50 protein-coding genes (2 of these 50 cut by a window edge) are annotated in these 57,671 nt (G+C 46.6%); 13 read left to right on the forward strand and 37 right to left on the reverse strand.

Features of this window, described 5'->3' with window-relative positions:
* The 5 genes from NE619_RS09285 to ahpC all read right to left on the reverse strand — a co-directional run.
* Positions 1-2,657, reverse strand: the 5' portion of a protein-coding gene (locus NE619_RS09285) for a hybrid sensor histidine kinase/response regulator (RefSeq protein ID WP_256132135.1). It extends 175 nt beyond the left edge of the window; 2,657 of the gene's 2,832 nt are visible here — the first part of the coding sequence; its start codon is at positions 2,655-2,657; the stop codon falls past the left edge of the window.
* A gap of 23 nt (positions 2,658-2,680) precedes the next feature.
* On the reverse strand, positions 2,681-5,470 hold the full coding sequence (locus tag NE619_RS09290; RefSeq protein WP_256132136.1) for an ATP-binding protein: 2,790 nt from the start codon (positions 5,468-5,470) through the stop codon (positions 2,681-2,683).
* A 162-nt stretch (positions 5,471-5,632) separates the two neighbouring features.
* Positions 5,633-6,892: an MFS transporter gene (locus NE619_RS09295; RefSeq protein WP_256132137.1), complete on the reverse strand. Its 1,260-nt coding sequence runs from the start codon at positions 6,890-6,892 to the stop codon at positions 5,633-5,635.
* Positions 6,879-8,582, reverse strand: coding sequence for a thioredoxin-disulfide reductase (gene trxB / locus NE619_RS09300; RefSeq protein WP_256132138.1), 1,704 nt, complete (start codon positions 8,580-8,582; stop codon positions 6,879-6,881). Before trxB ends, NE619_RS09295 begins: the two co-directional genes overlap by 14 nt.
* A 130-nt stretch (positions 8,583-8,712) precedes the next feature.
* A complete protein-coding gene (gene ahpC, locus NE619_RS09305) occupies positions 8,713-9,276 on the reverse strand; it encodes an alkyl hydroperoxide reductase subunit C (RefSeq protein ID WP_256132139.1) in 564 nt (187 codons plus the stop codon).
* A 130-nt stretch (positions 9,277-9,406) separates the two neighbouring features.
* Between ahpC and NE619_RS09310 the strand changes: the two genes are divergently transcribed.
* A complete protein-coding gene (locus NE619_RS09310) occupies positions 9,407-10,186 on the forward strand; it encodes an SDR family NAD(P)-dependent oxidoreductase (protein WP_256132140.1) in 780 nt (259 codons plus the stop codon).
* A 40-nt stretch (positions 10,187-10,226) separates the two neighbouring features.
* Here the strand turns inward: NE619_RS09310 and NE619_RS09315 are convergent, their stop codons facing one another.
* The 7 genes from NE619_RS09315 to NE619_RS09345 all read right to left on the reverse strand — a co-directional run bounded on the left by NE619_RS09315 (position 10,227) and on the right by NE619_RS09345 (position 16,742).
* Positions 10,227-10,808, reverse strand: coding sequence for a helix-turn-helix domain-containing protein (locus tag NE619_RS09315; RefSeq protein WP_256132141.1), 582 nt, complete (start codon positions 10,806-10,808; stop codon positions 10,227-10,229).
* Positions 10,809-10,892: 84 nt separating this feature from the next.
* Positions 10,893-12,203 carry a GHKL domain-containing protein gene (locus NE619_RS09320; protein WP_256132142.1) on the reverse strand — a complete coding sequence of 437 codons (1,311 nt, stop codon included), beginning with the start codon at positions 12,201-12,203 and terminating at the stop codon, positions 10,893-10,895.
* 120 nt (positions 12,204-12,323) lie between these two features.
* Positions 12,324-12,644: a putative heavy metal-binding protein gene (locus tag NE619_RS09325; protein ID WP_256132144.1), complete on the reverse strand. Its 321-nt coding sequence runs from the start codon at positions 12,642-12,644 to the stop codon at positions 12,324-12,326.
* A 119-nt stretch (positions 12,645-12,763) separates the two neighbouring features.
* Complete coding sequence (locus NE619_RS09330; RefSeq protein WP_256132145.1) at positions 12,764-13,492, reverse strand: class I SAM-dependent methyltransferase; 729 nt, start codon at positions 13,490-13,492, stop codon at positions 12,764-12,766.
* Positions 13,493-13,554: 62 nt separating this feature from the next.
* Entirely contained in the window at positions 13,555-15,606 is a 2,052-nt protein-coding gene (locus tag NE619_RS09335) for a methyl-accepting chemotaxis protein (protein WP_256132146.1), read from the reverse strand.
* A gap of 43 nt (positions 15,607-15,649) precedes the next feature.
* Complete coding sequence (locus NE619_RS09340) at positions 15,650-15,913, reverse strand: TfoX/Sxy family protein (protein ID WP_256132147.1); 264 nt, start codon at positions 15,911-15,913, stop codon at positions 15,650-15,652.
* 13 nt (positions 15,914-15,926) lie between these two features.
* Positions 15,927-16,742, reverse strand: a complete 816-nt coding sequence (locus tag NE619_RS09345; RefSeq protein WP_256132148.1) for an amidohydrolase family protein — start codon at positions 16,740-16,742, stop codon at positions 15,927-15,929.
* A 257-nt stretch (positions 16,743-16,999) separates the two neighbouring features.
* Between NE619_RS09345 and NE619_RS09350 the strand changes: the two genes are divergently transcribed.
* From NE619_RS09350 to NE619_RS09360, 3 genes are all read left to right on the forward strand, one after another.
* On the forward strand, positions 17,000-17,455 hold the full coding sequence (locus tag NE619_RS09350; RefSeq protein WP_256132149.1) for a hypothetical protein: 456 nt from the start codon (positions 17,000-17,002) through the stop codon (positions 17,453-17,455).
* 224 nt (positions 17,456-17,679) lie between these two features.
* Positions 17,680-18,945 carry an SLC13 family permease gene (locus NE619_RS09355; protein ID WP_256132150.1) on the forward strand — a complete coding sequence of 422 codons (1,266 nt, stop codon included), beginning with the start codon at positions 17,680-17,682 and terminating at the stop codon, positions 18,943-18,945.
* Between the two features lie 70 nt (positions 18,946-19,015).
* A complete protein-coding gene (locus tag NE619_RS09360) occupies positions 19,016-20,017 on the forward strand; it encodes a ferrous iron transporter B (RefSeq protein WP_256132151.1) in 1,002 nt (333 codons plus the stop codon).
* A gap of 43 nt (positions 20,018-20,060) precedes the next feature.
* Here NE619_RS09360 and NE619_RS09365 read toward each other — a convergent pair whose 3' ends face one another.
* The 11 genes from NE619_RS09365 to NE619_RS09415 form a co-directional block, all read right to left on the reverse strand.
* Positions 20,061-21,695: a recombinase family protein gene (locus NE619_RS09365; RefSeq protein ID WP_256132152.1), complete on the reverse strand. Its 1,635-nt coding sequence runs from the start codon at positions 21,693-21,695 to the stop codon at positions 20,061-20,063.
* Between the two features lie 268 nt (positions 21,696-21,963).
* Positions 21,964-23,358, reverse strand: a complete 1,395-nt coding sequence (locus tag NE619_RS09370) for an aspartate aminotransferase family protein (protein ID WP_256132153.1) — start codon at positions 23,356-23,358, stop codon at positions 21,964-21,966.
* A 59-nt stretch (positions 23,359-23,417) separates the two neighbouring features.
* On the reverse strand, positions 23,418-24,206 hold the full coding sequence (locus tag NE619_RS09375; RefSeq protein ID WP_256132154.1) for a 5-deoxy-glucuronate isomerase: 789 nt from the start codon (positions 24,204-24,206) through the stop codon (positions 23,418-23,420).
* 96 nt (positions 24,207-24,302) lie between these two features.
* Positions 24,303-25,034 (reverse strand): SDR family NAD(P)-dependent oxidoreductase, encoded by a 732-nt coding sequence (locus NE619_RS09380; protein ID WP_330640695.1) that lies wholly within the window; start codon positions 25,032-25,034, stop codon positions 24,303-24,305.
* Entirely contained in the window at positions 25,031-26,296 is a 1,266-nt protein-coding gene (locus tag NE619_RS09385) for a TRAP transporter large permease (protein WP_256132155.1), read from the reverse strand. The genes NE619_RS09380 and NE619_RS09385 overlap by 4 nt, the downstream gene beginning before the upstream one ends.
* A gap of 1 nt (position 26,297) precedes the next feature.
* Positions 26,298-26,804 (reverse strand): TRAP transporter small permease, encoded by a 507-nt coding sequence (locus NE619_RS09390; protein WP_256132156.1) that lies wholly within the window; start codon positions 26,802-26,804, stop codon positions 26,298-26,300.
* Positions 26,805-26,831: 27 nt separating this feature from the next.
* The gene (locus NE619_RS09395) at positions 26,832-27,857 is read right to left on the reverse strand and encodes a TRAP transporter substrate-binding protein (protein WP_256132157.1); all 1,026 of its coding nucleotides are present in this window, start codon (positions 27,855-27,857) and stop codon (positions 26,832-26,834) included.
* 185 nt (positions 27,858-28,042) lie between these two features.
* Positions 28,043-29,131 (reverse strand): helix-turn-helix transcriptional regulator, encoded by a 1,089-nt coding sequence (locus NE619_RS09400; protein WP_256132158.1) that lies wholly within the window; start codon positions 29,129-29,131, stop codon positions 28,043-28,045.
* A 128-nt stretch (positions 29,132-29,259) separates the two neighbouring features.
* Entirely contained in the window at positions 29,260-30,948 is a 1,689-nt protein-coding gene (locus NE619_RS09405) for a thiamine pyrophosphate-binding protein (RefSeq protein ID WP_256132160.1), read from the reverse strand.
* A 47-nt stretch (positions 30,949-30,995) separates the two neighbouring features.
* Entirely contained in the window at positions 30,996-32,042 is a 1,047-nt protein-coding gene (locus NE619_RS09410; protein WP_256132161.1) for a zinc-dependent alcohol dehydrogenase, read from the reverse strand.
* Positions 32,043-32,314: 272 nt separating this feature from the next.
* Positions 32,315-33,079: a Fic family protein gene (locus tag NE619_RS09415; RefSeq protein WP_256132162.1), complete on the reverse strand. Its 765-nt coding sequence runs from the start codon at positions 33,077-33,079 to the stop codon at positions 32,315-32,317.
* Between the two features lie 170 nt (positions 33,080-33,249).
* Between NE619_RS09415 and NE619_RS09420 the strand changes: the two genes are divergently transcribed.
* A complete protein-coding gene (locus NE619_RS09420; protein ID WP_330640699.1) occupies positions 33,250-34,092 on the forward strand; it encodes a nucleoside recognition domain-containing protein in 843 nt (280 codons plus the stop codon).
* 91 nt (positions 34,093-34,183) lie between these two features.
* Here the strand turns inward: NE619_RS09420 and NE619_RS09425 are convergent, their stop codons facing one another.
* The 11 genes from NE619_RS09425 to NE619_RS09475 form a co-directional block, all read right to left on the reverse strand.
* A complete protein-coding gene (locus NE619_RS09425) occupies positions 34,184-34,897 on the reverse strand; it encodes a hypothetical protein (RefSeq protein WP_256132163.1) in 714 nt (237 codons plus the stop codon).
* 23 nt (positions 34,898-34,920) lie between these two features.
* Positions 34,921-35,442 carry a methyltransferase family protein gene (locus tag NE619_RS09430; RefSeq protein WP_256132164.1) on the reverse strand — a complete coding sequence of 174 codons (522 nt, stop codon included), beginning with the start codon at positions 35,440-35,442 and terminating at the stop codon, positions 34,921-34,923.
* Between the two features lie 307 nt (positions 35,443-35,749).
* Entirely contained in the window at positions 35,750-38,404 is a 2,655-nt protein-coding gene (locus NE619_RS09435; protein ID WP_256132165.1) for a heavy metal translocating P-type ATPase, read from the reverse strand.
* Positions 38,405-38,423: 19 nt separating this feature from the next.
* Entirely contained in the window at positions 38,424-38,714 is a 291-nt protein-coding gene (locus tag NE619_RS09440) for a metal-sensing transcriptional repressor (RefSeq protein ID WP_256132166.1), read from the reverse strand.
* Between the two features lie 136 nt (positions 38,715-38,850).
* Positions 38,851-39,438 (reverse strand): hypothetical protein, encoded by a 588-nt coding sequence (locus NE619_RS09445; protein WP_256132167.1) that lies wholly within the window; start codon positions 39,436-39,438, stop codon positions 38,851-38,853.
* A 99-nt stretch (positions 39,439-39,537) separates the two neighbouring features.
* The gene (locus tag NE619_RS09450) at positions 39,538-40,656 is read right to left on the reverse strand and encodes a hypothetical protein (protein ID WP_256132168.1); all 1,119 of its coding nucleotides are present in this window, start codon (positions 40,654-40,656) and stop codon (positions 39,538-39,540) included.
* Between the two features lie 1,081 nt (positions 40,657-41,737).
* The gene (locus tag NE619_RS09455; RefSeq protein ID WP_256132169.1) at positions 41,738-43,309 is read right to left on the reverse strand and encodes an acyl CoA:acetate/3-ketoacid CoA transferase; all 1,572 of its coding nucleotides are present in this window, start codon (positions 43,307-43,309) and stop codon (positions 41,738-41,740) included.
* A 15-nt stretch (positions 43,310-43,324) separates the two neighbouring features.
* Positions 43,325-44,101, reverse strand: coding sequence for an enoyl-CoA hydratase/isomerase family protein (locus tag NE619_RS09460; RefSeq protein ID WP_330640701.1), 777 nt, complete (start codon positions 44,099-44,101; stop codon positions 43,325-43,327).
* A 21-nt stretch (positions 44,102-44,122) separates the two neighbouring features.
* Entirely contained in the window at positions 44,123-45,430 is a 1,308-nt protein-coding gene (locus NE619_RS09465; RefSeq protein ID WP_256132171.1) for a GntP family permease, read from the reverse strand.
* 212 nt (positions 45,431-45,642) lie between these two features.
* Positions 45,643-45,999 carry a molecular chaperone Hsp90 gene (locus NE619_RS09470; RefSeq protein ID WP_256132172.1) on the reverse strand — a complete coding sequence of 119 codons (357 nt, stop codon included), beginning with the start codon at positions 45,997-45,999 and terminating at the stop codon, positions 45,643-45,645.
* 97 nt (positions 46,000-46,096) lie between these two features.
* Positions 46,097-48,649 (reverse strand): YhgE/Pip domain-containing protein, encoded by a 2,553-nt coding sequence (locus NE619_RS09475; protein ID WP_256132173.1) that lies wholly within the window; start codon positions 48,647-48,649, stop codon positions 46,097-46,099.
* Positions 48,650-48,855: 206 nt separating this feature from the next.
* Between NE619_RS09475 and NE619_RS09480 the strand changes: the two genes are divergently transcribed.
* The 8 genes from NE619_RS09480 to NE619_RS09515 all read left to right on the forward strand — a co-directional run bounded on the left by NE619_RS09480 (position 48,856) and on the right by NE619_RS09515 (position 54,963).
* Positions 48,856-49,476: a TetR-like C-terminal domain-containing protein gene (locus tag NE619_RS09480; RefSeq protein WP_256132174.1), complete on the forward strand. Its 621-nt coding sequence runs from the start codon at positions 48,856-48,858 to the stop codon at positions 49,474-49,476.
* Positions 49,477-49,645: 169 nt separating this feature from the next.
* A complete protein-coding gene (locus NE619_RS09485; protein ID WP_256132175.1) occupies positions 49,646-50,005 on the forward strand; it encodes a hypothetical protein in 360 nt (119 codons plus the stop codon).
* Between the two features lie 413 nt (positions 50,006-50,418).
* Positions 50,419-50,976 (forward strand): TetR/AcrR family transcriptional regulator, encoded by a 558-nt coding sequence (locus tag NE619_RS09490; protein ID WP_256132176.1) that lies wholly within the window; start codon positions 50,419-50,421, stop codon positions 50,974-50,976.
* A 77-nt stretch (positions 50,977-51,053) separates the two neighbouring features.
* Positions 51,054-51,494: a hypothetical protein gene (locus NE619_RS09495; protein ID WP_256132177.1), complete on the forward strand. Its 441-nt coding sequence runs from the start codon at positions 51,054-51,056 to the stop codon at positions 51,492-51,494.
* Positions 51,491-51,907, forward strand: coding sequence for a DUF2871 domain-containing protein (locus NE619_RS09500; protein ID WP_256132178.1), 417 nt, complete (start codon positions 51,491-51,493; stop codon positions 51,905-51,907). The genes NE619_RS09495 and NE619_RS09500 overlap by 4 nt, the downstream gene beginning before the upstream one ends.
* 15 nt (positions 51,908-51,922) lie before the next feature.
* Complete coding sequence (locus tag NE619_RS09505; protein ID WP_256132179.1) at positions 51,923-52,297, forward strand: HsmA family protein; 375 nt, start codon at positions 51,923-51,925, stop codon at positions 52,295-52,297.
* A 694-nt stretch (positions 52,298-52,991) separates the two neighbouring features.
* Positions 52,992-53,759 carry an IclR family transcriptional regulator gene (locus tag NE619_RS09510; RefSeq protein WP_256132180.1) on the forward strand — a complete coding sequence of 256 codons (768 nt, stop codon included), beginning with the start codon at positions 52,992-52,994 and terminating at the stop codon, positions 53,757-53,759.
* Between the two features lie 169 nt (positions 53,760-53,928).
* Positions 53,929-54,963, forward strand: coding sequence for an Rpn family recombination-promoting nuclease/putative transposase (locus NE619_RS09515; protein WP_256132181.1), 1,035 nt, complete (start codon positions 53,929-53,931; stop codon positions 54,961-54,963).
* Between the two features lie 630 nt (positions 54,964-55,593).
* Here NE619_RS09515 and NE619_RS09520 read toward each other — a convergent pair.
* The 3 genes in view from NE619_RS09520 to NE619_RS09530 are tightly spaced (at most 54 nt apart) and all read right to left on the reverse strand, a layout consistent with a single transcriptional unit that may run on beyond the window.
* Positions 55,594-56,370 (reverse strand): acyl-CoA dehydratase activase, encoded by a 777-nt coding sequence (locus tag NE619_RS09520; RefSeq protein ID WP_256132182.1) that lies wholly within the window; start codon positions 56,368-56,370, stop codon positions 55,594-55,596.
* A gap of 54 nt (positions 56,371-56,424) precedes the next feature.
* Entirely contained in the window at positions 56,425-57,549 is a 1,125-nt protein-coding gene (locus NE619_RS09525) for a 2-hydroxyacyl-CoA dehydratase subunit D (RefSeq protein WP_256132183.1), read from the reverse strand.
* A protein-coding gene (locus NE619_RS09530; RefSeq protein ID WP_256132184.1) for a 2-hydroxyacyl-CoA dehydratase subunit D crosses the window boundary here: on the reverse strand, positions 57,549-57,671 show its 3' end. The gene runs 1,101 nt beyond the window's last position; the window shows 123 of its 1,224 coding nt (coding positions 1,102-1,224); its start codon lies off the right edge, out of view — the gene reads right to left on this strand; the stop codon is at positions 57,549-57,551. The genes NE619_RS09525 and NE619_RS09530 overlap by 1 nt, the downstream gene beginning before the upstream one ends.

Consider the following 57,671-nt stretch of genomic DNA (forward strand, 5'->3'; position numbering starts at 1 on the left):
CTGCGAATCTCCTTTGTCGCTGTGTAGCCATCCATAACCGGCATCTGCAGATCCATCAGAATCACCTGATACGTGCCTGCGGCAGATGCGGAGAACATACGGAAGGCTTCCAGCCCGTTTCCCGCGCCGTCCACCGTAAATCCGGCCTCCTCAAGAATGGTGCGGGCAATTTCCATGTTAAGGGAATTGTCCTCTGCCAGCAGAATACGCACGCCTTTCCGTTGCTCACTGCTGATGCGGGGCTCCTGCTCTTCCCGTTGGGAAGAATCTGCGCCTTCGGATACAGGCTCCTTCCTGTCCTCATCGAGTTTGAGATACAGAGTCACCGTAAACCGGCTGCCTTTATCCTTTTCGCTCTCCGCCCGGATATCTCCCTGCATGGCGGAAACAATCCCCTGAGCAATGGACATTCCCAGCCCAGTTCCCGGCATATGGCGGACCTGGGCGTCATCAGCCCGGGAGAAGGGCAGGAAAACATGTTTTAAAAAATCTTCATCCATGCCAATGCCTGTATCCTCTACAGTGAAAACAAAGCATCCCCGGCCGGGCATACACACTTGTTTTTCTTTGACTGCCACAAAAATGCTGCCGCCCGCCATGGTATATTTCACTGCGTTGTCGATCAGGTTGACCATCACCTGCCGGATCCTTCCCGTATCGCCCAGAAGCCTGTCATGGACAATGTCCGCAGCCCGGAACTCGATGTTCTGTCTTTTGGCCTGTGCCTCAGGCCTGGTCATATCGGTGAGCTCTTGCATTACTTCGGCAAGGGAAAATGGCTCTTCCGAAAGCTCCAGCTGTCCCTTTTCAATCTTTGACATATCGAGTATCTCATTGATGAGGTTCAGCAGATAGTTTCCGGATACTGTGATTTTTTTCAGACACTCCCGGATTTTTTCCGGATCATCTGTGTGGGCGGACGCAATGCTGACCATACCCAGAATCGCATTCATAGGAGTACGGATATCGTGGGACATCTGCGCCAGAAAACTGCTTTTCGCTTCATTGGCGTCCTTAGCCGCTTCGTAGGCTGCGTGAAGCGCCCTTCGGTTTCGCTCTTCCTGCTCCTTTTCCTCCTCTACGCTATGGGAAGCGAGGATAATCTTTTCCGGAACGCCGTTTCGGGTCTCCGCAAGAATGATATGCACCCGCATCCATCCGAAAAATCCCCCGTAATCCCTGCGGAATTCCAGCGAGTAGAAGGTATCTCCGCCGCTGATTCTGCTCACGATCTCCTCTGCGGAAAGCTCTCTGATAAAAGCGGGACGGTCCTCTTCATAAATAAACGACTGACAGCAGGTTTCAATCAAATCCGGGTAGCTGTCATTCTCCCCCATCCGTACGGACAGATCCCGGAGCCAGTTGTACGCTTGAAACGTTTTTTCCGCTAAATCTATATAGAACACGGAATGATAAAAGGAGGATAACCCCTGTATGATATTCTGATACTCAAAATACAGTTTCTTGTTTTGTTCTTCTTCCAATTCTTTCAGCTTTTGTTCATTAATGTTCATATTGGCAAAGACGGCCTTGGTAACAATTCCGTCTTTTATTTCCGCAACACTGAACCGAGCGCGCACCCACTGAATGCTGTCCGGATAAATTCTCCGGAAATCCACGTCGTATACCGGCTGCGCTGCGGAAAGAACCCGCCTGAGAAATTCCGGAGTTCCTGCTCTGCGCATCTTCTCCTGATCTTCTTTTAAAACATACCTGTCTACGAATTTATTGTAGTATGTATGAAGATTTCCCTTGGGGAATTCCCTCTGCCGGTAGATCATTGTTTCCTGCCAGATCGGCTCTTCAATATTGTTTTCCAAATCAAAGAGGTAGATGGAATAGTAGCACTGGCAAAGGTTCGCCAAAACGTCTTCTCTCCTTTTGGCCTCCTGCTTGTCATCCACATTCCGCACCGTAATCAGGACGCGTTCCTCCATATCCTGCCGAATATGCGCCGAATAATACGTATAATAGTGCAGTTCGCCCATATCGTCACAGAGCCGGAACATACCATCCTTATATTCATTTTTCCTGTACTCCGATGTATCGAGCATGCTGTCAAAGATGGCTTTATCTTCCGTGGGCATTTTGAGGCTCATCTGTCTGTAGAAGTCCTCAAAAGGGCCGCAGCTTTCCAGATGAAGGGATTTACCCGAATAATGGATACATTTGTATTCTGTTTTCGCCATGTCAATACTGATGACCAGGGTGTAGATCTGTGATATGGCTACCTGAGCGGCCGTCATGACGGCCTCGTATTCCTGCTTCAGCATGACTGTATTGGTGATATTCTGATGATATCCCCGCAGGCAGATTCCGTTTTGAAAGCCTTCATCTCCTACGCCTCCGCAGCGAATAAAGATCCTGCCCCACTTGGGATGCGCCCAGGGGTACTGCACCTCGGCATGTTCATCCTGGGAAATCTTTTCCACAGCCGCCTGAATCATGGGGCGGTATGGAGGCTCAATACGTTCGTACCAATATTGGTAGCATTCCTCCGGCGTCAGATCCTCTTCCAGCCCCAGCAGTTCCTGCATGATGCTGTCCGCAAAGAATCTGGGAGCTTTCCCATTTTCCAGTTCGATGACCCATAAGCCGGTCTGGGCCTGCCTGAGTACCTCCTGCACTTTTCTCATGTCCTTAAAATGATCTGTCATTTGCGACGCTCCCATCCCTTTCCTCAGATAAAGACCTTTTTATATGCCAGCAGATTTACGATCAAATCCTCCGCCTCAAATGGCTTGGCGATGAATCCGTTCATCCCTGCTGCCAGAGCTTTTTCTCTGTCCTCCTTAAAGCTGTTGGCCGTCATGGCGATGATCCCAACCTCCTGGGCATCGTTTCTGTCCAGCCCCCGGATCCGGGAGGCTGCTTCAAGCCCGTTGAGGATCGGCATCTGCACATCCATAAGCACTGCCTGATAAAATCCTTCTTTTGAAGTGGAAAACATCTCTACGGTCTTTTGTCCGTCAGCAGCACGGAACACCTCCGCGCCTTCAAGCTCCAGCAGGGAAATAGCGATTTCCGCATTGAGATCGTTGTCTTCCGCCAGAAGAATGTTCATTCCTGACAGTTGCTTTTCTTTATTCACATTGTCCGGGCGTTCATAGGCTTTCGCCCCCTCCGCCGACAGCGGCAGTTCCAGGGTGAAGAAAAACTCCGAGCCTTCGCCCAGTCTACTCTTTACTTCCAGCCTGCTGCCCATGAGCTGGACCAGATTGCTGCTGATCGCCAGACCCAAACCGGTTCCCTGGACGCTGCCATCGTTTTGCGAAAGCTGCTCAAAGGAGCCGAAAATCCGTTCAATATCTTCCTCCGGTATCCCGATTCCGGTATCCTTAACCCGAAATTCTATAAGTGCCCGATCGTTATCGCGCTTTTTTTCTTCTGCAGAGCAGCCGATCCGACCGCCCTTTGGCGTGAACTTGCAGGCATTGGATAAAAGATTCACCATTACCTGCGCCAGCCTGGTCTTATCTCCGATAAAACCGTCCTCCGTCAGGCTGTATGAAAAGTCGAGCTGCAAGTCTTTTTCCTTCGCCTGCAGGGAAAAGATATCTTCTATCTGCACAAGAAGCTGCTTTAAAGAAAACGGCTCGCTTTCTATGGTCATTTTATTGCTCTGCAGTTTGGACATATCCAATATGTCGTTGACAAGAGAAAGCAGAAACTTAGCCGAGGTATCGATTTTTTCCAGATTCTCGTTTATGCTGTCGGGGGCATTGTCGATTCTCTTGCTCAAAGAGGTCAGCCCTATGATCGCATTCATCGGAGTCCGGATTTCATGGGACATGCGGGATAAAAAGTCCGATTTGGCCTGTGCCGTTTCTTCGGCTTTCTCTAGCTTCAGTTCCATTTCCCTGCTTTTCAGCCTGAGACGGCCGATCGTGAGGAATACGATAATCAACAGGATCACAAATCCGATCAGGAAGGCGACAACTGCTCCGATATGGGAGTACAGCATCGTTTTCAGGTCCGGCTGGCTGATTTGAGAGGAAATCAGGTTCTGCTGCCTGATACTTTCCACCTTCCTTTCATCCAGGCTGTTGACTGCCTTGCTTAAAATTGAATACAGTTCCACATCCGGCTTGTCGCTCATAGCGATGGAAACCGGCATTTGCTGATCACCGACCGCGCTCGGCGTCACATTTGCGTAATAGTGGCTGGTAAAAAGGGACTCCAGCAAAGCCGATGGGATCTCCATGTAATCCGCATCGCCTGCGTCCACTGCATCGAGGCATTTTTTAAAGGTTTCATAATAGGCTATCTTTTTATGATTTCCATCGTTGGGCGCCGACATCTCTTTTGGTACCGCGACAGTCAGATCACCGCCGGAAAGTTCTGCCCGCTTATTTCGTATGATTACGGTGTTCAGCTGCGCGTACTGCTTTGTCAGTACCAGCTTTTGGCCGTTTGCCTGATAGGAATCGCTCAGATAGCTTCCCACGATATCTGCCTTCCCGCTTCGCATAAGCTCCATTGCGTCCGCGTACGAGCTGGCATAGACATATTCAAACTTCAGGCCCGTAAGGCCCCGGATCAGTTCGTAGACTTCGGGGACGATTCCCTTTAGCTCTCCATGCTGAATATAGGTAAGAGGATACCCGTCTTTAAGTACGGCTACCCGTATGGGAGCGGATTTTTTGATATAATCTTTATCTTCCTTTGAAAGATCAATGGAATTGCTGTATGCGTTGGGGAAATATTTATCGTATAGTTCCTCGGCCATATTGGGGTTGGCCTCATAGATCTTTTCAATTGCCTGGTTCATCTGCTCACAGCTCTTTGTGTCACTTGCTTTGGTGACGATATAATAGGATTCCGCGGTAAACCTGGCACAGACGTTATAGGTGTCTTTCAGCGTTGCGTCGCTGGTCAGTATCAAATCCGTCTCTTTATTATCCAAACACTTTTCATATGCTTTTACATCCTCATATTCCTTGATTTTGCAGGTAAGCTGGTTGGCCTTGAGGAACACCTTCAGTCTCTCGATTTTGCCGACAGCTTTTTTATACACGCCGATTGTTTTACCGTTTAAGGTGGTTACATCAAAACTCTTGATCGACGAATCGTCTTTTCTGCTGCCCAGAAGGCAATAATTGGAGCCAACGGCATACTGGGGATAAGCAAAGTACTGCTCGTATTCTTTTTGATAGAGCATGCCTCCCATCAGATCATATTTGCCTTCGGCCATTCCGGTCAGCAGCTCCTCCACATCGCCTGTCACGAATTTATACTTCCATCCCGTATATTTGGCAATTTCCATGAGCCAGTCATAAATAAGGCCTCCGTACGTACCGTCCTTATACACTTCCTGAAGGCCTTTTGTCTCAGGAAAGGCCACAGTCAGCACCTGCTGCTGTTCGCCCTTTGCCGTATCTTCTGCTCCAAAGACGGGCGCTGCCGCCAGAGAGAATAATAATATTATTGCAATCAGTAAAACACTGCCTGTTCTCATCCGTTTCTTCATATGATAACTACCTCTATGCTGCTATTTTGTGTTCTTCCTATAACTTTATATTATAAGTTATATACGTGTAGATAGCAACCAATACCGCCGTTATACAAATTACTTTTTACGGATTGAAGATGATATCGGTCTCACCGTAACAAGGCAAAAAACGCTGTGCGATCACTTTCTCCATCCGGGGCAGCCTTCAATGGTACAGCGTTTTCTCCAGCCAAAGCCAATGCACAGTCCGGCGGCGATCAGCAGGGCCAGAATTCCAAAAAGCACATAGATATAGCTCCCGGTAAGGTCATAGATAAAGCCGTAAGCAGGTATGAGAATGATGGATGCCAGCGGCGCGCCCATTGAAACTTTCGCATAGATTTTTTCATAGTCTTTGCGCCCATAAAACTGCAGTGTCAGGATTGGAGCCAGCACCATGATTCCCGAGCTGACCAGTCCGTGCAGAAAGGTGGCTGTCCCAAAAACAAGGAAGCCGGACGGGCTGATGAAAAAGGCCAGAACTGCCAGAATACCGATGCCGATCAGCCCGTAGCAGGTCCTGAGGCTTCCGATTCTGTCGCTGACCATACCGATGGCGATGGAGCCGATGGCGCTGCCCACAGAAGCGAAAGCCAGCGCCGTACCGGTAGCTTTTACCGAATACCCCAAAACTGACCCATAGATCGGTATGTGCTGCGTAAATACACCGGCCCCTGTGATGGCAATCATAAACAGAAGCAGCAGATAGAAGGACGCTGAGTGAAGCGCCGTTTTTTCTGAAACAGCCAGCTCACTGCCAAAGCCGTTTTCTTCTCTTTTCTCCCCCTTTGTTTCTCCATAAGGTTCCAATCCCTTATCTTGGGGCCTTCCCCGCAGCAGCAAAACGGAAACAGCTAGGAGAATCAAAAAAGACACCGTCCCTGCGGCCAAATATCCATAACGCCACCCGCTTTTTTCAATTAAGCCGGAAGTCAGCGGCTGCAGCACAGCGCCGAACAGCCCTACAAAGGCCATTTGGATTCCCAGCATGGTTCCTGCGTTTTTCGCAAACCAGCGGTTGATGAGAATCGGCCCCAGCAGGTTAACGATGAGAGACGCTCCCATGGCGTAGGGGATCGCCAGCAGGTACCACCCGTATACGTTTTTCATCAGACCGAACCCCGCAAAGGAAAGGGCCTGCAGAGCTGCTCCGGCGGCAGCGACTTTTCTCACCTCATACCGGTTAATCAATTTTCCTGCGGTGGGAAGCCAGAGTACCATCACCACAGAAGTAATGCTCAGATAAACGGACAGGCTGCCGATTCCTGTGCCGATTTCTTCTGCGGCCGGGGCCAGAAACAGGCTGGAGGTCATGTTGAGACCTCCCCCTGCGAAACCTCGTATGAGGATTACTCCTGTAAGAACCCACCAGGCGTAATGTAGCCTTTTATTGTTTTTCATCTTCTCCACTCGCCTTTTCAATTAAATCCATGATCTGCTCTTTCGTCTTTGATCCAAACACCGGTTTCTGTCCATTGACGGTCATCGCCGGTACGCTCATGAGATTGAGTTCTTTTTTCAATTCCGGAAAGAGACCGATATCAATCATTTCCGCTTCGATTTTTCTGCTGGTGGCAGCCAGATGCTGGGCAGCAGCCACCACCTCCGGACAAAAATGACAGGAAAGGGAAACGTATATCCGAATACGAGTGTCCGCCTGGATATTTCGCGCCCGCTCAGCCAGTTCCGCGCTCATTTCCTGGCCCGGTCCCGCCAGATTATAGATGGCCAGAATAAAGGAATTGAATTCATGGCCTCCCGGGATTCCGCAAAACTTGATTCCCGAATAGGCGCCGCTGCTGTCGAGAAAAGCCGCTGTCGGCAGCCGGTCAAAGCGAATTTTCTTTTCCATCTCCGAATCTTCGCCAGGCCGCAGAACCTGCAGATGCAGATGAGGGCTAAGACTGCAGATTGGGTCGAGGAAATTCGCCAGCTCCGCGGACTTTTCATTTTTTTCATCTTTGATGGTAACGATCGTTATATCTTTATTCAGCTTTTCAAAGACAGCCATGACCTGGGCGCGGACCTCCGGCTCCAGACCGTCCCTCTGCCCGGTATGATCGGTATGGGCCCCGGTCTCTGCGGATTTCTTTTCTTCTATCGGTGGTTCTTCCTGAGGATAGGTTTCTTCTATGCCCTTTTCCTCTTTTATATGCAAAACGTATTTTTCCGCCTGGGTAGCAGCCACAGCTCCGTCCGCTGTAGCTGTAACCAGCTGCCGCAGCAGCTTCGGACGCACGTCTCCCGCGGCGAAAACTCCGGCTTCGCTGGTCTGCATCGTTTCATCGGTGAGGATATAGCCCTCCGGATCCAGCTCTATCTGGTCTCTAAAGAGTTCCGCATCCGGCTGATAGCCGATAAAGACGAAGACGCCAAAGGTTCCGTCTTCCTCAGAAACCTTATATTCGCTCTGCTCCCCTGTCTGGTTATTCTTGAAAACAGCCCCTTCCAGCAGTTCATTTCCGTAAACGCGCATCAGCTCCGTATGGAAACGAACTTCGATTTTGGGATGGGCCAGGACTTTATCTGCGATGGATTTTGCGCACCGAAACTTATCCTTGCGCACGAGAACCGTAACTTTTCTGCCGAAACGTGTCAGATACAGGGCTTCCTCAGCGGCACTGTAACCCCCGCCGATCACAAAGATATCCTTGCCTTCAAAAAACATACCGTCACAGGTCGCGCAGTATCCCACGCCTCTGCCCCGGAATTCCTCTTCTCCTTCAAATCCCAGTTTCCTCGGATTGGCTCCGGTGGCCAGGATTACGGCCCAGCTCCGAAAGGTCCCCGACTCGGTCTTCACTTCTTTCACTTCACTGCCCAGATCAGCCTTTATCACCTGGCTTGTCATAAATTCCGCGCCGAAGGATTTCGCCTGATCCAGCATGGACTCCATCAGCTTGGGCCCGGTGACTGTCTTGAATCCCGGGTAATTGGCGATTTCATCCGTGGTTGCCGCCTGTCCGCCCGCCTGATGATTTTCAATAATCAGTGTTCTCAGCTTGGCCCGGCCCGCATAGATACCCGCCGTCAATCCCGCGCAGCCGCCGCCGAGAATAATCAGATCATAAATTTTCTGTGATTGATTCATAGTTTTCTATCCTTTCCGCATAAAGAAGAATTTCACATCAGCTTTTAAAATTTGAAATTCTCCTATTAAAACAAATGCTGCAAAACAGCTGGAAACCAGTCATTTTGCAGCAGTCTTTCCTTCTGAGCCTTTAGAGCTTTCCTACCAGATCCAGGCTTGGAGACAGAGTTTCCTCGCCGGGCTTCCACTTGGCAGGGCAGACCTGGTCACCGTGTTCAGCCACAAACTGAGCGGCCTGCACCTTGCGCAGCAGCTCCTGGGCGTCTCTGCCAATGCTGTTGTCGTTTACCTCGTAGGCCTTGATTTCTCCCTGCGGGTTGACGATGAAGGTTCCGCGGAGAGCAAGTCCTTCTTCTTCGATCAGCACATCGAACATGCGGGCCAGTACCGCTGTCGGGTCAGCCAGCATCGGATACTGAATCTTTTTGATGGTATCGGAAGTATCCGCCCATGCTTTGTGGACAAAATGGGTGTCGGTGGAAACCGAATAAACTTCGCAGCCAATGGCCTTGAACTCCTGGTAATGATCGGCCAGATCTCCCAGCTCCGTCGGACATACAAACGTAAAGTCCGCCGGATAAAATACAAATACGGACCAGTGCCCGTCAAGACACTGTCTTGTGACTTCGGTGAATTCACCGTTGTGATATGCGTTTACTTTAAAATCTTCCAGCTGTTTATTAATCAGTGACATTCAAAAAACCTCCTTGATATTTTCTGTGATTAGTATTCGTCCTGAGGCGGAATTTATTCCTCTGCGGGCATAAATCGCCTGCGTTCGTATCATACTAAGCAACATCAACAATCAGGATGGTGAAAATAAAATGAAATATTTTGAAGATAAAATCGCATTGGTAACCTCTTCCACGAAAGGAATCGGTCTGTCCTGCGCGCTGAAGCTGGCAAGAGGCGGCGCCCATGTCTATATGGGTGTCAGAAGACCTGACGCTGCCCGTGAAATCTGCGGTCAGCATCCCGAATACCGCATGACTCCGGTATTTTTCGATGCTATGAAAAAGGAGAGCTATGAATCCATGATTCGGGAGATTATAGAAAAGTCGGCCCGCATCGATATCCTAATCAATAATTTCGGAATCGGCCGGCCGACTGAGGATCTGGATCTGGTAAAAGGCAGCGAAAGGGCTTTTTTTGAAATTCTGGAACTGAATCTGGGCAGCGTTTATCGTGTTTCAAAGCTTGCGGTTCCCCACATGATTAAGGGCGGCGGCGGAAGCATCGTCAATATTTCTTCCATCGGCGGTCTGATTCCCGATGTTACCCGTATCGGCTACGGTGTATCCAAGGCTGCTATCAACAATCTCACGCAGCAAATCGCAATCCAATACGCCCACAATAACATTCGCTGCAACGCCGTCCTTCCGGGACTGACAGCAACGGAAGCAGCGATGAAAAACATGCCTGAGGATTTTTTGAAATCCTTTTTGTCTCATGTACCGTTGGGCCGTATGGCAAATCCGGAGGATATCGCAGATGCGGCAGCCTTTTTATCCAGCGACGCGGCTTCCTATATTACCGGCCATATCCTCGACGTGGCCGGAGGTTACGGCCTGGGAACGCCTCAGTATGCTGACAGCAGTCATTAACGATTGCAGCGGTTGAGCTCCGGATTCTGAATCTCAAACGCTAGATCCTTACTTTAAACAGACCGTGTCTGTTGCAGTACGCGTACAGCACACCCCGTCCGCTGATGCGAAAGCGCCCTTCGGCTCCCTGCTCCGGATACAGCTTAATCATCTGACCGTATCCGGCGTTTACGCAGGCCAGAAAGGAAATATAATGATCCTTGGTCATGGGATGCTCCAAAGAAACATAATATTCTCCGTCCATCTTTTCAAAGCGGATCAAATGGGCGTCATTGCTTTCCTCCGCTTCCAGCGGAGGCAGTGTGATGCCGCAGCAGCTGTAGGCGCCCTCTCCCAGAGCCTGTATCACATTTCCGCACAGGGGACAGACGTAAAAGCGTCCACGCAGCAGATTTGCTATTTTATTGCTGTTGGTGACCGGCTCTCCTGAAAAAAGCTCCGCCACCGATACCTGCAGTTCCCTTGCCAGGGGTTCCACCATACTGATGTCCGGAAGCCCCTTTCCCGTTTCCCACTTGGAAACCGTCTTGTCGCTGACAGCCAGTTTTTCCGCCAACTGCTTCTGCGTATAGTTTTTTCTTTCTCTGAGCATGCGAATGGTATCTCCTGTAATATAACTCATCTCGATCTACTCCTTTTCTCTGTGATAAAACCAGCATACCCTGCCGGGCGCATATCCACAACCTACGCTGCGCAGACCTTGCTTTTAAAGGAACAGATACACCCGAAACAACCCATTGCTCCAGTCGATCTTCAGTATGCCCTGATACTTTTCCACCACTCTTTTAACCGAGGACAGGCCTATGGCTTTGCCTTCATGTTTGGTCGATTTATATTCGTCTCCCTGTATCAGCACTTCATTGATATATGTATTTTCAATTATCACAGCCAGTTGTCTGCCCTTCATCCCGGCCCGTACCTTAATACGCTTTGGCGTATCTTTCTGCTCTTCACAGGCTTCCAGCGCGTTGCGCATAAGATTTCCCAGAATGATGCACAGATCAAGATCGGAAACAGGAATCGACTGGGGAATATCTGCCCTGATCTTCACCTCCGTTCCGCAGTTCTTTGCCATGGCGGCGTAATATTGCAGAATCACATCGGCTATATGGTTCTGGCATACGGACAGAGGTTCATCCAGGGACGGGTCGGGGATCAGATCCGCAAGGTATCGCTTCATCCCTGTAAGGTCATTATCCTCCGCAAAGGCGCCGATAGAAATCAGATGGTGGCGGAGATCGTGCCTGATACGGGCAGTGGTCTCAATCTGCTCCAGCATCCTTTTGTACTGAGCCTCCTGCATGCGCAGCTGTGAAGCAATCAGCTTATTTTCCTCTTCGGTCGTTATCCCCTTGTAGGCCTGGATCAGCATCTGCAAAGCAACCGCAAAAAACGCATAGGTAGTGAAGGACCAGAGGATGCTGAAAACAATATCGCCTGTACCTGCATGATTCGAATGTATCCAGTAGTCATTAATAATCTTTACAAAAAAAATCAGATAAGTCAGAGCCGGAATGATCCAAATGAATTTCCAGAAAGGCAATGAAATATCAAACTCAATGACCTGTTTGTAGAGTTTGAACATAAGGACCCAAAGCAGCGGCACGTATGCAGCCAGAACAGCAATGGTGATCAGAGTCCAGATCACCGGGTCGGTAATGGACAAAACATTGTTGATGATCTTGACGATAGCCATAATATTCACATACAGATTCAGCACGACCAAAACAATAAAGAGAATTTCAAAGTAACTGCCTTTGACTGTCAGGCAAAAAATTAATATCGCGGAAACGAGCCACAACACAATTCCCAGACTGCTATACTTGGAAAAAAATACGTTATGGATAAAAAAGAGTACCGTGATCGCCGTTGTGATTAAAACCAGCAAAGCTACAAGCACTGCGGTGTTCAGACTGTCATATCGAAATCGGCTCTTTAAGGGAATAAAAACAAAGAACGCAAAAACAGCGCAGCAAACCACAACACGAAGAGCCGTACTTATAATTAATACATTCATACCTGGTCTCGTTCCTTTCTTGTTACCGGGAACAATTCATATAAAAATCCAAGACTTGCAAAAGGAGCCGTATTAAAACGACTCCTTTTTACGGCAATTTTTATTTTACCGGCAGCATACCTATTCAACAGTCACGGCCGTACCGGAAGCGGTCACCATCAACATTCCGTTATCCGCGCCCAGCACTTCATAATCGATATCCACACCGATTACCGCATTGGCGCCCAGCTTAGCCGCACGGCTTTTCATCTCTTCCAAAGCCTCATTGCGCGCATTACAGAGTTCTTCCTCATAACCCTGACTTCTGCCGCCAAACATATTTCTCAGTCCGGCGCCGATATCTTTGAAAAAGTTGATTCCCGTGATTACTTCTCCGAATACAATATCCTTGTACTCCACAACTCTCCTGCCTTCAACCTGATTCGTCGTTGTTACAACCATGTTTAACCTCCAATCCGATAAAGCGTTCTCTGTATTTGTCCTGCCCTATCTACACACAATCTAAAAAACCATGTATATTATATTTCATCCGCCTGTAACGCGTCAATGGAAAACATCTGTCATTTCTGTGCCGATACGATCAGCATCATTGGACGCCGCATTTCATCCGTCATGCCCGGAAGGTCCATCATGTCTTCCGGCGGCTGAGGCTCAATAATGTTTTTCAGCGAGAACCCGTTCTGCAGCAGTGTATTCAGATAGGTCGTCAGGGTTCGGTGATATTTTGTCACCTCTTCGCCCAGGAATACAGCTGTCCTTTCGCCCTCATAAAAATACCGGTCCACAGGAAAATGAAGGATATTTCCATCGGCATCGTAATACCAGTCCTGCGTTCCATAAGCCGTAAACACAGGATGTTCCGCTGAAAAGACAAAATAGCCGCCCGGCTTCATCCACCTGCTGATATTTGCTGCCAGAGGCTCAAAATCTTTCACGTAATGGAAAGCCAGGGAGCTGATGACAATGTCGAAAGTTTCGTCCGGAAAATCCAGGTCTTCCATGGCGCAGAGCCGATATTCAATTTTTTCATGGCCATTCTTTTCCTCAGCAACGGAAAGCATTTTCTCCGATATATCGGTACCCAGCACTGACTCCGCGCCGTTTTGGACCGCATACAGACAGTGCCACCCATAACCGCATCCCAGATCGAGCACCCGCTTTCCGGTGAAATCCGGCAGTACCTTCCGCAGAGCAGGCCATTCGCCTGCCCCCATAAGTCCCTTCTGCGAACGATCCATCTCTCCGTATTTTTCAAAAAAAACCTCATTATCGTATTTATTTTCTTTCATTGCTACAATTTCCTTTCATGGCAGAGATGCGGTAGCCTTTTATTCTGCCATCCGGCTCCATATTATTCTCTGAGCCGGAATTTTTCAATTAACTCTTTCAGCAGCTGCGCCTGAGCGGAAAGCTCTTCGCTGGCCGCGGCGCTCTCTTCTGCCGTAGCCGAATTGATCTGCACCACCTCGGCGATCTGATCAAGCCCCTTTGTCACCTGCTCTACGGATCGCGCTTTTTCACTGGATGAAGCAGCAATACCGTCAATAGCAGCAACTGCCGTATTAACGCCCTCCACCACATGCTGCAGTGATTTGGCGGTATCATTGGCTATTTTAGTTCCACCTTCCACCGCATTCAGGGAATTTTCTATCAGCGCCGCCGTGCTCCGGGCAGCCTCCGCGCTTTTGGACGCAAGTATTCTAACCTCTTTGGCAACGGCGGAAAAACCTCTTCCGCTCTCTCCTGCCCGCGCTGCTTCCACTGCAGCGTTCAGTGCCAATATATTGGTCTGAAATGCGATGTCTTCAATAGTTTTGACAATTTTGTCGATCTCCCTGGAGCTTTTTTGAATATTGTCGATTGCTTCCAGCATCTGGTTCATTCTGCGGTTGCTCTCATCAGCTTCCACGCCGACCGCGGATACCTTTTTATTGGTTTCTTCGGCACTGGCCGCGCTTGCTGTAATTTGGCGGGATATCTCGTTAATACTGGCTGCCAGCTCCTGAACAGTCGCCGCTTGATCCAGCGCTCCCTGCGAAAGGGACTGTGCGCCGGAGGATACCAGTTCCGAACTGCCTGCCACATGTTCGGCGGAAACGTTGATCTGCCCAAGAGTATCATTGAGCGATCGTACAATCTGTTCCAACGCCTGACTGATTCGCTGAAAATCGCCGATATAGCTTTCCTTTACCGTCACGTTAAAATTACCTGCGGATAGTTCTTCCAGAGTATTTGTGGTATTTTCAATTATTTCCTTCAAACCCCGAATCGAAGAGCGCACACTGTCGGCCAGCCGCCCAATCTCATCATCGCTGCTGACCTGAATCTCCACTTCCAGATTGCCCAGAGAGAATTCTTCCATGTTTTTGCTGATTTCAGTTAAAGGTTTCATCTTTTTGCGTATGACAATGGCTACAACAAGGCTCAGAGCAACCAGGATGATAAGGGACAGAATCAGCAGAACCCCAATCAGCTGATTGCGGGAAGCGTTGATCTCCGATAAGGGAAGCGTGCCAATGGCCAGCCAGTCTGTCGTCTCGCAGTTGCGGAACATCGCAGTATAGTCCACGCTGCCATAGCTGAAATCAACAGAGCCGTTATAATGAGTTTTCACTTTATTTTTATAATCATCCGAGATATCCAGCTCCGTTACCTTTTTGCCCATTGCCGTCGGATCTTCGCTGTATATGTATTCCCCGCTGCTGGATATCAGCTCCAGGTACCCCTGTTCGCCTACTTTTATCTCCGAGAGAAGCTTTGACAGGCTGCTCATATAGACATCCATTCCCATAAATCCAAGCACATCCCCGCCCGATTGGGAAAATACGGGCGCTACGATCGAAATCACCGCTTCTCCTGTGGCCGGATCCATATAAGGCTCCGAAACCACCGTTTTTTTCGCAGAGAGCACCGAGTCACACCATTCCGTGTTTTCCAGATTGGCATCCACCTGTTTGCCCGTGAACAGCAGGTATTGATTCGTCTTCGTATCCGCAACCCAGGTCTGTACGACTTTTTCGTCTGACATCTGCTTTAATGCTCCCGCCAGTTTTTCGATCACTTTATCCTTGTCTTTATAAGCGGTTATATCGCTCGGTTTGGATACGGCCTGAAAATAATTGCGCAGATCGCTGCTTTGCTCAAACATACTGACGGCCGTGATCTTACTGCTCAAAAAATCGTCGACAATGGAAACCGCATAATCGGTCTGCGTATCCAGAAGCTTGTCGTTGAGCGAAGATACCGTCCGTGCGGCTAAAACGCAGGAACTGATAATCAGTATGGCCAACAGCGGTATCAAAACAGCCAGCAGATTGAGACTGATCTTTGAAGAAATGGACTTTTCCCGTCCGTCTGCCGTACCCTTGCCGCATGTTTTTAATCGATAAAAAATATTTGACATTTTCTTAACGGTTCTTTCCTTTCCGCCGGCTGTTCAGCTGCGGCTAAATCTGCCCTTTCGCCTCCCGGCAGAACGTTTTCAGTTCCTGCTTTCTTTCCTCTTCAAGCTCCGTTTTTTTCACTCCTGCTATAGCTGCTTCCAGTGAATAGAGCCGATTGACACAGGCCGAAGGGTCCACCTCATAGATCCTCATCCAGGCCTCTCTGCTTCCTGTCTGCCTGAGCTTTTCCGGCGTATCGATTCCCACCTGCGTCAGCTGTTCTTCCAGTTTCTTTCCTATATTAGGAAGATCCGATAATTTTCCCATTTTCATTCCTCCTTTACTCCAGATCCAGTCTGTAGATTCGGTTGGCATTGTCAAAGAATACCTTTTCCTGATATTTTTCCGGCACCAGCCTGGATACAAATTCGATATATTCGGCAAGGTTAGCCAAGGGCCAATCTGTTCCAAACATAATATCATCATATTCTCTCAGATACCCCATCCAGGTTTTCAGCGATTCCAGATAGCCCTGCTTCTCCTCAAAGAGCATATCCAGGTTCACACGCCCCACAAGCATCCCGGAAATATCCGCCGCCACGTTGTCATTTTTGCTGACCACCGCCGCCGCGTCCATCAGCCAGGGGTTCCCATAATGGCACATTACGAACTGGATGCCGGGATGGTCCGCGGCTACCTCGTCCAAAGTCATAGGGTGACTATATTTCAGATAAGCGTTGGGCGTAGAGGTCTCTCCCGTATGAACCGCGACCGGCTTTCCGTAGGTCCTGGCCAGCTCATAGACCGGCTCATACGCCGGATCGCTGATGTACATCGGGAAGTAGCCCGGATAGAGCTTTACGCCGACACACTGCGGCCTTCTCAGGTTTTCCTCAATCTGGTCGATGGAATCAGACACCTGTTTTCCGTCCAGATAAAAGCTGTCGATCCCGATACAGTACCGCATAAAAGGCGGATATTGGTGATCCTTTGGGTCTACGGTACGATTTCCCATTACAATACCGCAGACAATGCCCAGTTCGTCATATATTTGTTGTAAATGTTTTTCCGTATTTTCATGTCCCGCCGCTTCTGCCAGCTGAGAAAACCCTGCTTCTTCCGGACAGAAATGCAGATGCGCGTCAATAATTTTCATGGTCTTTCCCCTTTCTGCTCAATCCATATTAGTATATCTCTTTTTACAGGAAAACAAAAGAGATTCTCCCCTTTTTCCGAAAAAGGTTCCACTATGGCAGACCGCAGGAAAACTAGGCACGAATCACATCAAATGGCTGCTGATTTGCTGCAAATTCGAGGAAGGTGTGTTAAAATTGGATATGCCACAATAGTTGTTGCAATTTATCTTTTCATTAAAAAGCGCATCAAGCGCACATAAAGAAAGAAGGGTTATCCATGGTAAAAAACAGTGCTTCAAGCGATTTTATCAACATGAACCTCAGACAGCTGGGAGCGGCAAGCATCCAGGCGATCGGCAGCAAAATGCATTTAGTCACTTTTGAAATAAGCGACACAGTAAAGGTATCTTACATATACAATGTTACGAGAAAGGATAAGTTCTTTCTCCAAAGGACCGAACCTTACGCCATCGCCAAAGGGAAATTCGCGGACGAGAACGAAATCGTCGAATTCATCCAGAAGGATATCGAGTCATTCCGCAACGCAGCCGGCAGCCGCAACTTTGAAAAATTTTCCGCAATCGGGAAAAAGCTGTCCAACATGATCCAAAACGTGGAGGAAATGTTTTTGACCTGCAACGTAGATGGCGAACTGTTGGAGGATGTCAGCTCCAGACTGGACTCCATTGACCTGGAACTAAAACAGATCATCCAACTCTCTCAAAAACTATAGCCGGCTGCCGTCCAGCCTTTAAATCATGAAAAATAATCTCGCAGGGACTCTGTTTAACCGCAGTGTCCTTTTTCTGCATTTGCCTCCTTTTCAATTATTCAGAAAATTAAAAATTTAACGCTTGCATTTCTCTCTGAACCCTTCTATAATTAGTTTCAATTCGTTCCGTAACTTATTTGCTCAATTTGTGTTATTTTTATGTTTTTCTGTTGGGAGGAATCCACATGTCGCAGGAAATGTTTTCTGTCGTTGTATTTGCAGCCGTTATCGTAGTCATTATATCAGAAAAACTCCACAGAGCCGTAGCTGCTGCTGCCGGTGCTGTTTTGCTGATCCTGACAAAAGTGCTGTCACTGGAAAGCAGCGTCTCCTATATTGATTTTAATACCATCGGCGTACTGGTAGGCATGATGCTCTTTATCGCTGTTGTGAAAAACTCCGGCATCTTTGAATACATCGCTGTCAAATCCGCAAAAATAGCCAAGGGCGTCCCCTGGAAGATCATGGTCTTTTATATCATCATTACTGCTGTGTTCTCTGCTTTTTTAGATAATGTCACTACAGTTCTCCTGATTGGACCCATGACCATCGCCATAACCCGCATATTGAAGATCGATCCCGTTCCTTTCCTGATTACACAGATCATCGCTTCTAATATAGGGGGAACCGCTACCCTCATCGGCGATCCGCCCAACATTATGATCGGAAGCACCGCCGGACTGTCATTTTTGGACTTTCTGTTCAACAATGGTCCGGTAGTTGTTATAATACTTGCCGCTTCCGTCCTCTATTTTTTAATACTCTACAAAAAACAGCTGGTTGTGGATCCGCAGTCTGCGGCCGCTGTCTTGGAACTGGATGAACAGAAAACCATTAAGGATCGCCCTCTTTTAATTAAGAGTATCGTTATGATCATTTTGGTCGCCGTAGGTTTTACAATCCATGACTCGCTCCATCTGGAATCCTCTGTTATCGCGCTCACTGCCGCCTCCATCATGCTGATCATCGGCGGACAGAACGCAGAGGAAATCATAGCTGATGTGGAATGGCCCACGATTGTCTTCTTCATCAGCCTCTTTATCGTTGTTGGCGGAATGGCGGAATCAGGCGCCATCGACCGTCTCGCCGGTTTTCTGATGCACTTGACACAAGGCAATACTCTTGTAACTATGCTGGTTATTTTGTGGGCTTCGGCGCTGCTTTCCGCCGTGCTGGACAATATACCTTTTGTGGCTGCCCTGCTGCCGATGATTGTCTCCATGGGCAACAGCGGCATGGATGTAGCTCCCCTTTGGTGGGCGGTTTCCCTCGGCGCTTGTCTCGGTGGAAACGGTACCCTTATCGGCGCTTCCGCCAATGTGGTGCTATCCGGTATCAGCGGCAGAAACGGCCATCCCATCACATTTTTACATTATTTAAAGGTGGGATTTCCGCTGATGATTATCTCTATTGTCATCTCAACAGCATACATGCTGGTCCGGTATTCCTGATTCTGTCAACCGCATTAGGCCTTTCACAAACAAAACACCTCTCTCATATACTTTTCAGAGAGGTGTTTTTATGGATTTTAAAACTATTGCTTTGGCTGGAAATCCCAATGTGGGTAAAAGTACAGTCTTTAACAGTCTGACCGGCCTGAATCAGCACACGGGCAACTGGCCGGGAAAAACCGTCACCAATGCTCAGGGGAATTTTACATATAAGGATACGAAATTTCTGCTGGTAGATCTGCCGGGGACCTATTCTCTGACAACTACGTCCATTGATGAAACGGTAGCCCGTGATTACATCTGCTCGGGAGAAGCGGATATCACCCTGGTAGTGGCGGACGGAACCTGCCTGGAACGCAATTTGAATCTGGTGCTGCAGGTGCTGTCCATTACAACGAATGTGATTCTCTGCGTCAATCTTCTGGATGAAGCCAGAAAGAAGAAGATATCCATTGACCTGGAAAAGCTGTCACAGCTTTTAGAAATTCCGGTAGTGGGCATGGCTGCCCGTTCACGGGAGGGGCTGGACGCTCTTCAGGAAGCCCTGTGGAAGTTCGAACCGTCGCCGCAGGATCAGGAGCCCTGCCAGCTCTGTCTCGAAACAGACGCTTACCAGGATAATATCAAGTATGCGCGTTATCTCTACGAACAATGCGTAACGGAAAAGAAGGAGGAACCCCATTCCTTTGACCGCCGCCTGGATAAGATCGTCACTTCCAGGAAATTCGGGTTTCCCATCATGCTCCTCCTCCTGGGCCTGGTATTCTGGATCACCATCGTGGGGGCCAACTATCCTTCTCAATGGCTGACGATGTTCTTTTCCTGGCTGGACGGAATTCTGCGGGGCTTCTTCGACACGGTTCATCTGCCGGATATCATCGGCGTTCCCCTGATGGACGGAATTTACAAGACCCTGACCTGGGTTATCTCCGTTATGCTGCCGCCAATGGCGATTTTTTTCCCGCTGTTCACGCTGCTGGAGGACTTCGGATATCTGCCGCGGGTAGCCTTTAATATGGACCATGCGTTTAAGAAATGCTGCGCTCATGGGAAACAGGCGCTGACGATGTGATTGGTTAATAGTCGTATGCGGAATTTTGATCTCATATTGTACATCAGACCGGATATTCTTTCATAATTGACTGGCCCTTAAAAGTAAAACGTATCTTAACGGACTGATGCTTTACTTTTCCCTGTTGGGTCTTTTCATAATACCCCTGGCTGATTTCAATACGATCAATAAAGCGGTATAGAATTTCAGGCGTCAGCTCTGTAATGTTTATGTATTCTTCCAGCGTCGCTTTCATTTCTGAAAGAAGCCTTGTTTTTGCTTCCTGCGAATTTTGAGTCTCATAGCTTTGGAGCTGCTGATCTATGTCATCGCATTGTCTTTCGTATTTATATACCAGCTTCTGCATTCGCTCCGTCCGGATCAATCCTTCGGCATGATCTTCATATAGCTGTTCAATCATCTTATCCAGCTGCCTGCGTCGTTTTTCCAATTCTTTTTTTTCTTTTTGAAAGCCTCCGGAAGTCTTATTCTTTGCTTTTTCTTTTACCTCCTGCAGAATCATTTCTTCTTCCTGTTCCGAAAGCCGGATCATTTCTTTTATGGATGTAAGCACCAGGTTATATAAAGTGTCATAATCGATGAAGTGGTTGGTGCATTCTTTGCTGCCATACAGCTTATATCCTCCACAGGCCAAATTGGCCCGGGCCCCCTTTTTGCGGGTTCCCACAGTTGACATGTTTCTTCCGCAGTCAGCGCATTTTGCGATTCCGGAAAACACATTGGAAAACTTTCCTTTTGCTTTACAGGTACGCTGCTGGCTCCGCTTTGCCGCCATGTCAAAAGTCTCTCTGCTTACCAATGATTCATGCGTATTTTCTACAATATACCATTCATCCCTGGGTTTATTAAGGGTCATATTGCTTTTAAAAGACAGCTTGCGGGTTTTGCCTTGCACCATATGCCCAAGATAAACCACGTTCCGCACCATCTTTGTAATAGTTGCCGACACCCATTCCTGCCGTTTGCTGAAATCCTCAATTTTCAGGTTTGGATTATTGCTGCATCGGTACACGGATGGAGGCATGACTCCTCTTTTATTTAGATTTTCCGCAATATGTTTCGGTAAAACTCCTTCTGCTGCCGCCTTGAAAATCTCTCTTACGACTCTCGCCGCCGGTTCATCTATGACGAGGTGGTATTTATCCTGTGGGTCCCTTTTATATCCGTAAGGCGCTTTCGGCCCTACAAAGGAACCTTCCATCATTCTCGTTTCAAAAGCGGATCTGATCTTCTTGCTGGTGTCTCTGGCATACATCTCATTGATCACATTTTTAAAAGGCACAATGTCCGTATATGGCGACTCGGAATCATATCCGTCATTGATGGCGATATACCTTACCTGCTTGGCCGGGAAATAGAGTTCCGTGTATTGGCCGGCCAGAATGTAATCCCGGCCCAATCGTGACAAATCCTTTGTAATGACCATGTTGATTTTCTGCTGTTCAATATCCTGTATCATCCGTGAAAATGCCGGTCTGTGAAAGGTTGTTCCTGAAATTCCATCGTCGATATACTCATCATAGATTTTATAATTATGTTCCCGGGCGTAGGCCCGCAGTAATTTTCTTTGGTTTGTAATGCTGGCGCTCTCTCCTGCGCTTCCTTCGTCATCTTTTGAAAGCCTCATATAGAGGGCCGCCGAATAGTGCGCCGATTGGGTCAGTCTTTTTGTATCCATCGCTCCTCCTTCCACGGAAAGACTCCCCATATGTTCTGTGATCCTGCTTCATGGGAAAAAGTTCAATGCATCAAAGATACAGAATCCTTTCTTCTAAAATTTCTCTCAACAATTCCGGCAATGTAAACTCTTCAGAAAACTCCATTTCCACTTTATAAAAGGTATTACTCTCCATATCTGTACCCCCCTTCATAAATATAAATAGCAGGAGCTTTTTAGCTCCTGCTATTTATATATGTTTTTTTCTTCTTTATATGTATTCTTTACACTACAATTTTGCTTCTACTTCCGATGTAACTTTATCAAGGATTTCAAATATCTCATCCACATTTTCTTTTGTAATATTAATCGGAGGTATGAACGAAAGCCTATTATTATAATATCCGTTCAGCTGGCACAGCAATCCCGCATCCCTTAATGCATTGACTAACTCCGCGGTAGCCTCTACTGCCGGTTCTTTGGTTTCTCTGTTTAAAACATATTCGATTCCATAATACACGCCTGTCTGTGAGTACGAGCCTACCAGTGGATGTGCGGACTTATACGTTTCCAACGCCTTTGCTAAATAGTTTCCTGTTTCAGCACACTGTTCAATCAGACCATCTTCTTCGATAATTTCTATCACCTTATTACCCACCGCACAGCCTAAAGAACTTCCGGCGTAGGTACTGCAAATAAATCCCGGGCCCGCGTCTTCAAAAATCTCTGCTCTTGCGACGACTGCGCTCATAGGCACGCCTGCGCCTAAAGCCTTTCCTACTAATGTGATATCAGGGGCCACACCTGAATGTTCACTGGCAAACATGGTTCCTGTTCTGCCGAGACCTGTTTGTATCTCGTCAAATATGAGCAGGAAACCATATTTATCTGCCAGTTTGCGCAGTTCTGCTAAGAATTCGCGAGGAGGTATTATGTATCCGGCAGAACTTTGCATTGGCTCTACAATCATAGCCGCTACGTTATTTACCCCTGAAAATGGATTTCCTAAACTCGTTTGTCCGGATGCCATCAAATCATCAATTATTTTCACACAATGCATATCGCACGAACCGTATTCCTTATCATATGGGCATCTGTAACAATAGGCGTAAGGAAAACGTTCAATACAATGGTCGGCCATTGGTACCGGATTATACCATCTATGCATCCCTCCGGCGCCGGTCAGACCCATTGTTGCCGTATTCTGCCCATGATATGCTCCATAAAACGATAGGATATGCGTTTTCTTTGTGTGATAGCGAGCAGATCGAATTGCCAGTTCCACCGCATCAGAGCCGCTCAGCGCCAGCCTTACCCTTTTTTTATAGTCTCCCGGTGTGATTTCAATGAGCTTCTTAACGAGCTTGATCCTCTGTGGGGTCGGAAAGTCAAACCAATTATCCAATTCCAGATACTGCTCTTTTAATACTTCTGCGATCCTCGGGTCAGCATGTCCGATGTTCATCGTCGACATGCCTGAGATACAGTCAATATATTCTTTACCGTCAACATCCCAGACCCTGTTGCCTTTCCCCTTTTTTATGATCTGCGGATAATCCCATTTGGTAAAGAGAACGTCTCCCGGGTGTTCCTCTTCCAGAAATGCCATTAAGGCTTCTCTATTTTTTTCGGTGACTTCTTTGTTGGACTTTACTTGTTCTTCCAATTTTTCGTAAGGTTTCATGATACACAGTTCCTTCCTTAATTATTCTTATCGTTTTCCAGCGATATCTTTTCTTGCGTTCATTTTGGGGACCAAATTTTCACATCATCCTCCAGCAGCCATTCATATCTCGGATCACTGACACGTTTATCCCACGGATTTCCGTCCAGATGCCTTATCATCCAGCAATACCACATAGGATATCCCGGTGCGGCGGCCTGTGGGTGTGTCGGGCCTCCCGGAATACAAAGGGCGCTGTTATCTACGATTTTAAAGGTTTCCTCGCCTATAAACGCTGCCCCAAAGCCTTCTTCCCTTTCAAATCTATAGTAATAAACTTCTGGCTGATCGTGCCCGTGAGGTATGTAGCTCGACCATTTTCCCGGATAATTTATGATTTCTCCCATCACCATATTGGAATAAGGCGCATTGGATAAGTCAAAAACCGTCCGAACCGTTCTTCTTGCTGTGTTATCCCACACACCATCTCCAAAAATACCGTTTACGCAATCATCCGGAGTATAAAATTTTGACGCAAATTCTTTTTCATTGTCAGTTTTCTGAATCAGCAGTTCGACATCTGAGCCAGCTGAAATCTTCACCTTGGTATTCTTTGATACATGCAGCACCGAGGGTCCCTCATCTAAAAGCGATTTTCGTTCTGCGAGAATTTTTTTGCCCTCCCACTGAAAGGTTGCCGCACCCTCCAGCAATAAAAAGGCAGTCTCTTTTTCGCTGTCTGAGAATTCAACGGTTTTACCCGCGAGTATTTTTTGAATTCCTATATCCATCAGCATATCGGCGCCTGTACCGTTCATATCTGTAACAGTCGTGTATCCTTCCTTAATTTTGGGTAATCTTAATAGCATTTCATATCTTCCTTTTTAATATATTCTTATCTGTTTATATCCACCTGCTCTTTAGCTTTGTTCCAGCGCAAGGGAATCTGTTCAAAATGAAAAGATTCACCTCATCAGCTGACCGCCGTTAACATCTATTGTTGTTCCATTAATATATTCTGCATCAGCCGATAACAGAAATGTGATGACGCTTGCCACTTCTTCGGGGACAGCCGCTCTTTTTAATGGTATCCCTTCTGTTGTTACGCCTTCTTTTCTCGTCATGGGAGTATCCACCACTCCTGGTGAAACAGCGTTTGAATGGACCCCATACTGCGCACCGCATAATGCGAAGCATTTCATAATTGCTTCCAGACCGGCTTTAGAAGCGCAGTAATGCGCGCCGGAGAAAAATCCCCCTCTTTGCCCGGCAATAGAGGTCAGCGTTACAATCCGTCCATTGTTCTGTCTTTTCATATAGCCATATGCCGCCTGCATCAGAAAAAAAGTACCTTTCAAGTTGGTGTCGAGCATTTCATTCCATTCCTTCTCATCAATTTCCTCTATTGCTTTCGTATTTGAAATGCCCGCACAATTGACCAACCCGTATATTTCCCCGGTCTCCCGGAAAATTTTATCTATCATCTTTGTGCTTGCATCTATGTCCGCAATATCGCATTTTACAGGAAAGCTTACCACTCCATCTTTCATAACCAGTGTACTGGTCTGTTCTGCGCTTTTGTCATTCCGATAGGTAAAATACACCCGGTACCCTTTCTGGGCTAACATTCTGACAGTCGCCCTCCCGATTCCTGAGCTCCCGCCCGTAACGAGGATCGTTTTATTCTTTAACATCATAGCAGAAATAGTGTAATCTGCGGTATATAAGTTACGACGATCAGTACCGTTATTAGCGTGCACAGCAGCGGAACCATATGTTTGGTGACCCTTTCTATTGGCAGTTCCGCCACCGCAGACGCTACGAAAAGATTGCAGCCATATGGAGGTGTTACCAGACCAATTGCCAGGTTAATACATACTATGATACCAAAATGCACCGAATCGATTCCAAAACCTGTCACTACCGGTAAAAGGATCGGAGCCATAATCAATATGGCAGGGACAGCGTCCAGAAACATACCAATCACCAGCAGGATAATGTTTATCATTAACATGAACAGCAGCTTATTATCTGTGATGCCCATCATTACATCCAGCAACTTTTGAGGCACCTGCTCCAGGGAAAGATATCCGGCGAAAGCTGTACATGTTCCCAGCAGAAACGATGTCATGCCATTTACTACTGCCGTATCAGCCAAAGCCGTGTACATCTCCTTAAATGAAGTCTCTCTATACACGAACAGGCTTATAACCGCACAGTATACACAGGCGACTGCTGCTGACTCTGTCGGTGTAAAAATACCGGAGTAGATACCGCCGAGAATGATTACAGGCGCAAGGAGCGCCCATTTGGCCTCCCATATCGCTCTACCCGTTTGTCTCATAGAACACTTTTCCTGTTTTGGAATATTGTTCTTCTTACATATTACTGTATTGGTAATCAGAAGACCCAGACCCATCAGAACGCCGGGAACAATCCCCGCAATAAATAAATCGCTTATTGATGTCTGGGTGCAGACACCGTATATCACAAACAGCATACTCGGGGGAATGATAGGTCCCATGGTGCCGGCGCATGCGGCCAGGGCCGCCGAATACCCCTTATCATAACCTTTCTTGGCCATTTCAGGGATCAGCATGCCTCCCATAGCTGCTACAGTAGCCATACCCGCACCTGATAATGCTGCGAAAAACATTGAAGCAACCGTCACAACGGCCCCCAGCCCTCCGGCAATATGACCTACAAGACACATGGATACATCCACGATTCTTCTGGCAATACCGCCAGTACCCATGATCGATCCGGCCAAGAGGAAGAACGGCACAGCCATTATTGGAAATGAATTTATACCTGATGTGCAGTATGCTGCCATTGTAGTCAAATCCATTGAAGTGAAAGCAACAGTTACAAGGAATGTCGCTCCTGCGATTGCAAACCCAATTGGCACGCCTATTGTTACACAAAGCACCAATACTGCAAACAACAGTAAAATGTCCATATTACACCGCCTCCTCTTCCGGTTTATGCTTCAAATTATTAAGCTGCGTTTTTATGTCACCTAACAATCGTAATCCCATCAATCCACACGAAAGAGGGCATGCCAGATATACAAGGCCTAAAGGAATATGCGCCCCTGATGACGTCTGATTCATATTAAATATCACGTTTGTTATTTCGAAACCATATTTTACAAGTATGATACATATGATAATGGTTACAACATCTCCGGCAATGTTGACGCAGGCGAGCTTCCTGCCATGAAGTTTACCGGTTAACATTTCGATCTTAATGTGCTTGCCGTATTTTTGAGTCAGGCTGACCCCCAGCCATGACTCCCATACAAACATAAATCGTGCAATTTCTTCGCTCCATGCGGGGGAATTGTTAAATACATATCGCATCACCACTTGATAGAAAATAAGCAGTGTTGTAATACATAGAAATCCAATAACCACGCCTTCCTCAAATTTATCGTAACCCAGCTTCAGCTTTTTTAATGTTTTCATAGCATTAAACCCTTCAATAAATTTTGATTACTTTCTGTAGCCTTCCACCATATCCATAGTCTCATCGCCTAATTTTTCTCTAAATGTGTCGTACACAGGCTTTACTGCGTTTTTGAATTCCTCGATATTGGTAACATCGTCAACCTGAACTCCTGCTTTCTTCATCTTTTCAATCGAATCGAGTTCAGCCGCTCTCGCTCTGTCTCTGTCGCCATTCTGCAGATATTTAACACCCGCTTCCTTAATAAGCGTCTGGAAATCCTCAGAAAGCCCTTCCAGGAATGCTGTACTTGTATATATCGCACAATTAGATCCGCTAATATTTACTGTTGACCAGTATTTGAGAGCCTCGTGCCATCCATTTGAGTAGGTTGATAATGCCGGCACGTCCATGCCGTCTACCGTTCCCTGCTGCAGACCTGTGTATATGTCGCCCCACGCCATTGGTGTAGGATTTGCTCCGAGAGCATTTTCTGTCTCTTTATAAAGTTCTGCATCTGTAATTCTTATCTTGAGCCCCTTCATATCCGCCAGCGTCTTAATCGGCCGCTTATTGTTTGAAATGGTCTTGTATCCATCCCACATCAGCCCCAGGCAATAATAACCGTCCTCCTGCAGCCATTCATTATATTGCTTGCCTAAATCCCCGCGAACAGCCTCATCCATATCCTCATAGGACGAGAATAAAAACGGGAAGTCCAGAATAGAATATCTGTCATTAAGTGTGGCAAATACGCTTGTCCCACATTCCGCAATCTGCACTTCGTTGGTAGCAACCATCTGCATGACTTCCTGGTCACCGCCTAAAACACCGTTTGCATAAATTTCAACTTTAATTGCGCCATTTGACTCTTTTTCAACGTACTCTTTAAATTCTTCAAAGGATGTCTGATGCACATTTGATTCTGAATCCGGATGACTGATCTTGATCGTCAGCGGATTTTCGGCGGTGTATTCAGTGACAGCCTCCTTGTCTCCACATCCTGACAATGCCATAGTAACTACCAGGGCTAACATCAATACTGCTGAAATGATCTTATTCCTTTTCTTCATTGTTGATTCCCTCCTTGCTTATTCATAAAAATTGCGCGTTGTGATAAAAATCTGAAAAATCTGATTTTTATACATTAATTCTACTAACTGAGTTGTTTATGGACAATGCCCTTAAGGGTACTTTTTCAGAGCCTAAAGGTCTTATCTTTTTAATCTTACCTACTTGTCGGTTAACCTCTCTGTCATTACTGTAATTTCAGTTTTTCAAATATCTGCTTTTGATTTTTAATGCCCATTTTTCCATACATAGACGCCAAATACTTCTTGACCGATGACAGGGAAATAAATTGTTCCTCGGATATTTCTTCATTGCTTTTACCGTTTAATACTGCTTTTAATACGGCAAATTCTTTTAGGCTGAGCCTGTACTTTTCTCTGGCCTGATTTAGTGTCTGTTGAATGAAGTGTGACAAATTGTATACCAGGCACACATATTTTATACTGTCATTCGTATTGACAGCATCAATCTTTGTGACCTCCATAAAATATGGTATATCCTCAAATTTAAATTCCACTGAATCCCGATTTTCCGGATTATTGCCCGGCATCAGGCTCATGCACAGGGAAACTGCCTTTCCTGATATTTTTTTCCTCACTTCCGGAGTTTCCATAATTTCGTTGTAGGTGGCATTATTTCGGACAACCTGGCAATTTTCATCCAATGTGGCAATACCCACACATTTGTAATTTTCAAGCATAAACAGAACACTCGATTTATCATCCGTTTCTCCGTAGTACTTCAATACGTTGGAAAGATGTATCTGGAATAGCTCCATGATTGCAACTTCCTCATTTGTAAAGTCGTTTTTTTCTCTTCCTCTGTACAAATTAAAGGCGCCCCTGATATTCTTTTTATTTTTCAGGCTCAAATTTCCCTCAAGAGAATAAATGCAATTATTCGGTATTAAGTACTCGGTCCAATATGCGTTATTCTTTCGCTCTTCCTGATTAAAGAAAGTGCTGGACTTAAATATAATCGGCGTCTTCTGATCAAATATTGCCAGCGTATCATCAACCTTACAGTAAATCTCATCATAGGTCTGTACAACATCATGCAGCTCATCCCAATTCAACGAAATTGATGAATGTTTGTAATACTCTCCGTCCTCATCTTGCGAATAAAACAATATCGTGGCCCTGTCAAAGTATATGATACTCATAAGGCTGTTGAGAAAGTTTACGATTCTGCTATGCAGCGACAGTTCATCATTATACAAATTGGCAATCATCTGATTAATAACCCTGATGTAAGATAAATCGAATTGTTTGATCATAATTCTATCCACTCCTTGCCTTTTTTCGGTAATTCTATTGTACTATATACAAATCGTATACAGTCAACCGGAAAATTATGGGCATGTATTTACATCGTTCCGTGAAATTATGATATCAGAAACTCGCGTTAAATCTCAGATACCGGGTCTAACGGCCTGGCCTTCCAATCAGTAACGACTTCAATTACAACCGGTCTGTCAGCTTGCATTGCCTTTTTTAACGCCGGAGCAATATCTTCATCTTTCTCAACTCTGATTGCCATCGCGCCGAATTCTTTCGCGATTTTAGTAAAGTTAACCGGGCCCAGCGTATCCATCTGTTTTTCTTTTTCGATCTTTTCCGGTTCTGTTTCAGGATCGAAGAATTCCGGAACACAGTCAACACATTGAGCGTAAAGTGAGTTGTTGTTAAGAATAGTAATTGTGTTAATCCCGTATTTGACGGCCGTATCAATTTCCTGAAGGTGGTAGAAATATGCGCCGTCACCGCAGAAACAAAATACAGGCCTTTCTGGTTCTGCGCACTTCGCGCCAATTGAAGCGGGTACTGACCATCCCAGAGAACCTGCTGCCCGTATGTATTTTTGAGTTTGTTTCATGGGAACAGAACCTGCTGTCCATACTGCCGACCAACCTGTATCGGAAACGAGTATCGCATCATCAGGCATGATCTTTGACAGCTCTCTGCACAGTCTTGCCGTATTACAGCCGTCAAGGTTTAATTTTTCTGATTCTGTCTGTTTTACAGCCACTTCATTAACCAAAACTCTTGTTTCTGCTGTCCAGGCTTCTCTTTTCTTTTCATGAATGGCTTCTAACAGTTGTTCCATTACTGACATCGCGTCACCGACTAAACCATAAGTATTTGTGTAATTTTTACCAATTTGCGATCCCTCTATATCAATCTGGATGATATCCGTTCCGTCTTTTGGAATTGTGAAGTTCATTGTAGTCTGATCGGATACTTGTGAGCCGATATAAATCACTAGGTCAGCCTTCGACACGGTCAGGTTGGCGCATACCATTCCATAGCCGCCTACAATACCTGCCCAGAGTTTGTGATTTTCATCCATCGCAGTTTTCCCATCAGGAGTCGTGACCACAGGAATATCACCTTTTTCAGCCAGCTGCGTTAAAATATTTTTATGATCGGAATAGAACACTCCCCGTCCCGCGACAATCACTGGTTTTTCTGCTCCATCAATCATTGCCGCAGCCTTTTTAACATCTTCTTCACAGGCCAATGTTCTGTGTGCGGGATAATTTGTATATTTCTCATCAACAGCAAAATCGTAATTCATTTCAGCCGCTTCCCATTTGTCACCGCCCACGCCTGAAAGTTCAATATGCGCCGGCCTTGGATTGCCCGTGGTTACTTCTCTGAAACATTGGCGAATAAGCCGGGGGAATTCGCCATCTTCAAGGAGTGGTACATTAAACTTGGTAACTCCGCTGAAATGTGCCGTATGGTTTGATTCCTGATAGGCATTTCTAACCTGCAGACTTGATTCCTTGCATCCGGTCATTGCGATAACCGGTGAGTTCCCAAGCCAGGCATCATGAATTGACGCAGCTAGATTACATGCGCCAATCGACTGAGAAAAACAAACTCCCGGTTTTCCGGAAACCCGTGCGTAACCATCAGCCATATAGCCTACTGCCAGTTCTGAATGGCCTAAAATGGGTTTGACGCCATAATCCTCTTCCAAATTGTTGATTAAACGGTTCAGTGCGTATTCCTGGTAAAACAAATGTGAAACTTGATTCTCCCTGAGAACATTCGCCAAATACTCCTGTCCTGTCATCTTCTTGCTCATTTTTCTCTCCTTTAATAATAGATTCATTTCATTCAAAATTTCTTATTCTAAGGCTCAAGAATTACTTTCAGCCCTTCCTTTTTCTCCAAAAGGTCAAAGCCCTTTCCAAAGTCAGCCAATGGCAGCCTATGTGAAATCATCCGATTTAAATCTTCTTCCACCTGCGGCAGGCTCATCAGTCTAAGAGCAATATCCCAGGCCTCATAAATTTCACCGAATGAAAATGTGATATCGCATGACTTCTTAACCAGAATATTATTCCAATCAAGACTAACAGACTTAGCAGCCGTTTCTCCTAACACTACGACTCGTCCTGTTTTTTTCAGGCAATCAAACATAGCCGCGATTCCCTTTTCCGACCCGGAACATTCAATAATTAAGTCAGCGCCTCGGAAATCGGTTTCCTCCATAATTACCTGATTTAAGTTTTCTTTTTCGATATTAACTGTTCTATCTACTGACTTGAGCTTTCTTGCTATCGGTAGTCTGGCAATTTCTCCTTCGTTTGTTTCACTTAAGATTATTTTCGAAGCTCCCATGGCCTTTGCATAGATTGCGCATAGCATTCCAATTGTCCCGCCGCCCTGAACAAATACCACATCACCGGGCTTTAATGTGTTCCTCACGTATAATGCCTGACACACAACATTACTCGGCTCTGCCATGGTTCCAACTTCATAAGAAATGTTTTCAGGAAGTTTCAGCAGATATTTTTCAGGCGTACAATAGTATTCAGCCCATCCACCGTCGATATCATAACCAACCGCCTTGCCTCGTACGCAAAAATTTGTCATTCCCTTTCTGCAAAACTCACACTTACCGCATGCCCCCTTGTCCATCTGGGCAACTACCCGATCTCCTACTTTATAATCCGTAACATTAGAGCCAATCCTCGATACGATGCCGCTGAATTCATGTCCAACAATTACAGGTGGAGTATAGAAATGATTATCATGGTATAAATGAATTTCACTGCCGCATATGCCAATAGCCTTTACCTCTATTTCCACTTCATCCATTTTGGGCTCCGGCCTTGGAACATCCTTATACTCCCATCCCGCTTTGCCATCTTTTGTTTTTAATACTGCCTTCATATAACAATTCTCCTCGTTTCTTTTATATTTACCATTGGATACAGCGTTGCTGTAAGAAAGAAAATACTGAAACACCTTCGATTGGTCACATATATATTCTACTTGGATTAAAAATTCCAGAATACATACTAATGGCCATTTATCTTTGATCGAAAGTGCAACTCAAACGTGTTTTGAATTACAAACACATAAAAAGCCTTCTACAGAAACACGTTACACATGTCTCCGTACAAGGCTTTTATACTATCTATTCCTTTTTCAACACAGTTCATTTATTTTTTTCTTTTCAACACCCTTCCCTCCCAGGTCTTAACCGTTTCTTCCTTTAAGAATTGTACAAATCCTTCAATTTCCGTCGTTTTATCGAACACGGCCAATCCCATATAGTAAGTGTTCTTGTCTTCTTCATAAAAAATGGTTGGTGGTAAATTATTTATCATTAAATAATAATTCATAAGCGTTCGGCCAACACGGCCGTTACCGTCAGCGAAAGGATGGATACTTTCAAAATTCAGATGAAAGTATGCGGCAGCTTTTAAGAGCCGTTCCGGATCATCTGTCTCTATGCTGTTTACTTCCAACAAAAGCTCCTCAATATCTCCCTCTACGTCTTCCGGAAAAGAACCTATATCATCGCCAATACTATAATCCCCCAGCTTATAGGTTCCCGGCCGTTCGCCTTTTGCATAACGGCGTTCATCATAACATCCGGCCATCAACTTCTTGTGTATCTGCAGAACAAGTTCTGACGACAGAAGATTCTTCTTTACTATATGCGATAATAAAAACTCAAAGGCATTCTTTTGGTTTTGGATTTCGTAAAGGGTTCTTAAATCGCCGGTGTAATTTATGACTTTTCCATTTTCAAAGATTTCCCGGGTATCATGATAAGTTGCTGAGCTGTTCTCAATCTTGTTAGAATTATACGCAAATAGAATTCTAAAATTATATAGCTTCTCAACGATATCTTCCTCGGCTCCTAAATCAGCTGATCGCCACCAGGCGACTATTTTTTCGAACTTTGATTGTATGTCCATAAAAATTCTCCTTAGCATCTAATTCCATTCATGAGTTACTATAGCACACTTTCATCATCGGGATTCTTTCATTTATCCCCGGTCTATGAACAACTGAATATCGCATATACGGGTTGTCCACCTTTGCAGTTTTCCTAGTTTATAGCCTTATATACAGTAGTTACCCAACCATGTGCATGGGCTTCGGGTGCAACGCCTGCGGCGTCATCGGCTGCCGAATCATCGAATCGCCCAGGGAGCGCCTGATCGCTATTCTCACTAACAGCTTTGTTCCTTGCAATGGGAGATTTCCCACTCTCATAGCGGTTATTACGATGTTCTTTGTCGCATCCCTTTCTTTTGGCAGCGGCCTGGGAGCATGCCTGATTCTGACAGTGGTCATCGTCCTTGGGGTCACCATGACATTGCTGATGTCGAAGCTGCTGTCCAAAACTGTACTTAAGGGAATGCCGTCGTCTTTCATTTTAGAGCTGCCCCCTTACCGCAGGCCAAAGATCGGCAGCGTTATCGTACGTTCCATATTGGACCGGACCATCTTTGTGCTGGGCCGCGCCATTGTCGTCGCTGCGCCGGCCGGACTGCTGATCTGGGTACTGGCCAATGTGGATGTGGGCGGGGTCAGCATTCTCACCCACTGCACCGATTTCTGCGATCCCTTCGGACGGCTGCTGGGCATTGACGGCGTAATTGTGATGGCTTTCATTTTAGGCTTCCCCGCCAACGAAATCGTCATTCCCATCATTCTCATGACCTATATGGCCCAGGGCAGTCTGATGGACTATGACAGTCTGGCCCAGCTCCATCAGATTTTGATTGAAAACGGCTGGACCTGGCAGACCGCGCTCTCCACCATGCTGCTGTGCCTGTTCCATTTTCCCTGCGGCACAACCTGCCTGACCATAAAAAAGGAAACCGGCAGCTGGAAATGGACCGGAGCGGCCTTTCTTCTGCCGACGCTTGTGGGGATCATTCTCTGCCTTCTGCTCAACGGAATATTGGGGATCATCTTCTGATCCCCAATAGCCTTAATTACCTAAGATCGAACCTTTTGGCACTATTGTGACTTATAAAGCGATGGAATGGACCTAATATATTATAGTAAAATTATGCTTTTAGATTTGCAACTTCCATCCACGCCTTACTTTCCCAATCGATTGGGTTGAGGGCTATTTTCTTTTCGGAAATAGTATGTCTGACCGCTTGCTGAAACTCAATATATTCGCAGTATTGCCAACGACTCCAAGGCTGAGATCCATTTTCGCTGTACCAACCCATCTTATATGTATCACTCTTTTCATGCTTTCGAGGCACGCATTTGAGTCCCAAGCCGCAGGACAAACCTTTCTTCTTGGCTCCCGCTGCCTCCATTATATATTTATCAACCGGTACATGCAGATATGGTATCATATCATTGACATCTACCTTGCATATATAAGTTTGAATCACGACCAGATATTTCAGCGTCATATTCAGCCACTTTTGTGCCTGCCCGAATGTCAGCCCACCGATTTTTCTATAAACGCTACTGATTTTATCACAGGTTTCTCTGTGTTCTTCATCAAATTTTTCCTGTGTACTTTCATCAGAAGCCCGTACACTATTCTTTAAAGAATAGTACGCCTTAACCAGAATCTCCTTGACTTCGTTTCTCAAATTTTCCCTACATTTATTGGATAACTTTTCCTCAGTGGACATACCAAAGTCAATCGTTCTGCACATATCAAGATACGCCCTTGCACCGGCTTTCTTTATTATCTCATCTTTTTCTTCGTCTCCATTAATACCAAAATATGCATACAGTAAAAAATTAGATTCCATAGTTTACACCTTTCTCCAAGCACTTATATATAACGTCTTACTTTTTTCATATACTGTCCATACGATGTGCCAAACCTTTCAATGCACCATCTTTCTTCTGAAAGGATGATCCAATGAGAGGATATCTGGAATACAACAACAATGCTCAGCAGTATCAGCGATTGGGTAAGCAAAGCCATTCCTACAAAGCAGACAAAATAGGATACATACATAGGATTACGTGAAAAACGGTAAATCCCGTTCGTATTCAGCCCGGCTTCAGAGGGTGAGGAAAAATTCATTATTGAAATCGAACATATGAATAAGCCGAGCAAATAACAGACCAGCCCAGTATAAAACTGCCAGCAAAGCTCTATGTTAACTTTTAGAAAAAACAAGTATATAAAGATTGCTATATTTGAAATTTGATAGATCCAGTAAGCAATTCTTTCGCTTCCCTGCACTGGCGCAAAGCGGGCCGCCCGCTGTACTGCCTCCTTGTTTACAAAGGACAGCAGGCCGAACCTGATTATTAAAAAAGGGATCAACAATACTATGCCATTCATTTTTCCGCCTCTGACTTTTTGTCATACCATTCTTTCGGTCAATTTAACTTATTGGAATAGTTTATCATAAGAATTGGGGCTGGTGCAGAAAAATTAATGTGATATGTAAAAAACGTGTGCATGACGGAATCAAAGATTCCTATGCACACATGTCGCCCGCAAGGGGCGACGCTTTGCAATGCACGTTCTTTGAAACTTCGTCAACATCGCCAAAGGCGATATTTCCTACGTTATAAAAAAAGCCAGCAGCCGGAAATGGGCCTGATACGCCTTCCTGCTGCCGACTCCTGCGGGCTGTACCCGTCCTTTATTTTCTCTCGATTCCTTTCAGCTCATATCCGGCGTCCTGAATCGCAGTTTCAAATACTGCGTCTTCAATCTCAGCCTCTGATTTTACCGTAGCTTTGCCACCGTCAAGATCCACGGACACCTCTGCGCCTTCCAAAGCCTCCAGCGCCTTAGTCACGTGAGCTTTGCAGTGTTCACACATCATACCTTCAATTTTTAATTCCGCTTCATACTTTGCCATTTTTTCCATTTCCTTTCCATTATCTTTTTCAATTGTTTTCGCCTCTGATCCGGCGTTTTCCGCCAGATTTTCCGGAGCATCCGTATCGTCATTGTCATCATGAGTCCTACCGCCCGGGTCCAAGCCTCCATGCTCCGGTTTAAAAAATTTCAGCCGCAGCGCATTGCTGACTACGCAGATGCTGGACAAACTCATGGCTGCGGCGCCGAACATCGGGCTCAGCTGCCAGCCCAGGGCATTATAGAATACGCCTGCTGCCAGCGGTATGCCGATGCAGTTGTAGAAGAAAGCCCAGAACAGATTCTGCTTGATGTTGCGGATTACAGATTTACTCAGCTTGATCGCCGTTACTGCGTCCAGCAGATCGTTTTTAATCAATACCGCATCAGCGCTTTCAATGGCAACCTCTGTACCGGCGCCGATGGCAATGCCCACATCAGCCCGGGCCAGAGCCGGAGCATCGTTGATGCCGTCGCCGATCATCGCAACCGTGTGCCCCTGGTCCTGCAGAGATTTAATGTGTTTTTCCTTATCATCGGGCAGTACCCCGGCAATGATCTGCGGAATATCCAAACGCTTCTGAATCGCCCTTGCCACCCGCTCGTTATCGCCGGTCAGCATAACCACATTGATCTTCATCTGCCTGAACAGTTCAATGGCCCTGCGGCTGGTGGCCTTTTCCATATCGGAGACAGCTATGATTCCGATTACCTTTTTTTCATCCGCAAAGATCAACGGGGTTTTCCCCTGATCGGAAAGCTGTGCGGCTGTTTCCTGAATCCGTTCGTCATAGCTGGCTATCTGACTCTTAATCAGCTTGTCATTGCCTGCGTAAAATACCGTTCCGCCGATAACAGCCTTAATCCCTTTCCCGTGGATCGCTTCAAATTCTTCGGTGGGCAGCAGTGAAACGCCATTTTCTTCCGCCTGCCGCAGGATAGCCTCTGCCAGCGGATGTTCGCTGGACTTTTCCAGAGAAGCCGCCAGTTGGAGAAGCTCGTCCTCCGATCCTGAAAAGGCCGCAATATCGGTCACTTTTGGGTTTCCCTCGGTGATGGTTCCCGTTTTGTCCATGACTACCGTATCCACCCGATGGGCAATTTCCAAAGCTTCGCCGGATTTAATGAGAATTCCGTTTTCCGCACCTTTACCGGTCCCCACCATGATCGCCACCGGTGTAGCCAGACCAAGAGCACAGGGGCAGGAAATTACCAGCACCGCGATACCTGTGGACAGCGCGAATTCGAAAGTCGCTCCTGCGATCAGCCAGACGATGGCCGCCAACACCGCGATGCCGATAACTACCGGTACGAAAACACCGGCAATTTTATCAGCCAGCTTTGCGATGGGCGCTTTGCTGGAGCTGGCCTCATCTACAAGGCGAATGATTTGGTTAATGGTGGTATCTTCGCCCACCTTGGAAGCGCGCATTTTGAAAAAACCGCTTTTATTTATGGTCGCGGAAACTGCTTTATCGCCGACACTTTTTTCCACCGGGATACTCTCACCTGTGATGACCGATTCATCCACACTGGAGCTTCCCTCCGTAATGATACCATCTACCGGTATCGCAGCGCCCGGTTTGATGATGAGGATATCGCCGCTCATTACCTGTTCTACCGGAATGACAGTCTCCTCTCCATCCCGCTCGACAATGGCCGTCTTGGGTGAAAGATCCATCAGCTTTTCTATAGCCTCGCTGGTCTTGCCCTTGGATTTTGTTTCCAGGAATTTTCCCAGGGTGATGAGGGTCAGTATTGTCCCTGCGGATTCGAAGTAGATATCCATGCTGTACTGGTGTACCAGGTGCATATCGCCGTGGCCCAGCCCAAAACCGATGCGGAACAGAGCAAAGCAGCCGTAAATCGTAGCTGCCGCCGAGCCGATGGCGATGAGGGTATCCATGTTTGGTCCGCCGTGAAACAAACTCTTAAAGCCGACGATAAAATATTTTCGATTGGCATATAAGATGGGAAGCAGCAGCAGGAACTGCCCGAATACCATGCTCACGGCATTTTCATCACCGTAAAAAACCTTTTCCATAAAGGAAGGTACCGGCATTCCAAAATCCATCTGCATCATATGCCCCATGGACAGATACATCAGAGGAACCAGAAAGACAATCGATACGATCAGTCTCTTTTTCATATTGCGGACTTCTTCTAAAGCAGCGTTTTTGTGCTGGCCTTTTGCCTCCGTCTGCTGTCTTTCATCGGAAAGCTGCGCGGCGCTGGCTCCGTAGCCCGCCTTTTCCACGGCTTCCACGATATCATCCATAGAAAGCTTTTCTTCATCGTAGCTGACCTTCATGCTGTTGGTCAAAAGGTTGACGCTGACACTGCCCATGCCGTCCAGCTTGGCCGTGGCTTTTTCCACTCTGGCCGAACAGGCTGAACAGGTCATACCTGTAATGTCAAATTTTTCTTCTCTCATAATCTCCAAACACTTTCTTTTATTTCATTAATTTCTGCAGGGTAGCGCAGAGCTCATCGACCGCGGCTTCATTGCCCTGCTTGATATCTTCTGTAACGCAGCTTTTAATGTGGTTTGTCAAAAGAACCTTGTTGAACGAATTGAGCGCCGACTGGATCGCGCTGACCTGCGTCAGAATATCCACGCAATAGCGTTCCTCCTCCACCATCTTCTTCACGCCGCGGACCTGACCTTCAATGCGGCTGAGACGATTGATCAGATCGCTGTACTCTTTTGACTCTCTGTGTTTATGTTTTACTGTTTCATCCATAATTATTACCTGCCTCTCCATATACCTTTACGGGGTATATGTATTTTATCAACCTTCTTGCATTTTGTCAACCAGAAAAGGCCACCGATCTTTTTAGAATCGATAGCCTTTTCATAACTTAAGCATCTACATGTCTTTATACAAATTTTCCCTTATACTCCTGCAGCGGCTGGTAAGCGCGAAAAAGCTGAAATGCTTCTTTGGCGTCCCTGGCCTTTTTACGAATCCAATTGACCTGTACTGCTTCGGCATAAACTTTAATGCTGGCAGCTCCTGTTTCTTCACTTTCAGCCGGGCCTACCACGGAAGTAAACAGCGATTTCGACTGTTCTCCGGGGCTTACCGGAAGGCTGTAATAGTAGTAGCCGTCTTCCTCTCTGGTCCAGACCCCGCTTTTCAGCTCTGCCTCAGACGGATTTACCGCTATCGTATCGGAAATCAGCCGATAGCTTTCTCTGCCGCCATTGAGGTTCCGGTTGGCATGCTCCGTTTCCGGAGAGTCCACTTTAGCCCGAACCCACATATCCCGGCCGCCGCCGTTAATTACCTGTGCTTCATCGTTCATGGCAATGGCAGCCAGAGCCATTTCCTCCTCTACCTGCGCAAGACTGCTGGCATACGTCGCTTCGTCCTCTTCTGAGAACCATGTACCGTAAACCACTGCTCCGCTGATACACAGCAACGCACAAATGGCGCCGATCATTACCGCACTTAACTTGTCCACGATTTCCCCCTTATGTTTAAAAGTTTTCCCTACTTAAAAATCTTAACACAGGGGGATGGGCCGCAGAAGAAGGATCGTCCCCAAAATATCTACAAAATCTTACAGAAATTTAGAGAAATCAATTTTGTCGAGGTATTCCTTAACATCTTTTTCCGTCACCGCGACTTCTTTTTCGTAAGATTCCAGTTCCTTCTTACATCCTTCGAACAATGCGATTTCTTTCTTTGAAGCTTCCGAATACTTTTTCTGCAGTGCCTGATACTGCTGCTGGTCGCCGCTGTCCAAGGCTTCCTGCATGGCCTCCGGTTCCTTTTCCCATGCGGTTTCAAGGCCGGAATAAACCTTCTCCTCCAGTTCATCCAGACTGTCGAGTCCTGCTTCTTTTTTCACTTTTTCATCGGCTTTGGCAAGGGCTTTCTCATATTCATCGGACTTTGCGTCTGACTGCTCTCTGGTTATAGCCATGGTGATGTAATAGTCTCCGGCTTTTCCAAAAGCGGTCCCGTCGGAGCCTTCTGTCCTGCAGGCAAACTCCGCGCCCTTCTGCGGCTGGAAGGTGAAATCCTTTACTGCCTCCTCAACAGACTGCGGTTCTTCATCTTTATCCGGTGCGCTGAAGGAAGGGGAAAGATACGGAAATGCTCCTTCCGGGCTTATGTTCAGGTATATGAAAACATTGTTTGCGTCACTGTTTTCTTCCTCGATCTCTAAATTGAGGTTTCCGTCATCCAGGGCATACCCGCCGTCGTATTCTTTCATTGTTTCCTGCAGCGTTTTGGACAGATCCGCTCCCAGCACTCCTGAAAGCTTTCTTGCTTCCAGTTCCTTTTCCACTTGGTCGTAGCTGCTCAGAACAGTGCTTTTAGCGGCGTATTTCAGTCCATATTTTTCGCAGATCTCCTTGACCTTTGCCGGCACGTCGTAAATGGCATCTTCGCTGGTATCGACCACTTTCTCCATTTCTTCATCCGAAAGTCCGTCCAGGTATGTATTGTATTCGGCCGCAGCTTTATACTCGCTGGATTCCAGCAGACTGCTTTTATCTACCTTTCCCGAACCGCTCTTTCCTCCCCCGGAAAAAACGCCAGTGGCAGCTGCTACGATTCCTACAATGATCAGCACTGCCGCCAGACCGATCACTGCTATCAGCAGTTTTTTGTTTCCTGTTTTCTTGGCGGCCTTTGAGCCGCCGCTCTTTTCGTCTTTCATTTTATCCATGATTTCAGTTCCTTGTATCGTTTTCCTTTGCTAATTTCAATAGAATTCTTTTGGCGCCCGTTTTTTCGGCTTTCTGTCCTCCTTTCCTTCTCTTATACACATATTTACACAAATCGGGCACTCCTTTTCAGTATGAACTATTTTTCCTTTTGATGCAAGGAAAATAGCTGGAAAACCGGGACAAATACCCAAAACGATCAGCGCAAGGAGGCCTGCCGCTGCTAAGCTAGCATTGCCTGAGGTCTCAACACTCAAATGTCAATGGGCGCACGATAGTGCCATGATTTTGATAGTTCCACGGAGATCTGACTGCATCCTTCTCTGAAAGTATCATTTAATCCGCAAACAATCGTATATTACGATATTCTTTCTTATTTCTCTCGGGTTGTTCCTGACAAACTATCATTTTCTATGTAAGCAGCATCGTTTTATGATATTCCCGGAATATCAGCAAGGCCTTCTGCTAAATGAGGGCTGCTTCTCCAGACTCGAACGGCCCGGGCCCGGATGAATCCGAAATGAATCTGAACAGCCCTGCGGGCGGCGGTAACTTTTTGAAAAAATCGTGCAAAGTTACGCAAAGTTGTGGGTTTGCGTGTACTCGAAATCGCAGAAAATGAAAATCTGTGCTACTAGCCGTTCCGAAGGCCGCAGGATCGTTGAAAAACGCGTAACTTTTCGAAAAAATTAGGATAAGTTACCGGAACTGCTTATTTCATGGAAAGAGTGCGGTTTCGTAAACTATAAGAGGTGGCAACGCCGCACTCAATTAGTGAATATTGAAAAATGATGATTATTATTGGCTTTAAGGCAGTGCTTTTATGGAAAACATTTACATATTCCGATTTATGTTCCAAACGCATGGTTTGGAGATGATTGGCCACATAAAATTGTAGTTAAGTTGGAAAAACACGAGATGTATTTGTTGCGAAATCATAATTAATTTGCGAAATACACTCAAATACTGCTATGTCCCATAAAATTCAAGGTGTTTTCACAAGATTTTATGTGGCCATTTTAGCTAGAATAGGTTATTAGGAACATAAATAGCCATTTGTAAATAATTTACATCAATTTTCCATCACAGCTCAAGGCCCATAAGCTGTGGATGAAACAGCTTATCATCCATGGTTTTCAGATCAGGCGCTATGGCAGGCCGGAACTCCATTTTCTCCAATACATCCGTTTCCAGATCAGCGCCGGGAGCGATTTCGATCAGAGTCAATCCGTCTTCCGTTAGAGTAAAGACAGCCCGTTCTGTGATGTAAAAGGCCTTTTGCGTTCCCTTTTCACGGGAATAATGTCCGGAGAAAGTGATGTGCTCCACATCCTTTTTAAACTTGATATAAGGGCCGTCCTTGACGATGTTCAGTCGTCCGTTTTCGATGCGGATATCGCTTTTTCCCGCCGTAAAGGTGCCGAGAAAGCAAACGGTTTTCGCACCCTGGGTAATATTGATAAACCCGCCGGGGCCGGTCACTTTGCCGGCGAATTTGGATACGTTGACATTTCCATGCATGTCGATCTCCGCCGCCCCCAGAGCAGCGAAATCAATACCCCCACCGTCGTAAAAATCGAAAATATCCGGCTGTTTTAAAATGGCCTGCGGGTTGTAAGCCGCTCCAGTAGCAATGCCCGGGGCCGGAACCCCGCCGGTTACGCCCGATTCGATGCTGGAGGAAATCTTTTCGATCAGCCCCTCTTCATTTAGCAGCTCGGAAACGCCCATGGGAATACCGATTCCCAGGTTGATAAAGTCGCCTTGCCGCAGCTCCAGTATGCTCCTTCTGCAGATAACCTTATGAATATCAAAAGGCAGCGGTTCCAGATGATCCAGCTGAACCTTTTCATCTCCGCACCAGGATGGAATCGGCTTTCCGTCTCCGATAAAGTGCTGGCCTGTGTTTTCCGGCTTGCCTACGATCACGTAATCTACCAGCGTAGCGGGCACGGTCACCATCTGCGGGTGTATCTCTCCGTGCTCCACCACCTTGTCTACCTGCACCATGACAATCCCGCCGCAGTTTCTGGCAGCTGCCGCCATTTCAAACTGTTCCAGGTGGAGCGCTTCTTTTTCCACGGAAATGTTACCCTTTGTATCGGCGATGCTCCCCTTAATGATCGCCACATCCAGTGGGAAAGTGGGATAAAAAAGATACTCCTTGTTCCTCAGCTGTATCAGCTCCACGACGTTCTCGCCGCTTTCTTTGGCAGCATCATTGACTCTGCCGCCGTCGATGCGCGGGTCTACAAAGGTCTTCATACCCACTTGACTGATGACCCCCGGCTTGTGGGAAGCGATGGCCCGCATCATGTGGGAAAGCACGCCCTGAGGCATCATAAAGGTGGGGAAAGCATTTTCCATGATCAGCGGATAGAGCTTCGGCGCCAAGCTGAGATTACTGCAAAGGAACCTGCGCATCAGTCCCTTATGGGCAAAATGGTTGATACCCCTGTGCTGCCCGTCGCCGCCCAGTCCCGCCACGTTGACAACCGACAGGTCCCTGGGATGCTGCTCTTTTTTAAAACGCTCTTCTATTTCACCGAGGATATCATCCGCCAGGCAGAATCCGATAAAACCGTCGATAGCAACGGTCGTATGGTCCTCAATCAGCTCAGCGGCCCTTTTTGCATCTATAAATTGTACCGACATATTCACACCTCTGCCCTATCTGTTCTTAAATTTAAAGTCCTTTTCCTTGCGCAGAAAACTGCCCATACCGATCTTCTGGTCCTCTGTTTCAAACAGCTTGCTAAAAATTTCCCGCTCAAAGAGACAGCCTTCCTCAAGGTCGGAAGTGCCGGAAAAATTGATTGCTGCCTTGGCGGTGCCAACGGCGATCTGGCCGTTTCTTTCAATAGCCGCAGCCAGCTCCAAAGCCGTATCCATCAGCTTCTCCGGCGGCACTACTCTGTTCACAAGACCGATGGAAAGCGCTTCTTCAGCGTTCACCTTTTTTCCCGTAAAAATCATTTCTTTAGCAACAGCTTCACCGACAATCCGCGGCAGCCTCTGGGTTCCTCCCGCTCCGCAAATTACCCCCAGACTGACTTCCGGCAAACCCATTTTCGCCTTTTCCGACGCAATACGGATATCACAGGCCATCGCCAGCTCCAATCCGCCGCCCAGCGCATAGCCGTTGATGGCAGCAATTACAGGGATTTTCAGATTTTCCAGCCTCAGATTCAGCCCGCTTCCCAGGGAAGACCAGACCATGATTGAATCCGCGTCCTTTTCATACATTTCCTTTATATCCGCCCCGGCAATGAAAGCCTTTCCTGCGCCGGTAAGTATCAGCGTATAGACTTCCTCATCCTGTTCCACAAGATCCACCGCTTCGCCGATCTTTTGAAGAAAATCCTCGCTCAAGGCATTGAGATCCGCCGTTTTGTTGAAGGTGATGATGGCAGTATGCCCTCTTTTTTCATACAGTACATCCGACATAAACAAGCTCCTTTCGCCCGGTCATCCCAAAATCATACTGATGGGCAGCGCCACCAGGAAGGTGGAAGCAATGGGCACGACCAGACATGTGATAAAGTTATATTTATACGACAGTTTATGCGTGGTATGGCAGATGGCAAATACGGACACGATGGAGCCGTTCCATGGCAGAGAATCCAGCCCGCCGCAGCCGTCCGCGCAGAGTCTGTGGATGAATTCCAGATTGTAGCCCTGCTGTCCGTACTGGAGGAAGGTGTCGCCCAAAGTTTCGTACATGAGGGAGATTCCGCCTGAAGCCGATCCCAAAATACCGGCAAAGATATTGGAGCCCACCGCCGCAACGATATAAGGATTGGCATCGGAGTTCATCAAAATATGGGTTGCGAAATCATAAAATGGCGTACCCTTAACCACAGAACCGAAGCCGACGATGATGGCCGTATTGATGATAACCGTCACAGAGGTTATGGCCGCGGAATTGAACATTTCCAGCATTTCCGTTTTCGGCAGGTGCTTCCAGAATAAAATCAGCGCCAGAATGATTCCCATCAGCAGGCATAAGATGATATCCAGCTTCGTCACATTGAACACGATCAATACAAAGGCGATCGGCAAAATCGAAACAAGTCCTCCCGGTGCGTCTTTTACGTCCTCGATTCGTTTTACATCCTCCGGCCACTGGAAATGCTCCCCCCGCAGCCTGGCCTTTTTGCATGCGTGGTTCATGAAAAGCACGATAGCCACAGCCATCACCGCTGCGCTGCAAAGTCCCGGAAGCAGTCCCGCATAAGAAGGAGTTCCCAGATACTGCATGGAAACGATATTGGGGATCTGCGGTGTAAACGGGCCGGTCATGGCAAAGGTCCACATACCCCCGCAGACGATTCCCGGCAGCAAGTAGGTCGGCAGATCGGCATCTTCAAACAGCTTGAGCGCGATCGGGTACACGGAAAAAATGATGACAAAACTGTTGATTCCTCCGTAGCTTAAAATCGCCGCCGGAATCATACAGGCCAGCATACAGTGTTTGCTGCCTACCTTCTTGGAAATGATGGAGCCGATTTTGGCAGCGGCGCCGGAATTTTGATAAATGTTACCGAAGATGTTTCCCAAAAGAAAAATAAAGAAATAAGATGTAAAGAATCCTGTTACTCCGGTCATGTACGTTTTGGTAACGCTTTGAAAGACCGGTTCTCCGCTAGTCAGACAGACAAGAATCGCCGCCAGCGGTCCGATGATGATCGGAGAAACACGTTTGAAAATGAGGATCGCCATTCCCGCCAGAGCGGCAAAGACCCCCAAAGCCGATAGTAGTATTGTGGTATCCATTAGACTCAACTCTCTTCCTGATATGGTTCATATTGCAATAGCCGTATTTATTATAGCACTCAATTTGCGTTATGTGTAGTGGGATTCCCGCAGTTCATTCCGATTCCAGCATGGTGATGCCAGGCCATTTATACGGCTGCGACAGCACACTGGAAAAGGCACCAATCATTTCTGACTGGTGCCCCATAAAGATTTCTCGCCATTAACGCTTGTTAAAGGATGCTGTCCTTCTTTTCAAGAATCGCCGCTACGGCCACACATGCAGGACAATCGCAGAATTCCGCTCCCGCTGCTTTTATCTCTTTTGCATGGGCCGCTACATCTTTGGCCTTATCTGCTCCAAACACCTGGGCTCCGGCATCGGATTCGGCAAATCCGATTAAAGTGTCAATCGGCATGATATCCGCTTCCAGCTCCTCAATGTATTTTTTCGTTTCCACAGCTTCCTGTTCCGTTCCCACTGCGTCCAGCCAGGCCTGAGCAGCTGCCCTTGTTTCGCTGCTGCATGTCTGCGCGTCAATTAATTCGTGTGTTTTTTCAACAACATAATCTAATGTTTTTTTATCCATAATGATCTCCCCTCATTCTTCTTGGATTTTTCTATATTCTACCACAGCTGCGCGGCTAATGTCACCCGTTTTCCTCTGCGTGTTGACAAATTACATTTTACGCAAATCCCCGAGCGTCAATAAAATCGTGGAAGGTTTGTTTCCCGGCCTTGATCTTTCTCGCACGGGCCAGGAAGAGCCAAATGCTCAGCGCAGTGAAAACTATGGCAATCAAAATCAGCATAAAGTAACATGGAAGCAGGTTTACTTCACAGCCGGAAATGGTGCTGCGGAAACCGGCTACCGTATAGCTGAACGGCAGGAACGGATTGATATCCGCCACAAAGTCGCCGGAGAGTTCGATGGGATACGTTCCTGCGGATCCCGCAAGCTGAATAATCATAAATACCAGCATAATAAAGCTTCCCACTCGTCCCAGCAGCGCATTGAAGAAATACATCAGGGACATAAAAGCCACTGCTGCCACGCAGGCCAGCAACACTGTATTTTTCCAGTCGATCGGGCTGAATCCGCAGAATTTGTGCATCAGTCCCAGCATTGCCAGGGCCATGCCGATTGCCAGAGGGTACAGGACCACTGCTTTGCTGAGCCACCAGTTAAAACCGGAGGACAGCTTGCCTCTGTACTTGGTCAGCGGATACATGAGGCAGAAGGCCAGCGCTCCTACCCAGAGGGCTACGGACATCATGTAAGCAGCCATGGCATGGCCGTTGTCCGCAACCGGGTGCTCCTCTTTTCCGTCCAGTTCGACCGGGCTTGTCATCATATCGATGGAATCATCATCAGCTTTGCTTTTCTTCACTTCTTCTGAGCCATCCGCAACGCCGTCTTTTAGTTGGGAAGTTCCGTCTTGCAGGGCCGTCAGCCCGCTTCCCAGAGTCTTTGAACCTTCGCCCAATTGATCTGCGCCGTCCTTGACCTGCTTTGCCCCGCTTTCCAAGTCTTTGCTTCCTGAATTGAGGCTGCCGGAGTTTGCCGTCAGCTTGCCCGTTCCTGCGGAAAGCTGGCCGATTCCCGCCTGCATGGTGGCTGCGCCCTGACCGATTCCTTGTGACAAGGTTCCAATCCCTGTATTAAGCGTATCTGCGCCGCTGTTGAGCGCTTTATTCTTCTCGCTGAGCGCTGTAAGGCCTGCGGAAACATTGGTTACGCCACCGGTATAGGCCTGCACACCGGGAAGCAGCTCTTGATCAACTTTCTCCTGCAGTTCTGCCGAGCCTTCCTTAAGTGCATTTGCTCCATTCAGCAGATCTGCAAGAACTTGATTAATCCCTGTACTGTCCTTAGACTGACTTTCAGTCCCTTTGGTTTCGCTGAGAGCTGATGCTTTTATATCCGCATAATCTTGATTTAGTTCTGTAGAAAGCGCCTTTATTTCTTCCAGGCTATCTCCGTTTCCGCCCGAAGCATTAGAAACCTTTCCCTTAATTTCATCCAGCTGATTTTCTACGGCGGCTACGGCATCCTTCTGTTCATCGTTCAGCTCCGTGTTTTTCAGCTTACTGAGCTCTGCTTTTGCTGAACTGATTTGTTTTTCAACATCCGGGCTGTCCGCGGCTTTATAATCTTTGATGCGTGTATTGAGTTGCCCCAGCGATTTACCAAAATCATTCAAATCCGCCTTCAGACTTTTTGTGTCCTTTTGAACGGGATTTGGGCCGCCGGACATCTGCGATTTTAATAAATTCAGACCATCGTAAAGTTTTTGACTCCCCGAAGCCATCTTGCTTATGCCTGCCGATAATGTTTTCATGCCCTGATTGAGATTTTCATTTTGGGCTGTCAGCTTCGCGGCGCCGCTCTTTGCCTCTGTAACGACAGAGGTGTAGGCGGAAACACCCTCTTTTAGTTCGGATGAACCTTTTTTCAATTGATTGGTTCCGGTTCCGATCTCCTGCTTAAAGCGGATTACCCCCGACCCAAGTTCATCCACTCCAGAATCCACAGTTTTCACACCGGCCGTATAGGCCGCGATGCCGGTTTTCAGCTGCCCTGCGCCCTTAAACAAGTCCGTGCCTCCTGCCGACAGAGTTCCCAGCCCCTCCGTCAGCTTGCCGTTTCCGTCGATCAGCTCTTTTTCACCGTCCAGCATGGCATCCGCACCGTCTTTTGCATCGTCCATCCCTGACGCAATATCGTCCAACCCGTCAAAAACCGCTGCCGTATAGGTCTTGGAAACTTCTTCGGAAACGCTGGTTCGGATCGTTTCCATGGCTGTGTTGCACAGCTTACTCGCAATATAGTTGGTGCCTGGGTTGGTTTTGTATTTCAGTTCCATCCGCTTAGGCGTTTCATCCATCACCGTTGAAGCGTTTGCCGAAAAATCCTTCGGTATGGTAATGGTCATATAATAGGTACGGTCCTGCAATCCTTCTTCTGCCTCCTTGGCATTTACGAAATGAAAATCCAGCGAATCATTTTCTTTCAGATTGTCCACCAGATCCGCTCCTACAGAAAGCATCTTTTCCTGGTACATGACCGGCTGGTCCTCATTGACTACTGCCACCGGCAGTTCCGATAACCTTCCATAGGGATCCCACATGGAAGAAAGAAACGGTATGGTATATATACTTGGGATCAATAGAATCACTGCAAGCACTAACATCATGACCGGATTACGTAAAAGACCCTTTAATTCTCGTTTTATCATACTTTAACCCCCTTATACTCGGCCTTTCCTAAAGTTGCTTTTTTCAACAAAACATATTATAATAGACATTGCGTTGTATTACAAACATCATGAACACCACATTATGTCTGTTTATCGACATAATATCCAATTTCTGTTGCTTATTATTTTGCTGAATTAAAGTCTTTTTTTTCAGTTAATTCTGCTTATGGGAAGGAGGCATACCTATGGCGCAAAAAATCGATCGAAGAATAAAAAGAACCAAGGCGCTTTTGCAAAAGAGCCTTCTGGAATTGATGAAGAGTAAACCGGTTAAGAATATCACCATTAAAGAGCTGGTGGACTTCGCGGATATCAACCGTTCCACCTTTTATCTGCATTACACCAGCGTTTACGATATTCTGGACGAGCTGGAGCAGAACCTTTTGGATCAGCTTTACCAGGTCTTTGACGACTATCCCCAAAACTATGATGAGGAGGATTCCTTTTCCTTTATCAGCGCCATGCTTCAGATCGTTTTCGATAATCAGGAAACCTGCAACATCCTCCTCAATCCCAAATACAACACCGGATTTATTGATAAGGTGCAGATCCTGCTGGATCAAAAGGTGGCAGAGCGTCTGCAGCATATCCTGGGCAGCGATTTCAAAATTTCCGGCTACCTCTCATCCTTTTATATCGCCGGATGCATGGGCATGCTGCGGGTGTGGCAGTTTGACGAAAATCGGCCCAGCCCGGACCAGATGGCACGGATGTGCTACGGGCTGATCATGAACACCATTCAGCAGATGAAGCAGGCCTCTTCCGAAGTCTTGAGTGCCTGGGACACGGATCAGGAAACGCAGTAAGCGTACCGTAACAAGCGAGCCGTCTGGCAAAAAGGCAAGAAGATGGCCTGATAAGAAGATCGCCTGGCAAGAAGATGGCCTGATAAGAAGATCGCCTGGCAAGAAGATCGCCTGGCAAGAAGGTGGCCTGGCGCTTTTTGCTTTAAAATTGGAGCGAAGCGGATGAAATATGTGGGTTTGCGGGTTTTATGGATTTATTTTTTGGGAATTTCCACTTAAACGTAACCAGCAAGGGCAAGAAACGTTGAAAAAAGATCCGCTTTTATCTCTCTTTTTTGATGAAAGCTCCGGAAATAGTTTATTACGTTACTATGCGAAAGGGGAGCGACCGTTTCTTCCCGGCAGAACGCAGCCCGAATACAGCAGAGAACTGAGGATAAAATGGTTTTGGATTTGCGGCCAAATTCCAATTTTGCCGGTACATCCCGCGACCATTGTCCCTAAAGAGGCTTCTTGGTCGCAGGTCAAATATGAAAATTTGTGCTGGCAGCCGTTTTGGAGGCCGCAGGATCTTTGGAAAATCCGGTAACTTTTCGAGGGATTCGTTACCGGAATTGTTTTTTTATGAAAGAAGTATGGCTCATATGAAACGCTTTTAAAAGGCAAATTACTATTTTCATTAACACGCAGCGAAAAGCTGAGTTCTTGTTGATCTTTTTTCAAGGATACAGAGCATGAGAGCACAGAAATTCGATCGATATGAAGATTTGAACAGGAGCAAAGGCCGCAAACCTTGGAAATACCTCAACAACTGAGCCAAAATGAATCCGGTGTTGAACAAATATGCATATTGCTTAAAAAGATTTGCTTTTGAAGATTTCTTGATTCTAGTTTCGCGCAAGCTTCAAGACCCCGAATTGAAATAAGAAAAGGGTTGACAAGCATGGCAGGCAAGTATATTATGCAAAGTGAACACAGTTCATGTTGCAAGGAGGATGCGTATTGAATCTGCCCATAACTTCAAAAGAGCAAATAATTTCTGTCTGTCAGCGCCTGGCAAAGGAAAAGGGCCTGTCATCGATCAGTATGCGTGCCGTTGCTGCCGAGTGCAATGTATCGGTGGGTGCCATATACAACTACTTTCCTTCCAAATCAGAGCTTCTATGTGCTGCCATTGAGAGCATCTGGAAGGATATTTTTCATATGACGCAGGAACCTTTTGAATTTACGGACTTCATCGAATGTTTGTCCTGGCTGTTTGAAAGCATTCAGCGAGGGAGCCGGAAATATCCGCAGTTTCTTTCCTCGCACGCCATGGCTCTAGCGTCTGAGGATAAAGCTATCGGACAGCAGATGATGGCAAACTACTTTGTACATTTGAAAACTAATCTGGAAGAGGTGCTGAAAAACGATACGAAAATAAGGAAAGATGCTTTTAGCCAAAGTCTCAGTCCTGCCCTATTCGTTGACTATATTTTTCAACTTTTTCTCGCTTCGATTGTTGGCGCGAACCAAGACTATCAGGGTATTTTAGAACTGGCCGGCAGATATTTGTACTAGCCCGCTCTTTACAGGAGTGGGTAAAATCAGGCGTCAACATGAACGCTGTTCACAATAGAATTAGAGAGGTTATAGTAATGAAAGTAAAAAAATACAATTTATTATTGATCGCATGTTTCGTATGGCTCATTGCAGGCATTAACATCCTGCGGATCGGTGTTGAAACCTATCATGGCTATGGAACAGCCCTCAATCTTTCGCTCTCCGCTGTTGTTTTTGCCCTCTTTTGGTTCATGGTGTTTTACAGGTTGACCAAAAAACATACGCAGCGGATTCATTCCTATGAGGAAGAGAGGCAATTCTTCTTAAAGTTTTTCGATGTGAAATCCTTTATCATCATGGCCTTTATGATGACGTTCGGGATACTGATTCGAACTTTAAGTTTAATGCCGGACAGATTTATCGCTGTTTTTTATACAGGGCTGGGAACCGCATTGGCTATGGCGGGAGTCCTGTTTGGACGAAACTATTTCAAATTCAGGTACAAGCTGCCGGGACAGGAGGTTCAGGAATTATGAAAAAATCAATGAATGCTGCCATAATCTATTTTGCTCTCGCTATGGCGGGCGGTGTGTTTTACAGGGAGTTCACGAAATTTTATGGATATTCCGGGGCGACAACCTTGAGTGTTGTCCACACACATCTGTTCATGCTGGGCATGTTTTTATTCCTCCTTCTTGCGGTTGTCTGCAAAATCACGAAGCTGGAAAAGGAGAAGCTGTTTAGGCGGTTTTTCCTGCTTTATAACATAGCCCTCCCCTTCATGGCTATCATGCTGCTGATACGGGGAATTGTCCAGGTTACAAATACTGCCCTGGCCAGTTCATACGACAGCATGATTTCAGGATTCGCAGGAATCTCGCACATTTTAATGCTGATTTCAATGATTATGCTCCTGGTTTCTCTGAAAAAAGTATTATCCAGTAAATAGCGGGGGAATCTTCTGATGTCAATTTTACTTATTTGGGCAATCATCTGCATGACCCTTGCCCTGACCTTTTATACCATTGGCGTTTTTGCCGAAAGGAAGATGGGGACGCTGTTAAAGTGGCACTGCGCTGTTTTCTGGCTTGGATTTCTTTGCGATTCCACTGGTACTACCATCATGGGGCAGCTTTCGGGAAACACGTTTAGTTTTAGTCTTCATGGAATTACAGGCTTGATTGCTCTGCTTTTGATGGCGTTTCATGCGATTTGGGCAACGGTGATCCTCATTAAGAGGGACGATCAGGCTAAGAAAACCTTTCACAAGTTCAGCATTGTCGTATGGTCCGTTTGGCTGATCCCCTACATAGTCGGGCTTTTTATCGGTATGTTTTGAGTTTATATTATTATGGGGCATAAACGCTGTCATCTTATGTTGGATATTGCCAATAAGGATATTCTATCAAATGGGATATCCTTATTTTTCCTGAAATCAGAATATTTTTCAGGGGACCATGGTCGCTGTATTTGCCGGAAAAATTGGAATTTGGGCGCAGACTTAAAACCATTCTCTGCCCTATCCGGGCTGCGTTCTGCCAATTCCGCCAATTCGACCCAGAAAAAAGATCTATTTAGTTTCACATTGTAATGCGCTAAATTGTTTTCGGAGCTTTCTCCAAAAAAAGGAGTTCAAAGCGGATCTTTTTTCAACGTTTCTTACCCTTACTGCTTAATTTTAAGTGAAAATTTCCAAAAAATAAATCTGTAAAACCCGCAAGCCCACATGTTTCGTCCGCTCCAGTCTAATTTCAAAGCAAAAAGCGCCGGGAGGCCGGGTCATCTTCTTGTCAGACAATTCGTAAGTTTCACGCGTATTCAACCTTGCGGCAACGCCGTACAAATTGGGTAGAATCGTATAACTTTTTACCAAATCTTGGGCGATATGATGTATAATGTACTCTATAAACTCAAGCTGTCATTCAATTATTATTTATCCCAAAACCCATTTGGAATAATGTATAATATGGATAGATAGAAAAACGAAAGGAGCGTATGGTGTTTTGATTTAAAGGCACCAGCAATAAAGAAAAATGGGCAGTGCAACAGCAAAACCTATTCAGTCAGTCGAGCGAGCATTAAGAATCCTTGAGCAATTCACCCTATCGGAGCCAAAAATCAATCTATCGGATCTGGCAAAGAAAACCGGTTTGAAAAGAACTACTTGCTATGGAATCGCAGAAACTTTACTGAAAAACAAATATCTTAATTATGATGAATCAACTGGCAAATACTCCTTAGGCGTTTCAAATTATATTTTAGGCCAAATCTATGCTCAAAGTATGGAAATACGAGCCATTGCAAGTCCCTATATCAACCAGTTGGCAGAAAAATATCAAACCGCGGTTCACCTGGTCGTACCTGACGGCTATGATGCGGTGTATATCGATAAAGTCGGTGAAACAGAATCGTTTCGAATTCTCTCCCGGGTAGGGAAACGGGCGGAACTGTTCGCTGCCGCAATCAGTAAGGTTGTGCTGGCCTATCAGGAGGAATCCGTTCTCGATCAATTGCTCAGCAAACCTATGCCACGATATACATCCAACTCCATTACGGATCCGTTTACATTCCGACAAATGTTAAATGACGTGCGCGAAAAAAAAATTGCCATAGACAACGAGGAACTCGATGTAGGACTTGTTTGTATCGCAACTCCCATTGAAAACAATAAGGGAACCTTAATCGCAGTTATCAGCGTATCCGGAATTTCCGAGAAAATGCTGGAACAGAAAAAAGCTATCGAATCTGATTTGCTGCAATGTGCTTCAAACATCAAGCAGACGATTGGCGATGTACTCTAATAATCACTTCATTCTTATCTAATTACATGCTATCACAGCAAAATATGTGATAGCATGTTTTTTCTTTTGGCAGATTTTTTTCATTGTATTTGGGTAAAATTTAATTTACATTTTATTCCATTTATGTTACAATTACTTACAGTTAATATTTTCCACACATTGAAAGGAGGTGCTTCATATCGCACTCACATTAAAAAACGACCTTCTCTTCAAAGCCGTTTACGGCCGCGAAGATGAACGGTGTAAACAGGCATTGATTGCTGTTCTCAATCTGATTCTGGATCGAAAGGACGATCCGATCCGTCGAATCGAGTACAAGAATCCCTTCAATATCCGGGAATTTGAAGCCCAAAAAGAATCCGTGATGGATATTAAGGCGGAAACCGACATGCACGAGCTGCTGGACCTGGAAATCCACCTGTGCCACGACGATGATTTCATTCCTCATAATCTGCTTTATCTGGCCGGTATGGTTCGAGAATCCTTGGAAGCAGGGCAGAAATATGGTATGATGAAGAAAAGCATTTGTATCTTTATCGTTGATTTTGTCCTGCACAAGCAAACCGATCGGTTTGCCACTGATTTCTGGTTCATGGAACGCCGGGATACCTTTCAGTTGACGGATCTGGCCGGATTATACTATTTGGAGCTACCCAAGGTAAATCCGGGCAGAGCAAAGCCCGTCAGCCAAATGAATGAACTGGAACGATACCTGGAGTATCTCCGTTACGCCGGAGAACCGGATCAGGAAGCATATCTGGAGGAGCTGCGCAGGCAGGGCGGAAAGGAGATCGATATGACCGACGAATTGCTGCGTAAAGCCACGGCCGACGAGATTATTCGGGAACAGGCCATTGCCAGAGAAAAGTTTATTCTGAAACAAAAATCCGCGGAGAGGCGGGAGCGGCAGCTGAACGAATCCATTGAACATTTGGAAAGAAAGTTCGCGCAGGAACAGCAGGTTTACGAAGCGAGGTTAGTTCAGGAACAGCAGGCCTATGAAAAGAAACTGGTTCAGGAACAGCAGGCCTATGAAAAGAAACTGGCTCAGGAGCGGCAGGCCCGTGAACAGCTGGAAGAGAGTCTCAAACAGGAACAAAAACGGTTGGTAAGAAATCTTGCGGCCAACGACATGTCGCCTGATCAAATCGCACAGGCCACAGGGCTTTCCCTGGAGACTGTGAAAATCCAGCTCAAAGACTGATTTTATCTCTGCCGTCCGGGTGGGACCGGCATTATTTAGGCAGAAAAGAGCCTTCGGCACAGGCCGAAGACAATTATAAAAGGACCCAACTTTTAAGCAAGCAGCATGGAAATTTGCCTGGTTGCTTTTTTTATTAATTGTAAAATATCGAATATGCGGCATTCCGGATTCCACCCGTTAGCAGGCGAGACGCCTGCAAGACCAAGCAAGTGGCAGGTTCCGGCAATATAAGTGAAGAATATCTGCTGCGGCTCGCCTCTTATAAATCAGGAATGTCGCCTTTTTTGACAATATGCATATTTGTTCAACAATGGATTTATTTCGATGTTATTGTTGCGATATTTCCAAGGTTTGCGGTCTCTCTTTCTGTTCAAAGCTGCATATTTGATCGAGTTTTTATGTCCGCATGCTTTGTATCCTTGAAAAAAGGTCAACAAGAACCTGACTTTTCGCTGCGTGTTGACAAAAATAGCAATTTTCCTTTTAAGCAGCATTTCCTACGAGCCGCTCCCTGCAGCGCCCTAGCCCCGTACCTTTTACATGGGGACAACACCCAAATATCAATGGGCGCCGGGAAGCAGCATAGTTTTGATAGTTTCACAGTGATTTTGGAAAATAGAAACGGCTAAATTACGCTTTTTCATACAACTCCTTGGCAAACACCGCCGCTCCTATGGCTCCCACCTCCTGGGGATAAGGGGCCGCCTTGATTTCTCGCCCCAAGGTTTCTCCCATGGTTTTTACCATATTGGAATTCAGCGCCACGCCGCCTGTCATAAACACGCAGTCTTTCAGGCCAACGCGCCCGCACATACCGGACACTCTTTTGGCGATTGCCCTGTGCGCGCCTTTGGCAACGTCTGACCGTTTTTCGCCTGACGCCAGCCGTGAAATCACTTCGCTTTCCGCAAATACGGTACAGACGCTGCTTATGGGCACCTCCTTTGTGGATTGACCGGCCAAATGGGATAGATCGCTCAAATCACAGCCAAGCACTCTGGCCATTACTTCTAAAAATCTGCCTGTACCTGCCGCACATTTCTCATTCATAACGAAATTCTCAACGATACCGTTTGCCCCGATTTTTATTACCTTTGCGTCCTGCCCGCCTATGTCAATAATCGATCCTGCTGATTCACATAAATAAGATACCCCTTTTGCGTGGCATGAAATTTCGGTGATCTGTTTGTCCGCATGTTCATATGTAATGCGCCCGTACCCAGTGACAACTGTAAATTTAACGGTGTCCACTTCCACTCCCGCCTCATCAAACACCAGCTCCAGCGCCCGCTCCACACCTTTTGTTCCCGTTCCCTCATTAACGGCGGCATGTGCGATCAGCGCGCCCTTATCATCTAAAATCGCAGCTTTGGAAGAGGATGATCCAATATCGATTCCTAAGTACATAGTTTCCTCCCTGTTTCCCTTCCTGGGAAAATTTTGATCCCGGTCCATCGGCAGTCATATCAGCATTTCGGCGAAGCTCTGAATTCTTGTTCTTATCTGCTCAAAGGATTCAATCTGCTGATCCAGTTCCAGGTATAGGACTGGAATCCCGGCCTTTTCAAGCTGCGCTTTATAAACGGGATAGTCAAATTCTTCCGGGTCGCAGAATTTCATCATACATACGATAACTGCCTGAGCCTCCCGCTCTTTGACCATATCGATGAGCATCTGTCCCCTTGATTTCTTCTGTTCCGCCAGAAAAGCGCAGCCTCTCTGATCGATGACCCTTCCCGCCATTTTTTCCCAGACGCTGCCTTCTTTTCTGGCTGGTGTCCGAAACTGCCTGGACTCCTGCGCGATATCATCCGCCGCCACGCTGATCTCACACTCGCGGAACAGATCGAGAATTTCAGCAGGTTCGCCGATCAGCCCGGTGGTTATAACCTTCACGCCGTGAAACGCCTCTTTCTCCATGGCCTTGAGACCATCGATCACTTTTTTTATTTCCTCCATATACAGTTTTTTGTCCATGAAGTACCCGGCCTTAATGAGCAAATGTCTGGTTCTGGCATCGATTATAAGAGGATAATCACAGGCCACTTCTGTGAATTCACGCATGGCCGCTCTGTATTCCTCGTATACGGCGAAGGCTTCTTCCACATTTTTATCCGTAATCAGCGTATGGGTTGCCTTTTCAAAATCCGACCGCACACGCTTTAATTCAGCTTCCAGGTATTCTTCCGCCGCCCTGTTCCATCTTGCCTGGGGGTAAACCATCCCAATCATGGGAACCTGCGGCACCGCTGTTTTCCAGTTTTCGATGACGCATTTTAAAGTATCGCACAGGCCCGGTATGATGATCGCCTTCAGCTGGTCGTAAACACCTCTCATACCCAGCTCCATATTCGCTCTCATGATCGAACAGCAGAACCCCTGCAGAAATTTATCGGCCATTTTGATCTCCGTCCTGCCTCCCCAGAGACCCACGGGAACAAACCCTGCCGCATAAACGATTTCTTCCGGCGTATAAATCGGAAAGCATCCCACTGCGTCTTTTCCGCATTCTGCCTTTATGGATGCTACGGCTTTGGCAGGATTCAGCGCCCGTTCTTCCAGTTTCATAATCGTTTCCTTTAACATTACCTTCCCTCCTTTGCCGCTTTACGCCGCTCCATCATTTCCACAAGAGCCTGTATTCTCGTTTCATACTGCGCCTGGGAAAGCACTCGCGGATCGCACATATCACCGTCGAATACAACCGA

Source organism: Anaerovorax odorimutans, assembly GCF_024459955.1.
GTDB classification, from domain to species: Bacteria; Bacillota; Clostridia; order Peptostreptococcales; family Anaerovoracaceae; genus Hominibacterium; species Hominibacterium odorimutans_A.

Excerpts from the sequence above, each read along its gene's own strand:
- NE619_RS09290 (WP_256132136.1), bottom strand. The coding sequence starts at position 5,470 with ATGAAGAAACGGATGAGAACAGGCAGTGTTTTACTGATTGCAATAATA.
- NE619_RS09295 (WP_256132137.1), bottom strand. The coding sequence starts at position 6,892 with ATGAAAAACAATAAAAGGCTACATTACGCCTGGTGGGTTCTTACAGGA.
- trxB (WP_256132138.1), bottom strand. The coding sequence starts at position 8,582 with ATGAATCAATCACAGAAAATTTATGATCTGATTATTCTCGGCGGCGGC.
- ahpC (WP_256132139.1), bottom strand. The coding sequence starts at position 9,276 with ATGTCACTGATTAATAAACAGCTGGAAGATTTTAAAGTAAACGCATAT.
- NE619_RS09310 (WP_256132140.1), top strand. The coding sequence starts at position 9,407 with ATGAAATATTTTGAAGATAAAATCGCATTGGTAACCTCTTCCACGAAA.
- NE619_RS09315 (WP_256132141.1), bottom strand. The coding sequence starts at position 10,808 with ATGAGTTATATTACAGGAGATACCATTCGCATGCTCAGAGAAAGAAAA.
- NE619_RS09320 (WP_256132142.1), bottom strand. The coding sequence starts at position 12,203 with ATGAATGTATTAATTATAAGTACGGCTCTTCGTGTTGTGGTTTGCTGC.
- NE619_RS09325 (WP_256132144.1), bottom strand. The coding sequence starts at position 12,644 with ATGGTTGTAACAACGACGAATCAGGTTGAAGGCAGGAGAGTTGTGGAG.
- NE619_RS09330 (WP_256132145.1), bottom strand. The coding sequence starts at position 13,492 with ATGAAAGAAAATAAATACGATAATGAGGTTTTTTTTGAAAAATACGGA.
- NE619_RS09335 (WP_256132146.1), bottom strand. The coding sequence starts at position 15,606 with ATGTCAAATATTTTTTATCGATTAAAAACATGCGGCAAGGGTACGGCA.
- NE619_RS09340 (WP_256132147.1), bottom strand. The coding sequence starts at position 15,913 with ATGGGAAAATTATCGGATCTTCCTAATATAGGAAAGAAACTGGAAGAA.
- NE619_RS09345 (WP_256132148.1), bottom strand. The coding sequence starts at position 16,742 with ATGAAAATTATTGACGCGCATCTGCATTTCTGTCCGGAAGAAGCAGGG.
- NE619_RS09350 (WP_256132149.1), top strand. The coding sequence starts at position 17,000 with ATGGTAAAAAACAGTGCTTCAAGCGATTTTATCAACATGAACCTCAGA.
- NE619_RS09355 (WP_256132150.1), top strand. The coding sequence starts at position 17,680 with ATGTCGCAGGAAATGTTTTCTGTCGTTGTATTTGCAGCCGTTATCGTA.
- NE619_RS09360 (WP_256132151.1), top strand. The coding sequence starts at position 19,016 with ATGGATTTTAAAACTATTGCTTTGGCTGGAAATCCCAATGTGGGTAAA.
- NE619_RS09365 (WP_256132152.1), bottom strand. The coding sequence starts at position 21,695 with ATGGATACAAAAAGACTGACCCAATCGGCGCACTATTCGGCGGCCCTC.
- NE619_RS09370 (WP_256132153.1), bottom strand. The coding sequence starts at position 23,358 with ATGAAACCTTACGAAAAATTGGAAGAACAAGTAAAGTCCAACAAAGAA.
- NE619_RS09375 (WP_256132154.1), bottom strand. The coding sequence starts at position 24,206 with ATGCTATTAAGATTACCCAAAATTAAGGAAGGATACACGACTGTTACA.
- NE619_RS09380 (WP_330640695.1), bottom strand. The coding sequence starts at position 25,034 with ATGATGTTAAAGAATAAAACGATCCTCGTTACGGGCGGGAGCTCAGGA.
- NE619_RS09385 (WP_256132155.1), bottom strand. The coding sequence starts at position 26,296 with ATGGACATTTTACTGTTGTTTGCAGTATTGGTGCTTTGTGTAACAATA.
- NE619_RS09390 (WP_256132156.1), bottom strand. The coding sequence starts at position 26,804 with ATGAAAACATTAAAAAAGCTGAAGCTGGGTTACGATAAATTTGAGGAA.
- NE619_RS09395 (WP_256132157.1), bottom strand. The coding sequence starts at position 27,857 with ATGAAGAAAAGGAATAAGATCATTTCAGCAGTATTGATGTTAGCCCTG.
- NE619_RS09400 (WP_256132158.1), bottom strand. The coding sequence starts at position 29,131 with ATGATCAAACAATTCGATTTATCTTACATCAGGGTTATTAATCAGATG.
- NE619_RS09405 (WP_256132160.1), bottom strand. The coding sequence starts at position 30,948 with ATGAGCAAGAAGATGACAGGACAGGAGTATTTGGCGAATGTTCTCAGG.
- NE619_RS09410 (WP_256132161.1), bottom strand. The coding sequence starts at position 32,042 with ATGAAGGCAGTATTAAAAACAAAAGATGGCAAAGCGGGATGGGAGTAT.
- NE619_RS09415 (WP_256132162.1), bottom strand. The coding sequence starts at position 33,079 with ATGGACATACAATCAAAGTTCGAAAAAATAGTCGCCTGGTGGCGATCA.
- NE619_RS09420 (WP_330640699.1), top strand. The coding sequence starts at position 33,250 with ATGTGCATGGGCTTCGGGTGCAACGCCTGCGGCGTCATCGGCTGCCGA.
- NE619_RS09425 (WP_256132163.1), bottom strand. The coding sequence starts at position 34,897 with ATGGAATCTAATTTTTTACTGTATGCATATTTTGGTATTAATGGAGAC.
- NE619_RS09430 (WP_256132164.1), bottom strand. The coding sequence starts at position 35,442 with ATGAATGGCATAGTATTGTTGATCCCTTTTTTAATAATCAGGTTCGGC.
- NE619_RS09435 (WP_256132165.1), bottom strand. The coding sequence starts at position 38,404 with ATGAGAGAAGAAAAATTTGACATTACAGGTATGACCTGTTCAGCCTGT.
- NE619_RS09440 (WP_256132166.1), bottom strand. The coding sequence starts at position 38,714 with ATGGATGAAACAGTAAAACATAAACACAGAGAGTCAAAAGAGTACAGC.
- NE619_RS09450 (WP_256132168.1), bottom strand. The coding sequence starts at position 40,656 with ATGGATAAAATGAAAGACGAAAAGAGCGGCGGCTCAAAGGCCGCCAAG.
- NE619_RS09455 (WP_256132169.1), bottom strand. The coding sequence starts at position 43,309 with ATGTCGGTACAATTTATAGATGCAAAAAGGGCCGCTGAGCTGATTGAG.
- NE619_RS09460 (WP_330640701.1), bottom strand. The coding sequence starts at position 44,101 with ATGTCGGATGTACTGTATGAAAAAAGAGGGCATACTGCCATCATCACC.
- NE619_RS09465 (WP_256132171.1), bottom strand. The coding sequence starts at position 45,430 with ATGGATACCACAATACTACTATCGGCTTTGGGGGTCTTTGCCGCTCTG.
- NE619_RS09470 (WP_256132172.1), bottom strand. The coding sequence starts at position 45,999 with ATGGATAAAAAAACATTAGATTATGTTGTTGAAAAAACACACGAATTA.
- NE619_RS09475 (WP_256132173.1), bottom strand. The coding sequence starts at position 48,649 with ATGATAAAACGAGAATTAAAGGGTCTTTTACGTAATCCGGTCATGATG.
- NE619_RS09480 (WP_256132174.1), top strand. The coding sequence starts at position 48,856 with ATGGCGCAAAAAATCGATCGAAGAATAAAAAGAACCAAGGCGCTTTTG.
- NE619_RS09485 (WP_256132175.1), top strand. The coding sequence starts at position 49,646 with ATGTGGGTTTGCGGGTTTTATGGATTTATTTTTTGGGAATTTCCACTT.
- NE619_RS09495 (WP_256132177.1), top strand. The coding sequence starts at position 51,054 with ATGAAAGTAAAAAAATACAATTTATTATTGATCGCATGTTTCGTATGG.
- NE619_RS09500 (WP_256132178.1), top strand. The coding sequence starts at position 51,491 with ATGAAAAAATCAATGAATGCTGCCATAATCTATTTTGCTCTCGCTATG.
- NE619_RS09505 (WP_256132179.1), top strand. The coding sequence starts at position 51,923 with ATGTCAATTTTACTTATTTGGGCAATCATCTGCATGACCCTTGCCCTG.
- NE619_RS09510 (WP_256132180.1), top strand. The coding sequence starts at position 52,992 with ATGGGCAGTGCAACAGCAAAACCTATTCAGTCAGTCGAGCGAGCATTA.
- NE619_RS09520 (WP_256132182.1), bottom strand. The coding sequence starts at position 56,370 with ATGTACTTAGGAATCGATATTGGATCATCCTCTTCCAAAGCTGCGATT.
- NE619_RS09525 (WP_256132183.1), bottom strand. The coding sequence starts at position 57,549 with ATGTTAAAGGAAACGATTATGAAACTGGAAGAACGGGCGCTGAATCCT.